Origin of the sequence: Nostoc sp. CmiVER01 (genome assembly GCF_034531135.2) — a bacterium.
Lineage (GTDB): Bacteria > Cyanobacteriota > Cyanobacteriia > Cyanobacteriales > Nostocaceae > Nostoc.
The window spans coordinates 57,672-115,342 of the sequence record NZ_JAVRBU020000009.1; the positions used below are offsets into that span (position 1 = coordinate 57,672).

Genomic DNA, 57,671 nt, shown 5'->3' on the forward strand with positions numbered 1-57,671 from the left:
CTACCTCCCAGGTTCTTCGTACTCCCCGTTCACACACGCCCACTGCATTTGGCAGTGTTACCTTTCCTCTCGTACTAGTATGTAGGCTCCAAGAGTTAGGGCACGCAGGATATTAATATAATACAATATACTACATAGAATTGGAAGAGATGAAAAGAGGGATTTTGAAGTAGAGCGATCGCTGCTACTTGAGGTGGCTTATTCATGTCGCTATTTGCCTTATATTTATCTGTAGAATTATGTTGATAATACATTTTTACATTATGAAATATAATATAAATTTTATTTTTTTACTCAATTACAAAAGATTATCTTAAAATATACTAGATTAACTTATTGTAGCAAAAATGAAATTGGTGGAAATTTCTTACTTAGAAGTCAGACAAATGAATAAAGAGCTAATTTTGACTAAACTACCAGCAGGTTTATTAGTGAATATTAGCTATGCCTCTGTTCGTGGACAAGATAATGAACCAGGTGCAGTGCAGCGTTTACTTAATCCTAAAAGAATAGAAAGTATTAAGGATTTCACTTTAGAAGGCGGAGACTATCCAGGTGCTATAATTCTTAACTGGGTTAGTACTACAAATCCACTTCGTAAAATTAACCAAACCATTAGTTTATCAAATACTCCACGGTCTGCTCAAATTATAGATGGCCAACACAGAATTGCAGGTATTAAGGCAGCAATTAGTGTGAGTGAAGATGTAGCTAGTCTAGAAATTCCTGTAGCTATATATGAAAATCTTACAACGAAAGAATGTGCAGATATTTTTTTAGCAATTAATACAGAACAAAAAACTGTGCCACGGAGTTTAGTTTTTGATTTATATGGGATTGCTAGTGAATCAGTCATAGACCCTGCTGCTGTAAGAGCAAGAGATATTGCAACATATTTAAATGAAGCTGAAGATTCTCCATTTGCTGATCAAATTAAGTTTCCTGGAATATCAAAACGTAAAGGAGGTATCGCACTATCAACTGCTGTATCTTCAATCAAACCTCTAGTAGAAGATAAAGGAAGTTTTGAACAAATAGATATATTTGAGCTTGAACGTCAAAAGCGTATAATTTTCAACTTTTTCACAGCAATTAAAGAAAAATACCAAGAAGATTGGGATAGTAAAAATAATATATTTTTTTATGCTGCTGGATTTGCTGGCGCTATGGAGTTTCTGCAACTAAAACTTCTTCCATATTGTATTAGCAAAGGGTCTTTTACAGTTGAAACTATAGTAAAAACTCTGAATTTTACTCAGAGCAGTTTGATATTTCAGTCTGAGGTTAAAGGTATGGGTGGTACAGCTGCACAGAAACATGTTTACCAAAAACTAGTTGATATTTTTAACCCCGATAATAAAACTACAAAAGCGATAGAGATTTAATTAAGTGAGTCACCAAGCACAGATATATATCAATAACATAATTGCTCAAAAACCAGCGCAATATGCTATTGAAAATCATGCTTTAAATAACACAGAAGCATCTGCTTTGTTACAACGCCTTAGCAATGATGCAACAAGTTACATATACTCATCTATAGTTTCACTAGCTGATGCAACTTTAAGTATTAACAAAGGGATGTTTACATGGGCTACTGTTAAATTATACTATGCTAGTTTTTATGCAATTAGATCGCTTTTAGCAAGTCATGGAGTTTGTATATTTTATATTCAAACTTCATCACATAAAAGTACGCCATTTATTCTTGATAGCAAACCGGGAGAATTACCAAAAAAAGGTAAAGGTACTACACATAAACTTATTTTAGATACTTTCAAAGCTCATAATATAGAGCCTTACATACTGTCACAACTTATTGATTTAGAAGAGCCATTAGAATGGTTAATACAAAAACGAGAAGAAGCAAACTATAAGATTGCTAAGTTTTCTGAACCTCAAGTACCTAAACATTTTGAAAAGATAATACAATACAGCCTTCGACGAGCCATAAAAGATTATTTGTCTGATACTAGCGGTTTATATTTATTTGATCCAGATCATGCTATTCTTTCTTACCCCCTTAGATTAATTCAAATTGCTTATGATAAATTATTAATTTCAAACACTCTTGCTCTTACAAACGAGGAAATTATTTACTTACGCCAATTGTTTCGTGATAAAAATGGATGCCCATTACCTGAAATATACCAAATGTTCAAAAATCTTTAACTAAGCTTTAGAACTTACACATTGTACAAATTTGCCATCATTGTGAATAACAATCTTTCGTCATTTTTTGATGGTGTTACTGTATCAGGATGCGTTAGAAGTAACTATGACGCACCCTGATCTACTCTACTTATCCTCTCTTATAGGCAACGGCATATCCAGAATCTCCATCAGCAAATCCAAACGAGAGGGGCGCGTTAGCAGTGGGACGATGTTCGGCAAGCTGTAGTAATCACCTGCAAAAGTAAACGTATCTACAGGTGCTTGCTGCTGCTTCAATTGAGTCTCCACCCAGTTGTAATGACCACCCACACGGACAATCACCACATTGGGCATTATCGCCAACTCCCGGCAGTAATTCTTGTAGACTTCACCGAAGTAAGGAGCCGCATTTTCGCCCTCATCCGTCACTATGATAATCTGGTCAACTACCTGCTTCTTCTTCCGCATTGCTTCCAATGCACAGCCGATACTAGTACCACCGCCTGCATTGATGTGCTGAAAGGCACGCTCCCAGTCGCTCAACTCCTTGCCCTTTGCTGTAACAGCATAAGGAATAGTGTCAAAGGCGTAGACAAACAGTTCTGCCTGAGTGATACCAGAGATTAAAGCAGCGAGTTGCAAACCCGTCGCGATCGCATTTTCCATTGAACCAGACTTATCGACCAATAAAGCAGTTGGACGAGCGATCGCACCGCGCCGTTTCACCTGCTCATTTGTCACCTTTTCCAGTCGAGCAACGGTGTCTGCGTCAAAATCTGCGGCATCTGTTGCAATCTGTGCTTTGAATGCTGAGACACGCCCACTTTTAGACGCTGATTCCAGCTTAGAATCAATCAGCTTTTTAACTTCTGGGTGATCCATTGCGCCTCTAGTCTGGAGAGACTTAAGGTTGTTGATCGCTTCTTGTGGAGACATGCTATTGATCAACGCCACCAATACAACTGGTGTAAGTTGCTTGATTGCACCAATTGCGATCGTGTATGGAATTTTGAACTCCACAATCAGCCGTGCCTGTTCTGCGGCATTTTCAGCCTTCGCAAGCTGCTTCAGCAAATTTGCTAAGGAACCCTCTGGAGGAGTATCGCCAAACAGAATCGCATTTGCCCGCTCATTTGGCTTGATGTGCAGTGAAGCATATAAGTGTTTCATTGCCTTACGACCTCGCAAAGCGGCGCGATCAAACAGAGCCGGATTGCTCTCCCGTGTCTTCAAGTAACGCCGTACCGCAGTCCGAGCCGAACGGGGTAGCTTGTTTTGCTGCTGCTTCATTAAGTCCACTACACGAGCCACTTGATAGGGTGGAAACTCTTGTAGCATCATAAATCCAGCATCGCGGTGTTCGATTAAATTGCTAGTTAACAAGTAAGCAAGAAACACTTCTTTGTGGTCGCGGACATCACCATGATGCTGATACCAGATTGCCAGATGTCCGTAGAAGATGGGATCGAGTTCAACAATTAACTGATGAATTTCTGTGACTTGCTCAAGTTTGCGGTGAGGAGTTGTCAGCAAACTGTTGAGCATTTCTAAACGCAAGTCACGTTCTGCGGTATTCATTATGAACCTCCTTTAAAAATTTTGGATTTTGGATTTTGGATTTTAGATTGCAATCCAAAATCCGAAATTGAAGGAGGCAGATGTTGCACGCGAGGCGATATCACCGCGCAAGTTGTAGAAGCATTGTGTATAACTTGTGCAGAGTTATGTAAGCTTCTGCGATCGGGGCGCGGCAACAACTGCCAAGTAAAAAGGACTGGGGATTAGGAACTGGGTAATGAGCTGATTAGTAAGTGAAATTCTCTGTCTTTTCTCTTCACCTTCGCGTCCTTCTCTGACGAGACGCTGCGCGAACGCGTTCTTTGCGGTTCGTTTAAAAAACTAGTTTTCGCAACTCAAAAGTACTAGAACTTACGCAAAAAGGCACTGAAAGCAAAGAGAAATTATCATCAAATTAAAATCACCTCGTGCAAGTCGAAAAAGCTGTTGATTCACACACGGGATTTGAACCCGTAGTTGCTTGATCTCAAATCAAGTGCCTATTCCAATTTGGCTAGTATGTAAGCTTCTCCAGTTAGGGCACGAAGTGAAAATTTTAGTTTTGAGAAAGTTGATTTAAAATAAATCGAATTTCTTTCTTGTTACACTGCTGCTTTCTGACAGCGTAAATTATTCGACCTCTATACATTGCAGCAGAACGATGAATTATACCTTTGACAACATCCGTCACATAATGTGTTGGTGGCGGTGGAAAATCTTCAAAGGTAATTAAATACCAAATCTCGTTTACCTTCTGGTATTGATGATAATTATCAATGATGACAATCTCAGTTTGTTCCTGCTTTAGCTTCTGCTTTCGAGGTACTTTCTCGGCTGCACAAAGAATTCCAGTTTCAGGATGGATATAGAAGCGATCGCGATGGTTTGCATCTAGCCGAATTCGATACCCTCGATAAGGCTTGCTGTAAAAACCACCATCAATTATTTCTACATACCGTTCAACGTAGTCCCACACATGATCGATAACATGCTGTCCGGCCATTGTGCTGGGATCTAATCGTTGACACAGTTGGCTGTAAACTTCATTCCAAGGCTGTCCGACTTTTGAGCGCAAAAACCGACGTAAGGGGCCGAGATGGTCTGAAAGATACTTAGATTTATTTATTGGTTTAATCAGGTAGGGATTCAACAATCCATCCTGAATTGCATCCTGGGTGATTTTGTATAATTGCTTCTTAAAGCCAGTCACCTTTTTAAGGCTAATTCTCCTCCCACCACGAGGACGCTCAATCACAATCTCGCTCAAACGATGTTCGCTCATGTCTCACGTTGTTTAAATGCAGTTGTTCTAATTGAGTTGTTATTAAACATGAGTTAGCTAACATCATTGAACTCACCTCTGGATTGAGTAAAGGTTATAGATAAATACGATTTAAATGATTGAAATTCCGCACAAGTTAGCAAAGCAGTTTTCACAATTGCCTATACCAATTTGGCTACGCTTCCATGAATGGAAGCGGCAGGAATCGAACCTGCGATCCGTTGCCGGATAGTGTGTGTAGGCTTTACAAGTTAGGGCGCGGAATTAAGTCTTAAATTACCGGATGACTCAGAAATTTAACCATAGACAGCTTCAGGGCGGACGATCAAATCGCCACTAGGACGGCGATCGATTATGTAAGCAGAAAGGCGATCGCTATTCACATCTAAATGCCGAGCAACGCGCTCTTTCACTGCTACATCATTCATTCCTGCTGCAATTCCCAATTGTATTTTTGGGACATCAATAGAACGTCCTTCAAATCGAATATGAACCATTACAATCACCTCTTCTTTTAATTACGAATTGATATTAGTGGATCTGATCGGGATTGAACCGATACCCTCCCTGTGAGAGTTACACTCACACCTCGTGCGAGTCGAAAAAGCTGTGGTGTCACACGCAGGAATCGCACCTGCAACTTATCGTTCTAGAGACGATTGCTCTACTATTGAGCTAGTATGTAAGCTTTTTCTGTTAGGGCACAAGTGACATCCGGGATCTCTACCGTTAGAGTTACAGACCCAAGGAAAGCATAATTGCGATGCTCTAATTGAGGTTATTGCAACCTTCAATAGATTGCTAAACTAATCCCTAAAAACTAGCATCTATGCAATTGTCAAGGTTCCAAGAGGTTTTAGTTTTGCCTTTTGAGGAAGCTTTTTTCTTGATATTACAAATGTAATACATAAATTACATGGTGTCAAGGGGATACTACAAATTTTGTATTCCGATGCGTGTCATTTAGATTTTCTTGTTGCGAAAGCTTTTATTAATAAGGGTTTTACGATTTCGCTGTAATAATACAAATACGTTGGTAAGGGCATGGCTACAAATTATTCTTTGCTGAAAGTGACACAAATTTTTGTGAAACTGAGCGATCGCGCAGCGTGTTGTAATACTTGCGAAAGTTTTGCAGTCGGGATGTCAATATTGCATGTAATTAACTGCGGTGAGCTATCTGAGCGCGTTGTAAACTCCAGAAAAAATATCGATATAAAAATTAAGGCACGAACGCCAACACCCCGACAGGAGAACCAGAACCACCACGCAACCTGAGAATGCCGATCGCTAGAGTAGTACCTTTCGGTGGCAATTGATCCAAATTAGTGAGATTCTCTAATACAATGCGCGGTTTCTCCAACACCAAGTGGTTAATAGCAAAACTGTTATCCTGTCCAGGATCGACACCATGAGTATCAATTCCTACCCCTGCTATTTGCCGCTCATCCAATAATAATTGAGTCGCATCGCTGCCAAAGCCTGGAAAATGGGCAATTCCTTGAGAATCATGATTTAGGAATGCACTTTTATCAAACCACTTTTTTTGCCAACCAGTATTCAGTATAACTACGCAACCAGGATAAATTTCACCGTATTCTTCTTCCCAAGCCAGAACATCAGCAATAGTCAAGGCATAATCAGGATTAACTGCTGTGGCTTGGCGAATATCTATGACCACCGCAGGTACAACCAAAGACTGGGCGGGATATTGGTCAATTCCCACAGCATAACTATGAAAACTGTTAGGGGCGTTGATATGAGTAGCGCTATGTTCCCCCAAGGAAAAACGTCGCAGGTAATAGCTATCATTATTCAGTTCAGCCACAGTTTCAAATTCTACTGGAGGGTCGCCAGACCATTGGGGAATATCTATATCAATTACATGACTTAGGTGGATAACGCGTGTGTAGGTGATACTATTTTGACTTTGGGGTTGTATCATAATTTTTCTTCCCCCTGCTTGTCTTCCCGAACTGCCTCAAGAGCCTGCCTGAACCAAGAAATTCCTTAACCGAATGGTATTGGACTACACCTACGCAAAGATAATACTATCATTACAACGTTTTTTAAATGATTAAACTGCAACATTTCTACTCTTATTTCCCCGTATTAGAAGAAATAATCCCCCAATTACTCTAAATTTTAGGTTGTTGGGGGGTTCAAAATATTGCAGCAAAAAGCGAATTAATCTTAGTTAACAACTAGTAGGTTAACATTTAATTAAGTTTTGATTAAAATTGCGTAATAATTACAAATCGGGTTGTTGCTTGAATGGAATCATGATCGCAAACTCGGTACCTTCTCCTGGTGCTGAAATACACTGGATTTGCCCACCATGTTTTTTGACAATAATTTGGTAACTAATTGATAATCCCATGCCCGTGCCTTTACCGACGGGTTTCGTAGTAAAGAAGGGGTCAAATACGCGTTTGCGTACTTCCTCAGTCATGCCTAGACCATTGTCGGCAATACCAATGATTACATCGCCTTCTTGGATGAGTGTGCGAATGCGAATTTGGGGAGTAGGGAGTAGGGAGTAGGGAGTAGAGAGTGTTTCTTCCCCCACTCCCCATTCCCCATTCCCCACTCCCTCTTCTAAAGCATCGATCGCATTTGTCAACAGATTCATAAACACTTGATTCATGTGTCCAGCGTGACACATTATTGGTGGCAGATTGCCGTAGTCTCGGATTACTTGGATTTCGGAATGTCCTGATTTGGCTTTCAGGCGATTTTGCAACAGCAGCAAAGTGTTATCAATACCTTCGTGAATATCTACTGGCTTTGTGCCGTCTTCATCAAGGCGAGAGAAATTGCGTAAAGATAGGACAATCTGCCGAATGCGTTCGGCTCCCATGTCCATAGAATCTAGGATTTTGGGTAAATCTTGCTTGAGAAAGTCTAAATCAATGGCGTAGACTTGTTCGTGAATCTCTGGTGTTGGTGGGCAGTTCTGTTGATAAAGGTCTACCAAGTGCAGCAAATCCTTGGTATATTCACGGGCATGGCTAATATTGCCGTAAATAAAATTGACAGGATTATTGATTTCGTGGGCAATACCTGCAACCAATTGTCCCAAACTGGACATTTTTTCAGTTTGAATCAGTTGTGCTTGGGTTTGTTGAAGTTCTAGTAGTGCCGCTTCTAGTTGCTGGGCTTTGTCTTGGGCTGTTTGGGCTGCAATGCGACTTTGGGTGTAAAGTTTTGCTTGGTCAATGGCGATCGCTAATTGAACTGTAACTGCTTGTAGTAATTCTACTTCGCTGTCCAACCAAGGCCGGAAACCACTACAAGAACCACAGCTAAATGTGCCAATTTCACCTGATTGGGTGTGTACGGGGAGCGACATAAAAGCAGTGAAACCAAAATCCTGCAAAAACTGCTGTGTAATACCATCGCTGACAGTCTCAACATCATTAATGCGGATAATTTCTCTATTTAAGGTTTTAGCTGCGATTAGTTCGATTTCTGCATTAGTTGCTTCTTGCTGATTAAGCGTACAGGGGAAAGAGGAACTTTTCGCCTCATATACTCTCTCCCAGCAGGGTACATCAACGTTTTGGCGATACCAAAAGAAAGCGCAGCGATCGATCTGGAATAAGTTACGAATTTCTTGTACTGCGGTTTGCACAATGTAATTGAGATCCAAGGAAGCTCGAATCTGGTTAGAAAGACGATTGAGTAGGGCTTCTCGTTGGGCGCTTTCTCTAAGTGCAAGTTCTGCTTGTTTGCGGTCAGTGGTGTCATGGCAAATACCAACGAAGTTTAAAACATTGCCATTGGCGTCTTTAATAACAGATGAGTTGCTTGTATGCCATCGCCAAGTACCATTTTTGTGTTTTACGCGATATTCAATTGCGTCTTGTTTCTCACTTGTTGTCAAAATTCTTTGAAAATAATCGGCACAAATATGCACATCGTCAGGATGTACAAAGGGAACAAAGGATTTACCTTCAACTTCTGCAACCTTATGTCCAAAAATTTCTGTCCAGTTAGGAGAAACGTAAGAAAATATCCCTTCAAGTGTCAGGGCAAAAATAATGTTATTGGCGTTTTCGACAATGCTGCGAAACTTGTTATCACTTTCTATGAATGCTGCTTGGATAGTGTCGCTAGTGTGACGGACAAGAATTATGATTTGCTGGTCTGCTAATGGTAATAACCTAGCTTCAAAATTATTCTTCCCGGATGGTAGTGCTAAGGTATATTCAAAACTGACTTCATATTGAGTTTCAAGTACTTGAGTTATTGCCTGCTGGAAGCGATCGCCTATAGCGATCGGTAAGCATTCTCGCAAACTCTTGCCCTGACAATCTCCTGTTGGGATATACGGGTAATCCATCTTCCCTAGTTTGTAATCTATAATACTTCCATCAGCATCAAGACGAAAGTATAAATCAGGAAGCGCTTGCAAAATCGCTGCAAATTCTGATGTTTTTTGGTGTAATTGTGCTTCAACTGCTTGGCGTTTTGCAGTTTCAGCTTGTAGTTGTTCTAGTGCTTTTGCTAATTCTGCTTCCTGGCTTCGTTGATAATTTGTAGATACCTGGCTGCTTTCTCTCAAGCTAGGTGGCACTTCTGTTATGTCCATGCAATAACCGATGTAACCAACAAAGCTACCATTTGCTGCAAACCGTGGCGCGGCTGTATCTAAAATCCAGCGATATTCGCCATCAGCCCGACGCAGACGATATTGCCTCTGGAACGAATCATGCGCCGTAAATGCTCGTAGATATATATCTTCACATTGCTGTCTATCTTCTGGATGGACGCTGCAAGCCAAGATATTGCCTATCTCCTCTTCTCGCGTAGCTACAGACGCGTCTGTTGTTAGATGTTTTCCAGTAAATTCTAACCAACTTGCATTTAAATAACAGTAAAGTGCATTGCATCCAGTCATCCAAATCATCAGAGGAGTAGTATCCGCCTGCTGGCAAAATACTTTTTCATCCTGTTCTATTTCTTCCTCTTCGACCATGATTTGGTTAATGTTGCTCTGCACCTTTTTAGAAAACACTTTTGCCTGCCTGCTCTGCCTAAATTATTAAAATAATAGTGTGAAAATATAATTTTTTAATAAATATAATTTCATTTCAATCTGTTATTTATTTTAATACTTTATTTAGTTTTTTGTTTGCAAAGATTTCTCTTTTACTGTAAATAAATTAAGAAAATACTAAAGTTATCATTAAGATGAATTTCAGCGTGCTTGGTGAAATTTAAGCTATCCATGTGTCAAGAAACTTGTTTACTTTGTGTCTTATTAAAATTCGCTACAAATTTATCTTAGCTATGTAATCGCATTGCTCAAGAGCGTGATTTAGCTTCACAGAAACTACATGATTCACTATGAAGTGTTTATATCTTTATCAGAAATTTACAATAATCAGAAAATTCATATCAAATCAATATTGATTTTTTATCAAGAAGAATTCAGCATGAATTAGAGTCCTGGCGACTCAATACCGTGCGGTTAATAAATTTTTTATGTTTTCCGCGTAGGTAGACAATGCTAATGTAGTAGCGAATTATATTCATCTAATACTTTTGCGACATCCTCTGAAAATAAAGGCTATAAAAGGGTTTAATACCCACGTCTCTATCAAGGAGTCTTTAGTTAAATTGTGGTATAAAACTCTACTTACTTCATTGTGGCTCCTGTTAGCGGTAGCGAGGAGTTTAGCCCATTCTGACTTCTAAATTCTTTTTCGATTTTCCAATTCAAACCCGATTTTTCAAAGTTATCTTGACCGTTCAAAACGCCTCATCCCAAAATCGCAAATTAAATGAGAGAAATGCTAAATGTGATATCAACACGTTGCAACAATGGCTAGCAATCGCATTTTATATGTTATAAAGCTCACAGAAATTAATGTTAGGCGGAAACTACTTTATGGAACCCGATAAACTGGGCCGTTTTAAGGAGTACGGCGAATTCATCCTCCGAAAGATAGATTCTGTGCCCCAGCACCCTTCAAAACAAGAAGATTGGGTTCCAGCTAGTCTTGACGACTGTCTTCTGCGTCTGCGGTCAGCTGCCCAGAAAACTGTAGACCTGGCAACTTCACCTGTCAAAATTGGGGTGATGGGGGAATTCAGTAGTGGGAAAACTCTACTTTTAGGCAGTCTAATTGGATATGCCGATGCTCTGCCTGTTAGCGAAAACCCGACTACAGGTAATGTTACCGCCATACACATCATACCGCAAGATGAATTTGCTACTACTCAATTAAGTAATTTTACGGTAAATTATCTTTCTCATGAAGGAGTGCATGAGTGTCTACGCTTCATGTTAGGGGAAGCCAATAAACGGACGACAGCAGCAGGGCTTCCTCCTATACCAGTATCGAAACTCAACTCTGGCACAGATATTATTGGCTGGTGTGAAGAAGCATGGAATAGCAGTAACAATTTAGAGCTACGTTATTTGCTCCGGGAGTTGGTATTATTCCTGCGGGCTTATCAGGCTTATGGAGAAGTTATGTGTGGTGGGCGTTACCAGATTGATGCTACCACCGCCCGCGAGGGGCTACAGCTAGTCGAACAGCCAATGGCAATCCAAACTCTGAAATTTGAAGATTTACCGCCAGCGCATATCCGATTACCAAGTCCACCCCAAAGGCTACCAACAAAGTTATTGCAAAACAGTTTCCCACTGATCCGCCGCGTCGATATTGATGTGAAAATCTCACGGGAAATTTGGGATTTTGCAGGTGCAGCTAAATTTATTCTTATCGACTTTCCAGGATTGGGGGCTGCTAATTCGGGGGCTAGGGATACCTTTTTGTCGCTGCGAGAATTGGCAGAAGTACAAACAATTTTGGTATTGCTAAATGGTAAATCTCCAGGGAGCGATCGCGCCAATAAAATCTTCACGATGATGCAGCAGCAGCGACCGGGACAAGACCTGAAAGATTTAATTCTCGTAGGTGTAGGTCGCTTTGATCAACTCCCTCTAGACAGCGAAGGTGGTGAAAGAGAACTTGACCAACTGATTGAAGATAGCCATTTACAAGAGGAAACCGTTTTCCAAAAACTCAAAGTTCTGCAAACAACCATTGACGGTGCAGAAGCGTTTACAACTCAAAAAGACCGCATCGTTTTACTATCGCCACTGTTGGGACTAGCTGAATTGGCAAAACGTTCTAGTAGCGTGAAAGCAGGCTCAACAGAGTTTTTGGCTAACTTAGATTATCCTGATTATCTAGATCGGTCTAAACGGCTACAAGAAAAATGGCAACGATTAAGTGAACAACTATTAGGATCTAACACTCGCAGTTATTTGGGTAGACAGCTAGGTTACTTTAGTCAAGATGGGGGACTCAGTAAGCTGCGGGAATTGATTCAAACCCACGTAGCGACTCATGGTCTAAAGCAACTGTATGAAGATACTCGCAGAGCGGCTGATGTGGTGAGTCAGCAACAAGATCACTTGAAGGACATCATAGATGAAATTCACGAGCAAGGTATCCCTACAGGTGATAGTCCCGCCTTTATCGAATTGCGCTTTGTGGTCGAAAGCTTGGATAAAATCTATCGGAATTTTCAAAAAGATTTAGGGAAAGAACCACTCAAAGACCGACGTGGTGTAGTCGTCAGCGATGTAGTTAAAGACGAACTCACTTTTAGAATCCTGAATTGGAACCAGTGGACTTTACTCTTCAACAAAGCCAACAATGGAGCGATCGCTCTGGCAGAATCTAAAGGTGCAGCCGGGAAATTATTTGATCGGGGAAATCGCGTCAATAGTTCGCTTCCAACTAAGAGCGATGATTTTTATCCAGTATTTGAGAAAACCGTTAAAGAAGTAGAAGATTTTGCCCGCGATCGCATCCATCAAGCAGTGGTAGATTTGTTGAATCAATTGTCAAATTATGTAGCCCCAGAACGCGAACAATTGCAGGCATTTTTCCATCCAGATATGGAACAAGAAATCGAAGAAAAATTTGGTTTTGAAGATGCCGATCTCTTTTACAAATTATTACTAGGATGCGATCCTAATGAATGGAAAGATGCAATCATTTCCGAAATCACTAGTAAAGACAAAACCGTTGCACCCGAAATTATCTTTCCTTTAGCACGTAAAGACGAAAAACACAACGTTGGACAAATCTTTGATTGGGCACCAGAAAAAAGCCAAGGTTTACTTAGATCGAGCAATCATCAACTTTTAGTACTGCGGCTGCGAGATGAAATCACTGCTAGCGCCAGTCTTCACCTTGTGCAGTATGTTAGCGAAGTTAATCAGCAAATAAATTCTGAACTAGAAGGCATTTTGGATCAAATTATTCCTAGTTTGCAAAACCTTTCAAAAAAAGAAACTTTGCTGAGGTATTTGGCGGCTGGAGAATTGCCATCTGAGATAGCAATTCCTACTTGGTTGCAGATTATTTCAGAACTTGCTGCTGTTTCTTACTTAGATGATTTGAGATAAGCTAACTCAGAAAGTGACTGATTGCGATCGGGTAGGTTTATGAGGATGTATTTGTGAGACGTGATGCGATTTTTTATACAATTTTCAAGCGTGTCCCAGGATTGTTTTTTGAGTTAGTAGAACAGCCACCAGCCGAAGCTGCTAGCTATCGTTTTGAATCTGTTGAAGTTAAAGAACCAACATTTCGGATTGATGGGGTATTTTTACCTCCACCTGATGCAACACCTCAGATGATCTTTTTTGCTGAGGTGCAATTCCAAAAGGATGAGTTACTGTACCATCGGTTTTTCTCAGAATCAATGCTGTATATGTATCGTAACCCGTCGCTTTACGATGACTGGTACGGAGTAATTATTTTACAATCTCGCAGCTTGGAACCGGAAAAGACTACTATTCACAGATCGCTACTGAACAGTTCTCAAGTACAACGGATTTATTTAGATGAGTTAGGTAGTCTTGATGAGCAAAAAGTAGGTATTAGTTTGATGCAGTTAACTATTGCCTCAGATACTCAAATGGTGCAAGATGCGAAACGTTTAATTGAGCGGGTGCAACAAGAACAGATAACTGTTCTAGCTAAGGAAGAGATAATAGATGTAATCACAACGATCGCTGTTTATAAATTTGCAAACTTAAATCGTGAAGAGGTAGAGGCAATGTTAGGAGTTAAGTTAGAAGAAACTAGAGTTTATCAAGAAGCTAAACAAGAGGGACGAAAAGAAGGACGAGAAGAACTAAAGCTTGAACTTGTACCTCAGTTTTTAGCTCGTGGTATGTCGATGGAAGAGGTTGCCCAATTACTTAATTTAACTATCGAAGAAGTAAGATTTGCAACTGAGCAACAATCTTCAACATAAACTCAGTAACTGCCGTAATTTTCGTAACGATGCCTAGTTTGGGCTACGCCTATGCCCTTTCATATAAAAGCGTAGCCCGACGTAGATATCGGGACAAATAAAAAAGCCAGTGCTAAAGAGAATCAATGGTACAAGACCAAAAATTCTCTAAATTTGTAATTTTATGATAGAACATTACAGTTTTTAGCCAGGTATAAAACAAACAACAGAAAGTGATAATATAATGAACTCTTTTCAACTCAACAAATATAGCGAGCAAGAACCAAGCGAGAAACAACAAAAAAGATTTCCAGGATGGTTTGCTTTAGATTTTGGTACATCAAATTCTACAGTTACACTTTTCGATCCTATTGAAGTACCGATCGCAGAAATTCTACCCAAAGAACAAGAAATGCGACTGCGCGATCGCTTATCACAATGGTTGAGTTCTCCCGCCTCAGTGGCTTTACCAGATGTCAGTGCTGATGATTGGGAAAAGTTTATTGTAGAAATTAGCAGAAACCTGGAGATAGAACCCAGCCGATTGAGTGAAGTCTTTGAAAGTGACAATAAAGAGCGATTTTTGGAAGCAATTCGCCAAATTGAACTTTCTTTAGGAAACAGTGAGAGATTCCGCCGTGCTGTCAGCAAAAAACTTTACCAAATCTATCATGAAGTGTTCCGCGTTCCTACTCTAGAGTCGCAAAATCTGATTCCAGTTGTGCTGGATATTGATCGCCGCGATACGGAGATTCCCAGCGAGTCGGAAATTTCGCAGTTAAGCGACTTAAAACTGCGGATGGGAAGGGAAGCGAGAGATAATAGAAAAAAGGCGATCGCTCAAGGTACAAGCGGTTCTTTAAAGGAAATTATCAGCAGGTTTCACCATTCACCCAAACGCTATTTTGGTCAGGATCGTTTGTTTCCAGTTATTTTGGATGGTAAAGAAGAATTAATTACCGCTAACGAACTGATTCAATCTGCTTGGGCGCATTTAATCGAGTTAACTGAAGATTACCGCCAACGCGCCCAACGCAGATTTTCAGAAGGAGATTTTTTAACAGCAGTTGTCACCTACCCTACTGTCGCCCCACCAGTTGTTCGCAAGGAAGTTAAGGAATTAGTTGAGCAGTTGGGGATCGATGATGTCCAAACTGCTTATGATGAAGCTGTTTCTGTGGCGATATTCTTTTTATGGCGAGAATTTGGTGGTAATCTCAACATTGGCATCGAGTCATTCAAAACTCGTTGTCGCCAAGCCGGAAATAAATGGTCACAAAATGTTCTCGTTTTAGATATTGGCGGCGGAACCACAGACTTAGCTTTAATTGAACTGACTTTAGAAGATAAAACTCCTAGTTTTGCCGATTATGAAGACCGGGGTTTAGGAGGACGTTACTATAAACTCACTCCCAAACTATTAGGTTCATCTGGTCATTTACAGTTAGGTGGTGAATTAATTACGCTGCGAATTTTTAGATTATTAAAAGTTGCGATCGCAGATTTTTTGTTGACATCAGTTACATCAGGTTATATAGAAAGTGAAAAGCTAGAAGATTTAATTAACTCTGAGTTAAACGAGCGCTTTTTAGAACAAGGCAAATTCAAAACTGATAGTCTTTTAAAATGTCTAGATAAAGAAAATCCAGAAGGTGATATTGCTTACAAAGATGCCCTAGATACTGCCGAGAAAGTATTACCCACCCGTTGGCAACAAACGCCCCAACGCCTGCAATCATTTTATATCCTCTGGGATCATGCGGAAGCCGCTAAACTTAAACTTGGGCAAAAGCCACCAGCAGATAATTCTCTATTAACTTTCACGCTTTCTGAACAGCAAATTTCTGAACTGCTCACCCAAAGCGCCGTTAAATTGCAAGTTCAAGATCCAAATAACATCTGCGTTACCCTAGATAACCAGCAATTTGAACGAGCCGCCGTTTCAGGAATTAAAGAAGCGATCGGTATTGCCAAAGGATTAATGGAAAGTCGCTTGCGTCCCGATGATATCACCAAAGATTCTTGGAATTCCCAAAAAGTTGATTGGTTAATTTTGTCTGGAAAAACTTGTAATTTAGACATAGTGCAGCGCCAAATCTACCAAGAATTTAGTAAATCTCCATATTTTGTCTGGAATCCAGAACGAATTACCTTTGTGCTGGAATTTACCAAATTAGCCACCTCCGCCGGTGCTTGCTATGCCGAGAAGCTACGAAGATTAAGGTTCGATCCAGAAGAGTCTAAAAGCTTGCTACGTAAAGGTGCTAACCAGCTAGAAATTGATGTCAAAAATCTGTTTTATTATTTACCTTGCAACTTCAAACGCAAAACCCAAAGTAACGATTTACTCACTATATTCAAGGCTGGACAAGAACTCTATCAACTCGCACCTTGGGAAACTGTCGCCAAGGTTCGGACTGCATGGCAAGGAATCCAATTAACTAATATTATTTACCGTCAAGATTACGAAGATGGAGATTTACGACTATGGGGTAGCTTCGACGGTAAAAATCTCATGAATAAACTGGGAATGCAAGAAGCAGAGTTTTTGAGAAAAATTAAAGTTCAGTTTGAGATTGACCAAACCCTTGAATTTAGTGTATTGCTTTGTCAGGGAAATCCGCATTATTTAATTGACATTCCTGGCATTGATTTGGAATCGGTAGTTTCAGGAACTTCGGCGCTATTTGCTGATGGCAAATTGAACTGGAATATTGCTGTGGAACGTTTCAATAAAGATTTAAATGATGGTGATATTGCCGTCAATGTTCTTGAGTCCGCAACTGTTGATCAACCAGATGCCTATCATCTTGTGTTTGAAGTAGGAAATGATGGTAGTAAATTGTTCCAAAAATTTCACTATCTGCGCGATGGCGTGACGGAACCAGGAATTGGGTTAATTAGTAATCCCTTACCTCCCTTCCCGCAAACTGGCCAACACACTTTCTATATTTATCAAACAGACGCCGAAACCAACAGCAAAAAATGGATAAGAATTGGCGCACTCAGCAAACCAGATGTAACAACAGATTACCCTTGCCAATATCGTGTAACTCTCGACGATCAAGGTATTTTGCGGATGCACGCCGGTGAAGTCCCTTACTGGACATCAAACAGTCAGGAATGCCTCAAAGAAGAGGGATGCGTTTATCTTGCTGAATTAGAATTGCAGCCCAACGAAGTTGATAAAGAACGCGATCCCTTTTGCGGTATACATTAACTCTTGCATTAAACCTTTGTGTTCCTCTGCGCTAACCTTTGCGTTCCTCTGCGTTGAAAAAATTAAGATTTTAAACGCTAAGGGGCGCAGAGGTTTGCCAAGTTTATTAGCTACAAAAATATTTGGAGGTGAGATTCATGCAGCACTTGCGTCAATTATTAGAGATAGAAAATTCAGAGTTAGCCCAGTTACTGCGGTTTAGTTTGTATGGGCTAGAGGCTACTTTAAATCAGGCTCGCACAGAATTACCACTAGATCCAGGATCTAAAATATGCGATGAGGTGCTGCAAGAACTTCATAACCTGTTGGAACCTTCACTTCCACAGCAAAATACTGGTTGGGAAGATGCGCCAGATGATTTAAAACTAAATCATTTGCGGGAAGTTTTTGATTCTGACTCAGAACTTAATTATTATCTGGGTAATTCCCAACTGCAAAGCACAACGGACTCAGATTTGTGGAATGAGATTCAACGCAAGCTGTTGCGAGTACCAGAGGATTTAGCTGCAACTTGGCGATCGCGCACCTTGGATTTAGCTCAAGAAGTTGGTGCGATCGCAGATAATTCTAACCTCTATCAACTTCCCTTTATCCGCGACGAAATTATCTACCCCGGACTTAGTGGTACTGTTCAAACTCAGGGATTATGCTTATACCAACAAACACTTTCAAATCCTAAAAATACGCAAGTTAATGTATCCGATTTACCAGCAGCATTCCTATTTTTATATATGAATTTTATCGAAATAGACCCAGATTTACATCATGCTTTAAAGAGCGTTTTTAGCTTCGATGTCATTTCCTTACACTCCAAAGTAGAACAGCGCGATCAATATATTGATGCTTTAAGCGATCGCTTCCAACGCACCCAAAAAGCTGAAAAAAATACTGATCCCCTGTCAATTCTCCGTGCTTGGATTGACATGGACGAAGCTATACATTCCCTAGTATTTGTACCACCGGCTGAACGCTATTCTTGGTGGGGAAAGCTACAACATGAATCACGGCGCATCTTGAAGAAAGTCGCTGACGAAGCTATTAATGCAGGTAATGAAGTGCGAATTCGCCAATTATCAGGACTTTATGCAGATATCTGTGCTTCATCCAAAGATGACTTACAACTAGACTGTGGTGGTATTCCTGGCGAAGTCTTAACTTGTCTTCGAGTATATGCACGAATTAATCAGGAAGAATCTCCCGGTCGTGTAATATTTCGCTCATCACGCTAACTGCTAGCAACTTTTTTAATTCTTGAGATTACGAGGCAAGGCAGACAATTTTACTAATCCCAGCCTTGCCTCATAATCTAATGAAACTAAAAACCTTTAAATCTAGAGGATGCCCCAGAAGTGTAAAATCCCTTGACCAGAAAACACTTCAAGCGCAACGGCAGATAAAAAACCAATCATTGCAAAACGACCGTTCCAATTTTCGCTTTGAGGAGTGAAGCCCCAGCGTAAAGCATTAGGATCTTCTGGAACCGAAGCCGTAGTCTTCTTAACGTCTGCCATAAATAATACTCCGAGCTTTTATGTTGTAACAGTTATAACTGCCTGTTAAGTAATGTAACAGACTTTTACGAAAATGCAACATAAACTATAGATAAAATTTATAGGCAAATATTACGAGTGCGTAATTTTATCTTAGATAGTTTGCGATCGCTTATGTACAGTAACAAATAAAATGTTACAAAAACCGTTAGAGTGAACAAGGCTTCAGTCTTGCTCACTCTACTCGGCTATGCTTGCTCTATCCTTAGTCTGATACTCGACTCCATGTGGGAGCGATTAACTGCCCGGCCAATCCTCCTTTTTGACCAATCGCAAAAACCTGGGTTGCTAAGAGTATGCTTCCTTTTTTCTCAGTCTCGGAGATTATAAAATTATATGTAACCGTGCCGGTAGAAAAAGGGATCGTAGCAATACCTGTACCATTTGTTGCTACCGAATAAGTTCCATTCGTCACCCGGGGAATATCGTTAATGTTTCTAGAACAATTAGGAATGGGATTGCTACACGGTAAGTTCGCTATGAGATCGATAGTTAGTCCACCTTTTCCATTGAAGGTTATCGGTCCTAAGCTGGCAACATTAGCACTGTTGTTGATATAGGCATAATTTCCCTGAAGACTGGCCTTTGTGAAAGTCTGATCGCTGGCCATAGCAGACTGAGCAGTATAGATACCCAGTATGACCAAAATTACTGCCATTACCTTGAAAATATTCCTCAGAACAGATTTATTTTGCATTTTTTGTCTCGCTTTAATAACTAAAAATTGAGATTCCCTACTTGAGATATGACACAAAAGCTTAAAGACAAGCTCAAGCGCAACCGCTACATGAAACGGTTAACTCTCTTGGCTGCTGTCAGATATCAGTTGCAACAAAATGTTGTTCTGGCTGGGATAAATATAAAATTTCCCACCAGTCAGATTTTGTAGCAGCCAAACTATTTATTAGACTGGTTTTATCGGTCTAATACCTCTAATTCTGATGATTAGACAGAAAAACCGCACTCTAATATCCCCAAATAGGCAATTACATTGTGATTAGTGGAAATACTACCACCATTAGGTGGACTAAACTGCAAAATTCCATATTTCTTCCAATTGACATGACTGGTTATTATCCATCAAGTAATTGGTTGTCTTTTTTCTAAATATTTGAATAATTAAATATATTATTAAGCCATAAAAATTACTTTATGCTCAAAAGTCCTCTCCGATATCCTGGCGGTAAATCGAAAGCAATAAATCAAATATCTGAATATTTACCAGAAAGCTTTTCGGAATTCCGAGAACCTTTTGTAGGTGGTGGTTCTGTATTTATTTACTTAAGACAAAAGTTCCCTAATATCAAGATTTGGATTAACGATTTAAACCGTGAACTCTTCTTATTCTGGAAGGTTGCCCAGTCTGATATAGTTCAGTTAGTTAAAGAAATTAGACATATTAAAGTAAAATATACAAATGGCAAATTATTATTTTCGGAATTGATCAGTGTAGATGTAAATAAATTATCTGATTTAGAAAGAGCAGTTCGCTTTTTCGTCCTCAATAGAATTACTTTTTCTGGAACCGTAGAATCAGGCGGTTTTTCTGAACAAGCTTTTCATAAAAGATTTACTGATTCTTCAATAAAAAGATTAGAAAAATTAGAAAATATTCTCTCAGAAAATATCCAAATTACTAATTTGGATTACAGTCACCTATTAAAATCAGAAGGCGAAGATGTATTTTTATTTTTAGATCCGCCATATTTTAGCGCTACGAAATCAAAACTCTACGGTAAAGATGGTGACTTGCACACTTCTTTTGAACATCAGAGATTTGCTAATCTATTGCAACAATGTCATCATCGCTGGCTAATTACCTACGATGACTCATTGCACATTCGAGAAAATTTTCAATGGGCTAATATTTCAGAGTGGGAATTACAGTATGGGATGAATAACTATAAGCAGAGTGGTGCGGCTAAAGGAAAAGAGTTATTCATTACCAATTACGAAGTTAAACTTGATTTGGAAAAAAAATCACAAGTTCACAATCTTGCTAATCCACCTTTGCAATTAAGGCTTGAGATTTAAGGCTAACTTTGATAGCTTCCAATTTTCCGGTAGGATAACCCCATAGCTCTTAATATAGCTACAACATACAAACCTTAGCTATGATAACTTCCCCAATCCCTGCTCAAGAATCCTCTGCTAGCTGGTATGTCCTGCTGCAACAATTAATAGATGGCCAATCCTTGTCCCGAACTCAAGCTGCTGAATTGATGCAAGGTTGGCTCAGTGAAGCGGTTCCCCCAGAGTTATCAGGGGCTATTTTAACAGCGTTAAACTTTAGAGGCATTTCTGCCGACGAGTTAACCGGCATGGCTGAAGTATTACAATCTCAATCAGAACTGGGGACTGGGGACTGGGGACTGGAGGCTGGGGAAGAATCTACCCAATCCCCAATCCCCTTAATAGATACCTGTGGAACTGGTGGAGATGGTTCATCAACCTTTAATATTTCTACAGCAGTTGCATTTGTCGCCGCAGCATCTGGTATACCTGTCGCCAAACACGGCAATCGTTCAGCCTCAAGTCTCACGGGAAGTGCAGATGTTTTAGAAGCCTTGGGTGTAAACTTAAATGCCTCTAGTGAAAAAGTACAAGCCGCATTACAAGAAGTCGGGATCACTTTCTTGTTTGCCCCTGGTTGGCATCCAGCACTCAAGGCGGTTGCTTCATTACGCCGGACTTTGAAAGTGCGAACAATTTTTAATTTGCTCGGGCCGTTAGTAAATCCCTTGCGTCCAACTGGGCAGGTAGTGGGCTTATTTACTCCTAAGCTTTTGGCAACAGTTGCCGAGGCTTTACAGAATTTGGGCAAGGAAAAGGCGATTGTGCTGCACGGACGAGAAAAACTTGATGAGGCTGGGTTAGGAGATTTAACTGACTTGGCGGTGTTATCAGACAAAGAAGTGCAGTTAACTAGCATTAATCCCCTAGATTTGGATCTAACACCTGCTTCTATAGGTATGCTTCGAGGTGGAGATGTCCAAGAAAATGCGGAGATTCTCAAGGCTGTACTCCAGGGTAAGGGAACTCAGGCACAACAAGATGCAGTAGCCTTAAATGCGTCGTTGGCGTTGCAAGTAGGGGGTACCATCGCACTCCTCGATCACGCCCAAGGGATTAAAATCGCTAAGGATATCCTACAAAGCGGGGCCGCTTGGACGAAGTTGGAGGAGTTAGTTGAGTTTCTGGCGGATTAATTTGCGATCGCAATTGCGGACGAAACTCTACCACATTACGTTTGATGGTGACATCGTAGTTGCCAAAAAAGTCATGTCCTAAAAGTCCAGTTTCTAGTTCCGTACCTGCGATCGCTACTGCTACTCTATTCACTGTTACCCCGCCAACTGCCATCGAATTAACGTAGCCCACAGAAAATTCTACAGCCCTAGAACTCGCGGTATTTGCCTTAGCTTTGCCCACTGGCACTATTCCCAAACTATCAGCCATCTCTTGGGTAATTACAGTGCCACTGGCTCCCGTATCTACAATCATGTCAAATTGTTGCTGGCCATTAAAGGTGACTTCGACAATTGGCGTTCCACCAATTCGCCTTTTAATCGGGGCTGTAAATACTTCCTGAGTTGGAATTACCACTGCTGATGAAGGCAAAGCTGGTTTTGGCGGTAACGGGCTTATTTCTTGTGGAGGCGATATAGGTGAGGTATACTTTGGTGTGGTTATTGTTTGGGGAACCACAACTACTATCTTCTTCGGTTCGGCAACGCGCACAGGGCGAGGATTAGCTTGCTGTTGGGCATATTTAATCTGGCGACGATATTCAGTAATTTTGGTTTGAGCGATCGCAAATTCTGGGCTTTGTCGCCGGATTCTTCGCATCAGCGCGATCGCATCTTGGTACTGACTTGCCACCAAATTCCAATCATCTGGAGATTGAGCAGATCGGCTAATACTCCAAGCGCCAACAGCTTTGTCTCGTCCCATTTCAAAAAGACTTGGTTCACTTTCAGACGTTAGCGGCTCTAGCGCCTGTGCTTCTGGAGTAGGGGTAATTGCTGGTGTTGTTGGTTCGACGGCAGGCTGTACTGATGCTTGATCCCCAATTGGCGCAGGTTGCTCATTGCCACCAGTCGCAGTGTTCCGTTGGTCTTCACTACAGGCAACACACAAAACCGCTAGAGCGCTTGATAGAAAAATTAGGGTTGCACGGGATAAAAAAGACTGAAGCATAATTAATTTTAACCGTCCAAGCTTTGCCAAAGCCACTCCCGCTAATTTAACTCCCTTTTAATTTTAATTAACTATTTTAAAAACTTCCAATTGCTTAACTCATGGGATAATTAACAATCGCAGTATTGGGGGATGGGGAAGAAGCACGGGAGCAGGGAGCAGGGAGCAGGGGGAAAATTCCTCTCCTCTGCACCCTTCCCACTGCCCCTCTGCCTCTTCCACTCCCCACTCCCCACTCCCCACTCCCCAATTTACTATGCCCCTGTCTGACGCAATACCAGCTTTACTTGTCCTAGCAGATGGAACCACTTATCGCGGTTGGTCTTTTGGTGCTACGGGAACCGCGATCGGAGAAGTGGTCTTTAACACTGGTATGACTGGCTACCAAGAAGTACTAACCGACCCAAGTTACTGCGGTCAGATTGTCATTTTTACTTATCCTGAATTAGGCAATACTGGTGTCAATCTTGAAGATGAAGAATCAGATGGGCCCCAAGTTCGGGGTGCGATCGCTCGGAATATTTGTCACCATCCGAGTAACTGGCGATCGACACAATCCTTACCAGAGTACCTTAAACAAAATCAAGTACCAGGGATCTACGGCATCGATACCCGCGCCCTCACCCGCAAAATTCGGATGTTTGGAGCCATGAACGGTGGCATTTCCACAACTATTCTCGATGAGGCGGAATTGCTAGAGCAGGTACAGGCGGCTCCCAATATGGCGGGATTGAATCTGGTTCGAGAAGTTACCACAACAAAGGCTTATGAATGGTCAGATCCCACAATTCCAGCTTGGGAATTCAACTCGGAGGCTGCGGAAAGTCTTGGAGAACCCTTTACCGTTGTTGCCCTTGACTTTGGCGTAAAACGGAATATTTTGCGTCGCTTAACAAGTTATGGTTGTCGGGTAATTGTTGTGCCTGCTGATACGCCGCCAGAGGAAATCCTCAACTACAATCCAGATGGTGTATTTCTTTCAAATGGGCCTGGCGACCCTGCTGCCGTCACTGAAGGAATTGCAACTGCCAAAGCGCTTTTGTTAAGTGAAAAGCCCATCTTTGGTATTTGTATGGGACACCAAATTTTAGGTCATGCACTAGGGGCAGAAACCTATAAACTTAAATTTGGTCACCGTGGTTTAAATCAGCCAGCCGGTTTACAACAACGGATAGAAATTACCAGCCAAAACCATAGTTTTGCTATAGATCCAGATTCTTTACCTACGGCGGTTGTGGAAATCAGCCACCTGAACTTAAACGATCGCACCGTTGCTGGGGTACGTCACAAATCTCTACCTGTATTCTCTGTACAATATCACCCAGAAGCCAGTCCTGGCCCTCACGATGCTGATTACTTGTTTGAGCAATTTGTTCAAGCCATGCGAACAGCACGTCAAGCCGAGACAGCCGAAGTGAGGTAAAAATGGGGAATAAGGAATGGGGAATGGGGAATGGGGAATGGGGAATAAGGGGAGCAGGGAGCAGGGGAGAGGAATTTTCCCCTCTGCCCCCCGCACCCTGCCCCTCTGCCTCTTTTCAATCCCCAATCCCCAATCCTCTAGTAGATTGTAGACAACTTGCTCAAAAACCATCTATACTTGAGCGTTCACTTTAACTTATGAGGAGGGAATTATTGCTGATCCATTGAATCTAACCGTTAGCCTGAGGGGCACTCGTGAAGTCCGGGATAACTGTCAGCTATTCCGCCTCACAGGTTTGTTAGATGCCTTTTCTGAGCCGACATTTCGCAAGGTACTTGGCAGTAAGATTGACGAGGGCCCTAAGCATATTATTTTGGATCTCTCACAAATCGACTTTATTGATAGCTCTGGCTTGGGTGCTTTGGTGCAGCTAGCCAAGCAGGCTCAAACTGCCGAAGGCACTTTGCAAATCGTCACTAATGCCCGGGTAACTCAAACGGTCAAGCTTGTTCGCCTAGAGAAGTTTCTCTCCCTGCAAAAATCAGTTGAAGAAGCTCTAGAAAACGTTAAGTAGTCTTGATTGCTTGAACCGAGAGATCAATTCGGCTATCTAGATTCAACATCGGATAGCTTAATTTTTAAAACTTCTGGCAGAAAACCTCTCTCCTCGTGGGAGAGGCACAAAGCCAGTTAAGCTATTATTTTTAAATGAGCGATAATTAAAGATATAGACACCCAGTTCTTGGGTATGTAATTTTTGGATTCTTATCGGATAAACATCAAGTCTGAGAAATTTGTAAGAAATACAAAGCCAGCAGATTTGTTTATAGGTAAACTTGACTTGATAGTGTATAGTTAAAAATTGTCGCTTACTAAGTAAGCATGACAATGCGATCAAGTAACAGGGTGAATTTGATGTCAAAATTTTACCCTATTTTAGACACAGACCACAAGTAGGGAAAATTGGCTTTATGGGCATTGACATCAGGGTGAGCTAAATGCCAACTCTTAATCAAAAAGATAGAATTAGCTAAGTATTTCTGATAGTATTGATTATGCTAAGTATAGAATTATGGCTTACTTCAGAAAAATCAGTCTTTGCAAAGAATGCCTGCCAAATGTAGCCCGTCAAGGAATGATTTATTTGTGAAGTCACAGGAGGAAGAGGTATTAGATGGACAAGATGAAACTTCCAAACAGACTTTATCTTGGACTCAAGCACTCTTGACAACCACAGCGCCATTCCAACAGATTTCCCTCTCACAAGTGCAACAAATTTCTCCTACTGCTTTAGCATATTTGGGGGATGCAATTTATGAGTTATATGTTAGAATGTTCTATCTGCTGCCATTGCAGCGAGCAGGAATTTACCATAGTCTGGTAGTGGAGCAGGTAAGAGCGGAAACACAAGCGCTACATTTGCGATCGCTGGTTCCTCAGCTCAGGGACACTGAATTAGAAATTGTCCGACGGGGTAGAAACGCCGCCACAGGACGCCCTAAGCGACTTAATCCCGAAATTTATCAACAGGCAACCAGTCTAGAAACCTTAATTGGCTATTTATATCTCACCGATTACCAGCGTCTAACCGAACTGTTGCAAATGCTTCATGTAAAAAAAGAGTGAGAACTTAATTTTAAGTAGCCACATCAGTAGATTTGGTTAAAGAAATTGACGTAATTGTAATGACCAACCATACGCTATATCTATAACTCAAATGCAGAATAAACCTAGAAAAATCAAGACTTCTAACGAATCAAATCGTGGGCAACCCGTAAAAATTCAGGGTAAGCGTGTTGTTAGTAATCCGACTCGCAAGCCCAGAAAAATAGATAGCAACCCTGTCTCTAGTGCAAATCCGACTCGCAATCCCAGGAAAATAGATAGCAACCCTGTTTCTGATGCAAATCCGACTCGCAATCCCAGAAAAATAGATAGCAACCCTGTTTCTGGTGCAAATCCGACTCGTAATCCCAGGAAAATAGATGTTGCAAATCCGACTCGTAATCCCAGGAAAATAGATAGCAACCCTATTGACAACTCCCGCCAACGGAATAGCAATTTCTCCCAGCCGCCTGTATCTACACCGACAGAAGAAGATAACGATCTCATCTACGGTCGTCATCCAGTATTGAGTGCGTTGCAAAATCAGCGCAATCTCAACCGTATCTGGATTACTACCCGTCTGCGCTACGACCCCAGCTTCCACCATTTTCTCTTGCAAGCGAAAGAAAATGGCACAGTTATTGACGAGGTTGAACCCAAGCGTTTAGACTATCTCACCAACGGAGCCAATCACCAAGGTGTGGCGGCACAAGTTGCTCCCTACGCTTACATCGAATTGCCCGATTTAATTGAACAGGCAAAAGCTGTAACCGATCCCGTAATTGTCGTGGCTGATGGAATTACTGATCCCCACAACTTGGGAGCAATTATTCGCACCGCCGAAGCAATAGGCGCTCAAGGTTTAGTGATTCCCCAAAGAAGAGCATCTGGGATCACTTCTACTGTGATGAAAGTGGCAGCAGGTGCTTTAGAAAATTTTGCTGTAGCTAGAGTTGTCAACCTCAGCCGCGCCTTGGAAGAATTAAAAGAAGCTGGCTATTGGATTTACGGTACTGCTGCAAGTGGAAGCGAACCTGTGCATACAGTCAATTTCACTGGCCCAATCGTTTTGGTAATCGGCTCAGAAGGCGAAGGTCTGAGTATGTTGACTCAACGCTCCTGTGATTTCTTAGTATCGATTCCTCTACAAGGTAAGACTCCCAGCCTCAATGCTTCTGTAGCAGCAGGTATGACGCTTTATGAAATTTATCGCCAGCGATCGCTAAATACCTTGCACTTAGATAAATTACAAAAAAACTCTTTGAAAAAATAACAGTAACAGAGTATAAAGAAATGTAAAAGATAATAAAGCAACATATCGTTTAACACCCTGTAGACGTTTATAAACTGGCTAAAACCATGAAAACCATTTGGCATAACCTCAAGGAAGTGTTAATTAACACATTCGACTTCATCGGCTTGGCTTGGTGGGTAGAGATTAAGACGCAAAATCCCCGTTGCACATACTACTTCGGGCCATTTCTAAGTTCTTCTGATGCAAAATTATCAAGCATTGGATATATAGAAGATTTGGAGAGCGAAGGAGCGCAAGGAATTTCTGTGAACATCAAGCGCTGTAAACCTAATAACTTAACAATTGCTGAAGACTTGGGGGAAAGATTTGACCGCAAAGTACAGCCTGCCTTTGGCGGTCAGATTTAAGTTAAGTTAGGCCAGAGAATGGAAAAGATGCGAGAATGCTGGGACGCAAAGATACGGAGAGATTGAGATTCTTTTACCGCGTTAATGCGTCTTTTTCACTCACCGCGTCACCACATCTTCACTCTCGATTTATTCTTCGTCAATAGTCAAAATTTTTTAAATATTTTTTAAATATTAGACTATTGACTACTAATTACCTGCGGATTAACTTCCAGCCATTGGTCAATGTCATTCAGCACCTGCTGGGGAACTTCCCAAGGAAAAAGATGGGCGGTGTTGGGATAACACTTCCATTGAGAATTGTTGAGGTGTTGAGCAGTTTCTAAGCTGGAACTAGGTGTAATGTGGCGGTCTTTATCACCAGCTAGTACTAAACTAGGACATTCTATTTGTGGCAAATCTAGAAGTCGGTTGTATCCCGATTGAATTTCACTATACAGGGCGCGAGTAGCAGCACGAGAGGTTTGCAAATAAGCTGGTACTGCTGCGGTAGCGATGTATTTGTAAGCGGTAGATGTATGTTGTTGGATTAAGTAGCGAAAAAGCGATCGCTTACCAAAAGTATCAATATTCCATTGCCAACTCGGTTTTATATAGTTTATCAGGGCAGCAACCCCAGTATATAAATTATCCTGCCAAGTGATAGGAGGATGACTACCACGGGGTTTTGCGGCTGTCGCCACCAAAATCAGCCCTGTAATCCGCTCTGGCAAACGTAATGCCAGTTCCATTGCCAGAATACCCCCAAGCGACCATCCCAATACTAGACACTTTTCAATCTCAAAGCGGTCTAGCAGCGCTTCTAAATCAGTTAAATGGTCATTCATATTAAAATTACCATTCCAGCGACTTTTGCCGTATCCACGTAAATCAGGGGCAAAAGTTTTATAACGTTTTGATAAATGATTAGTAAAGACAGATAGACTACGACCAGTACCAGGATGACCATGTAAGCCCAAAATGGGGAATCCTTGACCTTGGATGTAGACATTGAGACGTGCAGTGGTAGGATGGCGATCGCTCATTACTTGTAGTTCTCCTGTCTAGCGATCGCTTCTATTCCTGTCGCATTCGCTTCAGCCCTTTCTGCTGTCTGCTCTAAAATTGCCTCAATTGGATTTGGACTTTGTGTCATAGTAGTTCGTTATATTATTTTTCTAATCGTGTCACACGGCTAGCTGCCAAGCATTGCAGTATTCGATTACAGTTGAAGCTGCTACAGTATTCAGGTGTGAGAAACTTTGATATCCAAAAAAGGGGAATTAATATCTAAAAGCCAATTTTCATCTACAAATTCTAGATTTTCATCATAGACAAGAAGTAACTCACCAATTCTTTGAGCGTTATGAATTGACTGAGCTATAGCATCAATATTAGAGACTGTGAAAACAAACTTTAGTTTTAAAAAGCGTTTTTTATCAGTAAAACCAATAGAACTGCTAACTAATTCTGTTTCGAGGATAGGGGGCAAAGTAATTATTTCATAATATTTATCTTGCTCATCCCAATAGCCGCAAACCTTATAATCACATAGTTCAAGATGTTCTTGAACTAGTCTATGAGCATCTAATTTTTCTAAGATTTCAACTAAATCCCGCCATACTGGATGATTTTTTAATTCTAGTCTTGTCATATGTATTCTGCACTAATGTTCTGTTACCAAACCTGGAAAGTGCAACACACCATCAATAAACTTTGCATGAAATTGTCTATCGCCGCCTTTACCTAACACTTTTGATTTCAAATCGTACTCCTCTTCTTGAGAAGCAACAAGCCCAGCATTAGCGCGTGGCGGAACTTGACCTTTCTCAATAGCTTTTAAATGTTTGCCATTATGGTCATATTTTATTCCCAGTTTTATTTGCTCTTGGCTAAAGGAAACTAGTAAATCACTCATTGTTTGATATATGATATCAGATTCAATATCTGCCCAGTTATTGGGTAGAGCTACCATTTAATTTACTGTTGATGACAATTTTACACATTGTGGTCAAATGTATTCAAATTAAACCCTTTAACTTATTACAGTTTTAAGAAATCGGTTCAAAAACCATTTGGGGAATTAACACTTCATCTTGTAATTGCCCAATACCTAAAAAGCGAGTCTCTTCATCATAAACTCGTACTATTTTAGGAACATCAAAAGTTAGAGAAATTCGCTGACCTTGACACCATTTTTGAGCAGATGTTGCTGGTAAAGTCACAGATGACAAATGTTGTAAAGCTGCATCTGGGGAAATCGGTTGAAATATTCCCGCTTGTAGTTTAGTTTCTAAGTCGCTCAAAGTGAGACTATCTGTTAGATCGAAACCACTGCTTTGAGTGCGAATCAAAGCAGCAAGAGTGCCACCAGTTTCTAAAATTGCACCTAAGTCACGAGCGATCGCTCTAATATATGTACCAGAACCACAGGCGATCGCAACATCCAATTCGGGAAAATCCCCTTCTTTCCAGTCCAAAATATCTATCTGAAAAACTTCCACTGTTCGCACTGGAACTTCCACTGTTTTACCTTGGCGTGCTAAATCGTAGAGGCGTTTACCATCCACTTGAATTGCACTGTAACTAGGTGGTATTTGCTCAATCTTGCCTTCAAATTGTGGTAATACGCTTTTCACCTGTGCCAAACTCAATCTAGCACAAGGTTGAGAAGTAATAATTTCGCCTTGTAAATCATCCGTTGTAGTACGCACACCTAAGCGAATAGTGGCTTTGTACGCTTTGTTTTCTGGCAGATACTGCAATAATCTTGTAGCTTTACCAAGAGCGATTGGTAAAACCCCTGTAGCAGCTGGATCTAAGGTTCCCGCATGTCCGACACGTTTGAGGCGCAATAATTTTCGCACTCGCGCTACGCAGTCGTGAGAAGTCCAGTCAAATGGTTTGTTTAAGTTGAGAAAACCTTGAACTAACACAAAATCAATACTTTTACTCTTTTCTATCTCAAATACTTATCTAATGCTCAAATATCTTAATTTCAGCATTCATTTAAGCATAAATATAAAATCATACTCGTTAATCATGCTCATAAAATGCTTACTTTCTCAACCCCTTTATCAGGGAAAAGGCAATAAAAGCATATCTCTATCCTATATCCTTAGAGTTCTTAAGTATTACCCTAATAACTCCAGATATCTAACATCTATTTAGAAATTCACATCGATTTTTCCTTTAAAAACATCAAAAAAGTCACATACTGTTACCCTGCACCCCAAGGCACTGACAAAAAACTCCCCTCTAGCATGAAGGGAGCTAGCTGACAGAGATTAATAGATGATTACTGGCTTAGTAACCCGATCGCCATTTCAAGATACATTTTTGCTTTATGCAAAGCTAGCAGTTTCTCTTGAGTGTACCTATCTGGGTAATTCATGATTTTTCCTTCCATCGTGATTTTGATGAGCGCTGCTTGCTCATCAGTAGGAGCATTCATCTCATCTATAGCGTTACTCAGTGCTTGCATGAAAGCAAAGGTAGGAGGTTTTAATCCTTTATCTGCCTCGAATTGAGATAATGCCATTCGAGGAAATACCATCAAGGATGTAATCCATGAGGTCTTGTACCCTTTATTCCCGGTTGGTTTGATGCCGTAACGTAAGCATAGGTCACGCAGTTCTTTGATGGTTTTGATTTCGAGTTCCGAACGTGTAAACATAGAGTTACCATTTCTCAAAAGTGGTATCGGTGAGTTACAAGTTTTCCAGACAGTACGCTCACCGATTTAAAACTATTATCCGATGGTTTCGTCGGTTTAAAGCTATATTTACATCTCTAAACAATGTCTGACCGCAAGGGTAAACCTGAAAATTTTGGTAATCCACAAAGTAAAGAGCTAAATGAACAGCTTAGTTTCCGTGTCACTAAGGAAATGAAGGATGCGGTTAAAGCTAAGGATGACCCACCTGAATTTTGCCGTCAAGCTATTCAGAAGGCACTAGATGAGGGTGTGTAGTTAATTGTTCAATAACTTATTGAATATAAGACTTACGCAAAAAGTGCTAAAAAGCTTAATTTATCGAACCGCCAAGACGCCATCGCGTAGCGTCTCGTTAGAGAAGAACGCCAAGAATCGTAGAGTTTGCGTAAGTCTCAGAATAAGAGAAAACCTCCCTATTGTGTAAGGGAGGCTGTATATTGCAAATGATTGTTTCTAAATACCATCAACGAGAATGACCAATTACCCTGAAAGTTAGATTAATTCTTGGTTGAACCTTTTTAGATGTTTTTGGAATCTGATGCTGCCAAAAATGCTGGGTTACTCCTGCCATAACAAGGAGACTGCCATGTATTAACTCAATTTCTGCTTTCAAATTTTTATCGTGCTTATGCCTAAACATAAACCTTCTTACTCCACCAAAACTAACAGAAGCAATTACAGGATTTTTACCTAGTTCGGGTTCAGCATCAGTGTGCCAGGAAATTCCATCATTTCCATCTCGGTAAAGGTTGAGCAAAACGCTGTTAAACTTAATTTTTGCAATATTCTCAACTTTCTCTTTTACTTGTAGCAACGTAGGTGTCCAAGGTTCTGGTTCAAGATGAATGCCTGAAAATGTATATGATTTGTTTCTATCTCCATACCAAGCAGTTTTTCTTGGCAAATTTACTTCCTTGCCGTAAATCTTCATCTTGTCTTGCCGCCATTTGATTTCGTTAAATAAGCTTTGAAAAAGCTCGTCGCTCTTTTGTTGATTAAAAAAATTATGATAGAAAATCACATTTGCATCTGGCATAGATAATACTTCTTTCTCTGTACTATTCTTTGGCTCATTGATAGCAGAGTCAAACCCAGAAAATAAGTCACTTTGAATCGCATTCATAACTAATCTATTTTTCATAAAAGCTTTTCTTAAAGTTTTACAGTAACAAGCTTTTAAGTATAAAGATTAATTGATAACTGATAATCAAATTGCCACAAGTCAAGTTGATGATGGGAATAGTTGAGCCGTTGGGAATATCTTCGGTAAGCTGACTGTAACTTTAGTTCCTTGCCCTACTTGACTAGACAAGGTAATATCGCCACCATGTAACTCTACGCAAGCTTTAGCGATCGCAAGCCCTAATCCTGTACCGGGGATTGTATCAACGTTGCTTCCACGACTGAAGGATTGAAACAAATTTTTTTGATCAGCTATCGGGATACCAATTCCCTGATCTTTGATATAAAAGATTACTTGTGATTCTTTACCGATGAGGTGGAATTCTACAGTCCCTCCATCTGGAGAGTACTTAATTGCATTGGATATTAAATTAGTAAAAATTTGCTGCAAAAGTCCGCGATCGCCCCAAAAGTCCCGGTTATTACCAGTAATTTGAAAAATCAATTCGTGGCGATCGCCTACTGTTTCTCGCTCTTGTTCGATCAAGTCAGCAAAAAATTGCAGTAAATCAAGCTGGATTGGCTGAAATTTAGGTTTTTCCAGTTCAAATTGGTTAACCAGAAGCATATTATCCACAAGTTTGGACATATACCTGGCTTTCTGTTCAATGATTCCCAAGAACCTGTGTTGTTTAGACTCATCTAGTTGCTGGCTATGTTTTACCAAAGTTGATGCAGCAGCCAGAATTGAAGTTAGGGGCGTTCGATACTCATGGGAGACTGTGGCAATAATTTGCGATTTAAATGTATTGAGTTGCTTTTCTTTGGCAAGTGATGCTTGAGTTTGGGCTAGCAATTCAGCTTGTTGAATGGCGATCGCTAATTGCACCGAAACTTCATTGAGCATTTGGGCATCATCAGTTTGCCACTGCCGTTCCCCGGAATTATGGTGAGCAATCAACAAACCCCAAAGCTTGGGGGTTGGATTTCCATTGTTACTCAGATTAATGGGAACTACCAGATTTGCCTTAGTATTAAATTGCTCTTTCAGGTTGACACAATTACACAAGCCAAGCTCATAGATATAAGGGATGGGGGATTGGGTATTGGGCAGGAGAGGCAGAGAGGCAGGGTGCAGGGTGCAAGGGGGATGAGTGATTATACCTCTTTCCTTCCTCTGTCCTGCTTCTTCCAGTGTCTCAACGCGATCGCACAATGCTACGGTGTAGCATGGTTCAACTGAGGAAGCCACTATTTTACCGTCGGTATCTGGGGCGAACTGATACACCATCACGCGATCGCACTTTAGAAGTTGCTGTACCTCGGCTACAGCCGTATTCAAAATTTGCTCTAGGTTAAGAGACTGGCGAATTCTTAAAGCAGTCGTGGCAATTAAGCGCTGTCTCTCCTGAGTTTTGTAGAGTTGGGCTTGCAAGCACGATTGCTTAATGGCGTTGCGGACTGTTAGTTGAAGTACATCCTGTGTCAGATGTTGCTTGACCAAATAATCCAATGCACCCCGTTTCATTGCTTGCACAGCTATCTCCTCATCGCCGCGTCCTGTCAGCATAATCACAGGGACAGAAGCCTCTAATATCTCCTGCTGCATCTGATCGAAGAGTTCTAACCCACTCATATCAGGTAGGCAAAAATCCAGCAGAATGACATCAAAGCGCATTTTTTGGCACAAAGCAAGTGCTTCTTCTGCACAGTCTGCTTCCAAAATCTGGTATGACTGATGCGGATCTTTCAACAGATATCGACGATAGATTTTTCGATCTGCTGCACAATCATCAATGATGAGTAGCGTCCATGTGTCCAACATATTAAGTATGAGGATTGGGGAGCCATGTAGATCCCTTTTATCCAGATTATGTTTTTATTGCATAATTCTAAAAATAATATAAAATAACTGTAAATAAAATCTAAATTCTTTAGAAATTCTAAAGTAATTTAAGCAGTAAGATAAATAACAAAATGGGAAAGTGCATCAAATAGAGACAAGCAGACACAGTGACTCAAAGAGGAAAATGTCTCTGTGTCCTCTCGGTCGTCTCTTTTGTTATCCTTTCCTTACTATTGCTTTATCAACAGATAATAAACAAATTAATCCAAAGCTGGCGGCATATTGGCTTCAAGCCAATAGTCCACGAATGCTTGAATTGTCTTTTTTAATTCCTGAGCATCCATCGGCTTTACCAGATATCCATTTGCGCCCTTTTGGTAGCACAGTTCAATATCCTTGGGGTTAGATGATGTGGTAAAAACAACGATGGGGATTTCCTTGAAACTCTTGTCTTGCTTAAGCCTATCTAAAATGTCACGGCCATCAATACCTGGCAAATTTAGATCGAGCAAGATAACAGAAGGTCTTAGTGCTACTTTAGAGTTGCGTAAGGCTTCGCTTCCTTGTTGATAAAGAAAGTCTAAAACCTCATCCCCATTAGTACAACGATGTATGGGGTTCTGGACGGACATGCGCCGCATCAGACGTTGTAGCATCCGAAAATCTTCATTGCTGTCCTCAACAACGAGCAGAGGTTCATGAAGTTTTTTTGTCATTCGTGGTCTTAAAAGAGCTTAACAAAAATATATATTTGGTTATTATCTTAAACTATTCCAGCGTGAAATAGAAAATCGAGCCAACGCCTACGGTAGATTCAACCCAAATTTGGCCGTTATGAAGCTCAACAATCTTCTTAACAATAGCTAGTCCAGCACCTGCTCCTCCACCGTACTTTTCTTGAGAGTGGAGCCGCTTAAATAGTCGAAAGATAGTTTCTAGGTGATGCTGTGGAATTCCAATACCGTTATCTCGGATATAGAAGATTAGGGATTGGGGATTGGGCAAGAGGACTTGGGGACAAGGAGAATTGGGGACAAAGGGAAAGACTTGTTTCAAGTTCTCACCTCTTATCCCCTTGTCTCCTTGTCCCCTTGTCTCCCCTGCTCCCCATGCTTCTTGAGAAAAGTAGCCAATCTCAACCCATTGCTGTGGCTTATCGTTGTATTTGAAGGCGTTACCCAGGAGATTACTAAAGACTTCATTAACGAGAACTCGGTCACACTGAACTGTTGGTAAAGGTCGAGGAATGCGAATATCTACAAGCGCAGAGTCTTGGCGACTAGCACGAAAGACTTCAATCACTTGGGTAACTAATTCGTTAAGGTCAGTTGCTTGCTCTCGCAGTTGTGCTTGTCCTAACTGCGATAACCGCAGTAGAGCATTTATGAGGGTTTCCATGCGTACAGACAAGGAAACTACTGTTTGCAAGCACTCAATTCCGTCATCATCTAATACTTGGGCATAGTCTTCTAGCAACACCGTTGAGAAGTTATAAATTCCCCGCAAAGGCTCTTTTAGGTCATGGGAAGCAGCGTAAGCAAAGGAAGCTAATTCGCGGTTGCTGCGCTCTAACTCCAGGTTGATTTTAGCTAACTCATCCGCCTTAGATAGTACAATACCAACGATCGCATTACTCAGAGCGATCGCACTCTCAAGTTCACAAGTTTCCCAAGGTAAAGAAGTTAATCTAACCGTTTCTTGCCATTGTTCAAAGGATTTTCGTGGAGATAGGCTAAGGCTACCATCTGCCTGAGCTTGAATGGATTCGTTGGGATTACCTGCCCAGTTTACCGTTTGGATAACTTCAGGGCGAAACCAAAGAATATAATAACGCCGGACTTTAGAAATTCGCAGTAACAGCAATCCACTAGCAGTATCTTTAAATACAAGCGCCTCTGGGTAAAGCTTCGGCAGAGAATCTGTGGAAAACAGGTTATCACTAACTTGAACATCCGCCCATTCAATTAACGCCCGAACTTCATGAATATTCGGTGTTGCTCCCACAAGAGTAATTTCATTATCCAGACAAACTGCCGCTCCAGTGGCACTAACGAGATCGAGCAAGCGGATTTCTGGTTTAATTAGGGCATCGATAAAATTATCTGCTTGGGAAATAGATTCAAGGAAATCAGACTGTAGCGATTTGAGTTTTACCTTATAGTTCCATTCCGAATAACTAATTTTGTGCGCTAATTCAGAAGACACAATCTGTCCCAAAAATTCGCACATCTTTAGCACTTCGTAAGAAATATGCTTAGGTGTTAAGTGATGGCAAGATATTAATCCCCAAAGCTTCTGCTCTTGAATCAGCGAAATCACCAAAAGAGCCTTTACTCCCATATTTTGATGATATTCAGCACAACACGAATCAAAACTTCGTAGCAGAGAGTAACTTAAGTCAAGATGCTGATGTGTTGCCGGATTTTCCAGTGGAACTATCTTAACAGGTTCGGCCGTCAAATCGGGGAGAAATCGGAGAAAGCAGCGCGTGTATAACTCCCTAGACTGCGCTGGAATATCTGTAGCGGGATAGTGCAGTCCTAAATAAGGTGATAAATCCTCTCGTTTGACTTCTGAAATAACAGAACCCGCTCCCGACTGGTCAAATTTATAGACCATTACCCGATCAAAACCGATAATTTTTTGGACTTCTTGTGCCACTATATCCAAAAATTCTATCAGGTTTGATGTTCTTTGCATTTTGGCGATCGCTTCACCCGCCAAAGCATGAAAGTCTAAGAAACTCACCTCAGATTTTGAGTCTGTCGGTTCTAACTCCAGAATCACAGCTTCTTCTGTGCGATGAGCAATAGCGTCAAAATCTCGTTGCCGATGCAAAGTATTTATTGATACTCTGAAAACATTAGGACTGCCAATTTTTTTTCCCAAGCACTGCTTTACAGTTTCTATTTGTTGAGCTTCTAGTAAATAGCTCAACGGTTTACCAAGCAAATCTTCTGGCTCTTTGCCCAAGTGTTCTTGGGTATTGTTGCTAACTTGCAGTATCTCTAGCTGAGTACTGAGTGCCAGTAGAACACCATGAGGTTGAATAGAGCCAGGTATGTGAATAGGTTTGCGATCGTGGTTAGTCAGAGCAGTAGCTTGGGTAGTAGTATTTTCAGGCTGCCTCATAAATCAACTTATGTAAAGCTGATTTTTACAATAGCGCAATTAAATGTCACATTTCTTTAAAGTATATGCCGATAAGAATGAATGCAAGGAAATTTTTTGTAAATGCTCCCATCAGAATAAAAGTATGTAATGCAACCGAGTAATCACTGTATTCAGCATTAATTGCAAAGCATTTATGATGCTGATATAATGCTGACATTCAGTATTTATTCTAATGCTCTTAAAATAAATAATGTTATTAAAACCCGTAGTAGTACCCAACTGAAGCTATACAAATATTTATTTGGGAACATAACTTTATGACCTCAACTACAACTTATACTTACGATGCCGATGGCAATTTGATATCCCAGAGCATAGACAACAACAGTGATAGGACAATAGACTCAGTTATTAACTACAGCTATAACCTGACATCCTCTAGCCGTGACGACAACGGCGACGGCATCGCTAATTATGTCACAACCTATACTTATAATACTCAAGGCAAGCTAACATCCTTAAGTCGTGACGACAACGGCGACGGCATCGTTAATTATGTCGAAACTTCTACTTATGATGCCAACGGCAACAAGACATCCTTAAGTCGTGACGACAATGGTGACGGCATCGCTAATTATGTGGAAACCTCTACTTATGATGCCAACGGCAAGGTGACATCTTTTAGTCGTGACGACAATGGCGACGGCATCACTAATTATGTGGAAACCTCTACTTATGATGCTAACGGCAACGTGACATCTTTTTCTTTTAGTCGTGACAACAATGGCGACGGCATCACTGATTACGTGGTAACCTCTACTTATGATGCCAAGGGCAACGTGACATCGGAAAGCATTGACGACAATGGCGATGGCATCGCTAGTTATTTGGAAACCTCTACTTATGATGCCAACAGTAACCGGACATTCTCATTCTATAGTCGTGACGACAACGGCGACGGCATTGCAGATGTAGTCGCAACCTCTACTTATGATGCTAAGGGCAACGTGACATCGGAAAGCTTTGACACCACCGGCGACGGCATTGCAGATGAAGTCGCAACATATAGTTATACTTATGATGCCAACGGGAATTTGACATCCGCAAGCGGCGACTACAACAGCGACGGCACCCCTGAAGAGGTCACAACCTCTACTTATGATGCTAACGGCAACGAGACATTCTATAGTCAAAAGTTATTCGGCTCCATTCAAGCTCGCAGAGCCGCTAAATATGACGCCAAGGGCAGGTTGACATCCAAAATTATAAGTTTTTTTAACAGCAATGAAGCCTACGGTGACTCTATCACAAACTACACTTATGATGACAACGGGAAATTGACATCCAAATTTGAGGGTAATGACTATAACCGCGATGGCATCGCTGAAGAGTCCACAACCTCTACTTATGATGCCAACGGCAACGAGACATCCTTTAGTCGTGACAACAACGGCGACGGCATTGCTAATTCTTCCATAACCTACACTTATGGACGCACAACCGCCAGCTATGACTTCAATAATGATGGTGTAATTGATGCGGTTGGTATCTATAGCTACGATGCTAAGGGAAAACTAACTACACAGAAGATTGATAATAATCAGGATGGCATCATTGATGAAGTAACAGCTTACAGCTACGACGCTAAGGGCAAACTCACTGCACAGGTAGTTGACAAAAATAATGATGGACTCGGTGATGAGATTACTATTTACAACTACGATGCCAATGGCAAACTCACTTCAGCAGATATTGACAATAACAGCGATGGTATTATTGATGCAGTTACCAGTTATTTATATAATGCCAACGGTCAACTGCTCAGTACAACCACCAACGATGCAAATGTACCCAACAAAACCTTATACGGTAGCAACTGTAAAGATACACTGACTGGTAGAGCTGGCAACGATCGCATTTTCGGGAAAAACGGCAACGATAAACTATTTGGATTAGCAGGAAATGACAAACTAGTTGGTGGTAAAGGTAATGACATCCTCAACGGTGGCGCTGGTAGTGATACCCTCACAGGCGGTTGTGGGAATGATGAATTTGTAATCAATAACCTAAGTGATTCACTGCTGTCTGGTTTTGATAAAATTACTGACTTGAAAATTGGTGAAGATAAAATTGATGGGCTGAATGCAGTTTCTGCCACCAATTTGCTTCAACTTGGCCCTGTTGCAAGTTTGAATCTGTCAGATATACAACAAATATTGACTACAACTGCTTTTGTAGCTAAAGGTGCGGCAACTTTTACCTTAGGTACAAGCAGTAATAGGCGAACTTTTGTGGCACTCAATGATAGTACTAATGGATTTTCTGCCCTCACAGATGCTGTTATTGAAATTAGTGGCTACAAAGGCAGCTTAACTAATTTAGCGATTGTCTAATTACTCCTTCTTCCTTAGCGTACTTGGCGTACTTGGTGAACCAGCGCTGTAGGCGGGTTTCCCACCGTAGGCGACTGGTGAACCCGAAGGGCGGTTCGTTTAATAATTAAGTTATGTAGGTTAGGTTGAGCAATAAAACCCAACGTTTCCTGGGCTTTGTTGGGTTTCACTTTGCTTAACCCTAACGTATTGGTTTATACATTTGGGATGCTTCAATTAATTACATTTGTACAAAGTCAAATAAAAATCATCACATGCAGCAATGCAACGCCAATATCCAACATCCAAAATCCGAAGCTGACTATGGTGTTGGGAACTTTTTCTTTTGCAGGTTTGGCTTTTTTAATATCCAGCAATTGTGCTAATTCGGTTGTATTCAATGACTTGACGAGACTCAAACCAAGCGACTTACTAGAAATGCTTTGAGTGTAGGCGGCGTTAAGGTAGGGGGTGTATTGCGGTCTTCCTACAACATAAGTTTGGAAAAAAGGTAAACTTAAAACATTCATGTAACGACGCGCTTGAGAAGCATCGCCAATCATATCAGCAGGTAATGCTACTTGTTGATTTGCGGGGTTGCCATTGCCAATAGTGGAAAAGTGAGTGCCACCTACAAGCATGACAAGATATTTTTGTGAATTTGCCAACCAGGAGAAAGGTAAAATTTGCTCGGATAAAGCTGGTGCAACTGTATCATCACTACTGCTGACAATCATCACTGGAGTTTTGATTTGACTTAAGCCAGCTTTGCCGAAAATAGAACTAGTGATGGGATTAACTGCGATCGCAGCTTTCACTCTTTCATCCCGCAGGTTATAATCCTTGCCAGACTTGCTAATGCCCAATTCTAAAGCGCGACACTGGAGCATTAAAGACATATTCCAGGTGTTTTGTAGTGTTGCTGGTTGACAGTCCTGTTTTAGCTGCTCAAAGTTAATTTTAGCGCCTGCCAGGGCTAAGGCTGTGTAGCCTCCCAAAGATTGACCAAATACTCCGACTTGTTGCAGATTTAACCTACCTTTAAACTGTGAATCAGATTGATTAGCTTTTTCCAATTGATTCAGGATATATGTTACATCCATTGGTCGGTCTTGAAATTCACTTGGTTCTGCTATTTCATTGACGTGTCCATTCAACAGAGAATGTAATTGTTTAGCATCACTACCAGGATGATTGGGAACGACAACGGCAAATCCGTAAGAAGCTAGATGCGTGGCTAAATATTGAAAGTTGCTGCTATCTAAACCCAAGCCGTGAGAAATCACAATTACGGGTGCAGCATTCTGGACATTGGGAATATAAACATCAGTTAATAAAAGCCGATTGCGTGTTGAGTCGAAAAACTTTTGGGTGTATTTTTGCGACTTAAACTTTCCCGGAACTTGTAAATCAGGTAATTGTGAGAAATTCGGGTGTTTGATGCTAGCAGCTTCTATTTTAGACTCAATCGATACTGCTGCGATCGCTCGATGAGTTTGGTTAACAAGTTTCTCTAATTCCGTAGCTATTTCTAAAGTCTGTGCTACGTCAAGGCGAATGCTGCTGGTGGGATATTTACGCAACACATTCAATAGTGTCAAGCCTTCTGATTCACCAGAGGCTAAAATTAGCGCCGAACGCAAAGCACCAAATCCTGGTTCTGGGTGACTGGTTTTGATAATTTGCGCCAACCGATGCAGCAACAACTCTCCTTGGGGTGTATAGAGAAGTTGTGAAACTACTACCGGACTAACTTTCACACGATTAAGTAAAATCTGCCGCAATTCTTGAAGCTGTTGAAAAGGCAGATATTGCTGATAGGCTGCCAAGTCTTCGTTAATTACACCTGTTTTGGCATAGTTTTCTAAAGTAGTAACTGAAATAGAAAGCTCTAAAGCTGAATAAGATGCATAAATCCGCTCTGCTGCCAAGATAGAATTGCTAATTCCAAACGTTGGCAGCACCATTGAAAGAACCAGCAATAGAGAATTTTTTCTCAGGGTGCTGGCCCAATTACCAAACAAACTATTCATCGCTCAACTGTTTCGGTACTCTGGTTTTATCAGGTGTTGGCTTTGGTAGTTATTCTGGCGCCCTGCTTGGTTTACTTAAAGTTATTAGCCGGAATTTTATCAAAACAGAATTTAGGAGTCAGTAGTTAGAATCCTCTAGTAATTAATTCTGACTCCTGAATTCTGAATTCTTCTTCAAGAATTTTCTCTTGGCTATCAATTCAAAAATCAGATCCTACAGAGTCACACAAATGGGTAAAGTATCCATCTTATAAGAAGCTGACCCCGTAGTTTGCCTTCACTAGTAAATCATAACAAATAAAAAATGCTCTGCCTCAGTATTTATGTTGTAGCTTTGAAGATGGCACGATTTTACTAGATGAAAAACCTAGTAATAATCCTGAAAACTATTGTTGTTAACTAGCTTTTCCCAAGGCGATCGCTACTGAACCTGTGACTACTAAACCTGCGCCTAATATAGCTATGAAAGTAAAGTTTTCTGATGGTACCCAATTAGGTGCAATAATTGATAGAACTGCAACTGTTATTAATGTCACAATGGGAGCTAAAGCTATTACTGCACTTACTCGTGATGCTTCCCAATGTTCTAATGATTCAGCAAAAGCACCGTAAGCGATTAAAGTATTCAAAGCACAAAAAACCAGTATTAATAAATGGAAGCTATCAAGTATAAAAAGTGATTGGATTTTGGCTAGGGGAGTGAATAATAAAGCACAGCCTCCATAAATAATCAGCATGATACTAGGGGAAGATAAAGATTGTAATAGCTGTTTTTGTGCCAAAGCATAAATAGCCCATGACGTTGCTCCTAGCGCAATCAAGATACTACCTAGTATGTATGTGCCATGCGCTGTAATTAAATTTGCTAGTTGTTCTCGAAAAAATAAAAGATAACCGCAAATCATTACACTGACACCAATCCACTGATGCAGTCGATAACGTTCTTGAAAAATTATTAACCCTCCGAAACCTAATAAAAGGGTAGATAATTGAATGAGAACTTCAGCGTTAGCAGGCGATGTTAGTGCTAAACCTTGCATGAAAAGAAAGTAATTAATCCCTAAAAAAAGGGTAGCGATCGCTAATAATTTCCAAGAAACAGAACGCAGTTGTTCTAACTTTGGTAATTTACCCCGTATTCCTAAATATATAGTAAGCAGTAAAAATGATACAAAAAACCGAAACCAAATGACGGTATATACATCAAGTACTTGCAGAGCGATCGTCAAAGTAATAGGTAAAATTCCCCACAATAAGACCGTTAATAGCGATAACCCTAGCCCTAAAGGCCAGCGACCAGAAGTTTTATGTAGTAACATTCAAATACTTTAGCCAAAGTAGGGCAGATGATAAATTAAAACATATCTAATTTGTATACCTAAATTTTATCAAGCTCTTGTAGATAAAGCTTGTCAATAAGCTGACTAATAGAAATTAAATGTAAAATAGTTTACCTACTCTAATGAATTTTTTATAGTCTAATAGCGTTTTTTGCTCACATAAAATTTGTAAATAGTGTAATTACTTTACATGAATATTACATTTGAAATTTGATTAGAGATGTATAATTTTTTCGGTGTCAATTTACTACAAAAAAACTATGGGGATCATACCCATAATAAGCTTAGTAGTCTTTATTACTGGCTTATCAATTTACTTGCTACTGACCTCAAGAGGTCGGTTTTTACTCAAATCTTTGGTGACAAAAATAAAACGCCAAGGGTGGAAATTCAGGAATAACAAGATTAACTACCTGAGATCAAGATTTTCAAAGACTATAACAATTGCTGCCATTATTCTGGCAGCAGTAATAGCTGGAAATACTGTATCAGCCCAGGTTACGCCGCCTCTAACTTCACTCAAGAGCGTATCGGTTCCAGAGCCTAACAATCTAGGAGACTTTGTAAAAGACAAAGTAGCTGCAATCAAGTTAGGAAAAGCTCTTTTCTGGGATATGCAGGTTGGGAGCGACGGACAAACTTCCTGTGCTAGTTGTCACTTCCATGCTGGAGCCGACAATAGATCCAAAAATCAGATTTCTCCTGGGCTTTTACGGATTAACGCTGATGGTACAGCGAATCCAGATACAGTTTTTAATATAGGTGGTGGGCCAAACTACCAGCTTAAACCGGGAGATTTCCCCTTCCACAAGCTGTCAAATCCGAACGATCCTAAAACCGTTGTATCTGACCGAAATGATGTCAGTTCCTCTCAGGGTGTCTCCAATGCTAAGTTTGTTAATGTTAAACCTGGTAGCGCGGAAGACGAAGTAAAAACCGAGCTAGATCCGGTATTTAACGTGGGAGGTACAAATGTGCGCCGCGTCCAGCCGCGTAACACCCCAACTGTGATTAATTCAGTATTCAACTTCCGCAACTTTTGGGATGGAAGGGCACAGAACATCTTTAATGGGGTAAATCCCTTTGGTTTAAGAGATCCTAACGCTTCTGTGGTAAAAGCAGAAAAACCAAATCAGCTTAAATTTGTCAAAATCAGACTGAATAATTCGTCTTTGGCTTCTCAGGCGCTTGGCCCGCCACTAAGTTCCTTCGAGTTGTCGGCTGATGGTCGTACTTTTCAGGAAATTGGTGATAAGTTCGGGCGAATTGACAACAAAAAATCTCTCAGCAAGCTGCCGCTAGATAATATAGATAATCTTGCTGACACTCTAGTTGGGCCGCTACTCAATTCCGTTGATGAACTTACTGGTAATTTGGCGCAAATTGGCAACACTAAATCTATCAACACACTGCTACAAAATGTTTTGTCACTTAGGGGTACAAAGCTCCCCAGAGTCTTGGGGCAAAAGTTATCTACCCTCAGACCGCTAGGCAAACAGGTTGTGCATCCACAAGACAGCGTTTTAGGTGCAGATAGTAGATATCCTCAGCCCGGACTGAAGGATAAAACCTACGACCAGCTGATTAAAGATGCCTTTAAGCCGGAGTGGTGGAAGTCTAATCAACTCATCCAAGTTGATGCTCAAGGTAGACGGACTTTTGTCAACAACGCTGATAACTCTTCTCAAACCAATGAGTACACGCTGTTGGAGTATAACTTCTCGCTGTTTTTTGGGCTGGCAATTCAGTTGTACGAGTCTACACTCATTGCCAATGATACGCCTTTTGATCGCTTCTTGGCAGGAAACACCACAGCTTTAACCTCTCAGCAGCAACTAGGTAAAAACCTGTTTCAGGGCAAGGCTTTGTGTATTGGTTGCCACGTTGGTTCAGAATTAACAGCTGCTTCAGTGAGCAGCGTGGCTAAAGATGGACGAATCAAACGTGCGCCGTTCGGTGCAAAACCCCCTGAAGACAATGGCTTCTTCAATATCGGCGTTAGACCTGTTACGGATGACCCCGGTTTAGGTGGTAGTGACCCTGTGCAGAATAATCCGCTTTCAGAGGCAAGATTGGCTCAGTTAGGGAAATTCCAGCTTCTCCTGGGCGAAAATCCTCCCACCCTGACTCCACCGTTGAATTCTAGTGAAACTGTGACTGCAAACGGAGCTTTCAAAGCACCTGGACTTCGCAATGTCGAACTCACTGCCCCCTACTTCCACAATGGAGGTCAAGCGACTTTAGAACAAGTGGTTGATTTTTACAATCGAGGTGGTGACTTTGGAGTTCTCCCCCCATTGAATCTGTCACCAGAAGAAAAACAGCAATTGGTCGCCTTTTTAAAAGGACTAACTGATGACCGAGTTAGGTACGAGAAAGCGCCTTTTGATCATCCGCAACTTTTCGTTCCCAATGGACATCCGGGTAACCAGACATCCATTAAGGACGATGGTACGGGCAAAGCTACAGATAGCTTCCTAGAAATTCCTGCTGTTGGTAGGAATGGCGGTGGTGCTATACAAAATTTCTTGAACTAACAACATTTCACGAAATAGCTGATACCGATAGATATGTAGGGGCACACATCTGTATGCCCCTACATTTATTAAGGAGTGCGTAGGTCTAACCCGCCGGAGGCATCGCCAACTATCGGTTGTATATTGCTAACTTTGGTATTGTCTAGGTAATTATAGACTCTTCTCGAAAGTTCACGGACAAAATCTCCAGCTTTGGGATCGTAGTTTGGTCTTTGCACCAAAACACCTGCTAAATAGCTTTTGCCGTTGGGCATTTGAATTATACCGGCATCACCAATGATAAATCTCAATGTACCAGTTTTGTGTGCGATCGTCGCTCCTTGACCAATACCAGCTGGTAGTAAACTATTGGTTTTGACATGACGCATAATACCTAAAACTTGATTGCGGCTGTTTGGGGATAGCAAACGATTGTTATAAACTAACGCCGCCAATCTGACCAAATCTTTAGAACTAGTTGTATTTGTGCCAGCGATGTCTGGAAGTAGATTCCGAAATGCTGTATTTTGCAATCCCCAGCTACGAAAACGTTGGCTAACTCTTGCTGCACCACCCAAGCGATCAAGAATCAGATTTGTAGCGGTATTATCGCTGATTGTCATCATCAAGGTAGCAGTTTCTAAAACGCTGAATTTAGTTCCTATGGGTTTGTATTGCATAGTTCCAGATTCACCAACCTTTAAATCGCGCCGCATCACTAATTTATCGGTGAGTTTAATTCTACCAGCGTCTATTTCTTGGAAAAGAGCCACTAATAAGGGAAATTTGATTGTACTAGCAGCCGCAAATCTTTTTTCACCATTGATATCTATATAGTTTCCTGTAGCTAAATCTAAGAAAAATATTCCGGGATTTAATGTTTTATAATTCCCTAACAAGCTACGAATTTGAGAAGTGATACCAACCATCTCTTGACCAAGATTCACAACTCCAGCAAATGTGGAAGCATCTGTAGATTTGATGGCTATATCTTCTCTATTCTCCCCAACAATAGGATGGTTTTGGTGGTCAAATGAATTGAATTTAAAAATCCAATGAGAACGAGAATCTCCTTTAATTGATATATTTTGGGAATGAACATCATAACCAGGAGCTAACTCTACGACAAAACGAGTTGTTTGAGAGTCTGGTTTGCCAAGGCGAATTTCTTTCACCGCCTTACCAAAACTTTGTTTGACAGTATCAGAATTAAAATTAGTTCCAGGTAAGTCAATTACCAATCGGCTAGGGTTATCTAATAAAAAGGCTTTTGGTTCTATTCCCGAAGTGGTAGTTAAATCTAATTGGTTTTGGCTAGAATCATAGTACCAAGACTGTAATTGTGAGGCTTTAGCTTGTCCTGCAACTATAACCAAACTGCTTAAAGCGATCGCTAGTAGATGTGATTTCATGTTGTGATTGTGGGTGTGCAAGTTAGGAGCGACTAATCAGCTTTACTTAGATTTTTTTCTGATGATTGTGCTGAACTTCCGGAGAAAAAGTCATAAATCCCGTTAAGTTATTTTTTGAGATTATATTTGGGATTAGATAAGCACGATAAATCATCATTACTTCTTAAAAGTAAATCGCTGACAGTTTTATTTGTGGTGTGAGTTGACAACAACAGAAATTGTTAATCTAGCCGAAGGACGAGCAAAGGATTAATTATGTTTCCAACTTAGGAATTACTAAGAAATAAATTACTACTACTTGTGGGGTGGGCGACACGAGCGCCCATCAACAAGGGCGGACAAGATGTCCACCCCACAAGAAAAGTTAAATGTTTTTTATTTGGAAGTTTCTTATGTTTTGTACAGAGAGAAAGTAAGTGCCAGGTATCGTCACGCCCCAAACTACTAGAAGTCGTACAGAATTCGTCTAAGCAAATCGAGGTATTAAGTTTGATGTGCGGGTGTGAGGTATTATGCAACTGACAACAACCAACTCACAAAGTCCCAGTCTCACCTCCACGACTCACCCCCCAAATCACCCCACCTCCCTTACCAGGCAATCTACCCGGTACTTTAGTCCCGCAATAGTCGTCGGATTCCCAAACCGCCTTAAATTCTGTTTTTGTTAAGTCAAAGTCGGATTCCGCCTTTATTGGTTTTGCTTTTACATCCGCCAAAAGTTCTTTTAATGAGGGTTGGGACAATCCCCCCACAACTTTTGCTGATTCGGAGTCGGAAAGTTCCTCGCAAACTAGAGCTTGCAGATTTTTGTCGTCGGCTGCTTTTGCCTTGATTTTGTTTTTAGTCATAAATTTAATCTTATTAATGTGTTTTGTGTTAATCTCGGAACCTGAGCAACTCGTGAAAACAAGGGTAGTTGCATACAATTATTAATAAGTGAAATATCGAATCCGCAACCTGAGCTACTCTGAAAAATAGAATCCCTTGATGAGAGTGGGAACTTGTGTAATACCAATTCCATTAATGACAGGACTTACGCAAAAATTGCCAAAAAGCTTAATTTATCGAACCGCCAAGACGCCAAGAACGCCAAGAATTGGTAGAGTGTGCGTAAGTCCTAAATGATTGCAACACATCTTTGGGTAAAGACGTGATTCATCACGTCTCTACAAATGGTCGATGAATCGCGTCTCTACAAATGGTCTATTGGTCGGATTCTTTTTTCAAATTGGTATAAATCGCTATTGACTTTATACTGAATATATATCAACCCTAAATAAAATAATCAAGGGTTTATACAAAACAATACAAAATAACTTTTGCAACTTTTGCTTCCCACCTTTTGTTGTTACAAGATAGCGTATAAACCCCCACTATCTACTCACATTAAAAAAAATCAGCCACCCAAGGAGAGCTACCTGCAAATATTTGCGTAGCTGTTGAAATAGCTGTTTCTGTCCCATGCAGTTTTCCGGCTATTTGCAAATGGTAAGGTGTGAACAAACTTGTATATATTGGTGCTAGTTCTCGGATATCTAACTGCAACTCACCTTTTCCACCTCTGGTAACTTCGCCGCGTCCATTGGCGACAGAAAGAATGAATTTACCATTGTTTGCATCTAACAAATTATCTTGAATTTCTAAGTTTAGTTCAGCTTGAATTGCCGATGGATAACCCCGCATCTCCAGCGCCTTGACTACATCTACTACCCGCAGCATCCAACGCATTGTATTCTTAAGTTTGGCAGTTTGCTCTGGTAGCAGCAATGTCAAAGAATCAATTGCAGAACCCCTCCATCGCACTTGCTCAATTTGGGAGCGATGACTGGCAAGAAAAGACCAGAATGTTTGTGCAGCCGCAACTGTAAGAACTACCCAATCTTTTATTCGCAAGATTGTGCCATCCTCTTTTGAATGTTGGCTAAAAAGAATGTAGCCTTCGGGTTTCTCTTTTGTACCAATAAAATATGCGTAAAATGTTTCTTTCTCATCTGGCTGGATTAAGCGTTCCCAGATGGCAGGATGTCGGTCTAAATATCCATGCGTTAATCTGGCCTGCTGCTGATATAGTTCATGAAAGACTTGATGATTGATTGGCACTATTGGTTGCAAAGGTAGGGGTTGCTCTCGTATTTGGATACTTTTAGTCGGAACTTCCCAATTACACCAGCTACCCCCCTGCTCATACCCAACTTTTCGATATAAGCTTTGAACTGCTGGATAAAGAGCAGAGAGCGGTATACCTCTAGCATAAAGTTCTTTGAGGGTGTGCTGCATAAGAGCGATCGCAGCTCCCGAACCGCGATACTCTGGAGCAATGCCCACTACGGCAATTCCTGTCATTGGTACACGCACACCACCCCACCATTGGCCCATATCCAGAGTTGCCAATCCACCAATTAATTGTTCTGACTCACGGATAATGCGGAAGTTTTCTACGCCAAGCAGATTAATGTAAGCTTCCTCGCCACCAAGTCCACTGATGAAACACTGCTCAAAGATACTCGCAAGCTGCTGGATATCCTGGGGATGGGCAAGAGTGCTGTATTCAAATTTAGGCGTCATTTCTTATACCATTAATAATACAAAAGCAAAACTATACTACAACTAAGGTTGCTTGAAATTTGACCTTCTAAGGTTCAACTTTGACCTTCTGAGGCTCAACTTTGACCTTCTGAGGCTCGACGTTGACCTTCTGAGGCTCGACGTTGACCTTTTGAGGTTCAACTTTGACCTTCTGAGGCTCAACTTTGACCTTTTGAGGCTCAACTTTGACCTTCTGAGGCTCAACTTTGACCTTTTGAGGTTCAACTTTGACCTTCTGAGGCTCAAACTTGGACTTCAAAACCTGGGTAATATCAAAATCTAGATTATAATTCCTGAGAAATATTTTTGCCTCAACAAAATACCAATGAATGTTGTCATCAATTTATTGCTTTTTTTACTGCCAATTCTGAGTAGCCTTTGGATTGCTCAAAGTTTCAACCCTCTATCTTCTTATCAGACTCTTCAAACCATAGACGGGGCAGCTATATATAAAAAAGAATTAACAAATGGTAACGAAGCATATTTACAAGTTATTGATCTTCGCAAACTGCAAATAGACCAAATTACCGGAGAGGTAGATAATATGGGTCTAAATGAAGGTAAATATTATAAAGGCGAAGGTGGACATTACAGCCCTTTTTTCAAAACCAAGTTGTTCTCGGAAGTAACAGACGAATATAAAAATCTTTATGCAAACAATGTTTTTTCGATGATTAATTGTTCTTTTTTTGAACAATATGAATCTAGTTCTCAATTATCCTTTCCAATTAAACTCAATGGTGTAGTTATCAGTGGCGGCACTAGCCCTTATGGCCCAATCAAGCAACCAAAAGATAAATACTATAGTAATATTCACCTGAAAGCTCTAGTCTGGAACAGTAAGCAGGCATACATTACCGATTATGACCAGGTTAGCGGTTCGCCTCTCAACCAAAACGCAGTGAAGAATGCAATCGTCACTTACCGATACAGCGATCATCCAGCGAAAGTATTAGCCCAAAACCAAGCGAATAAGTATCAAGTCATGGGTACTTTGAACAAAGATGGTGTTAAGGGTGACGAGCTTTTGTTAATTATGACGGTAAACCAAGCAACTCTGGATGAGGCAGCCGATTTATTACGGAAATTAGGAGTTAAAGGGGATATCATTACCGTTGATGGGGGCAGATCAACTTATTTATTTAATTCCCAGAGCGGAAATATTATTGTTCCACAACTGTCTAATTCACAAGAAAATTCTGCCTTCCGAGACTTACCTCATTATTTGGGACTCCGTAAGAAAACTAAAAATCAGGTTGCACCAAAAATATTGATCAGTCAGCCAGTGAATAAAGTACTTGCAAAAAAAGATCAGCCTTATTTAATATTGTGGCGGGATAATCTTAACGGCGATGTCTCGATTAAGTTGTACGATGGAAACAAACTTATCCAAAACATTTCTTCCCGTACCGCTAGCGATGGAGTTTATGAATGGACACCACGTATTTCTGTAAAAGAAGGCTATTTTATTCGGATTTCTAGCTGGAAAGACCGGAATATTTTCGGGCAGTTGCAACTGTAATCAAAATAAACACTGTTTTTAGCGGTGCGGAATGGGAAAATGAAATGGATAACTAGCTAAACGCAAACCTCTCAACAAGTTTGGCGGTGTGGCAGTGATCGGAATTGTTATCGTTTCTCACAGTAAACAACTAGCTCTAGGTGTGCGGGAACTCGCCGCGCAAATGGTTCAGGGCCAAGTCTCTATAGCTGTTGCAGCAGGTATTGAAGATCCAGAAAATCCACTGGGTACAGATTCCATCCAGGTTTATGAAGCGATCGCTTCTGTTTTCTCTGATGATGGTGTCTTAGTATTAATGGATTTGGGTAGTGCTTTGCTGAGTGCAGAAATGGCAATCGAGTTTTTGCCAGAAGCACAGCAGCAAAAAGTGTATTTGTGTGAAGCACCTCTAGTAGAAGGTGCGATCGCTGCTGTGGTAGCTGCGGCGGCTGGTAGGGATATTCACCAAGTCATGGCGGAAGCACGCGGCGCACTCTTAGCAAAAGCAACTCAATTGGGCGTAGTTAGTAGGCCGTTGTCACTTGTTACTCCAACAACTAATGTAGAATCATCAACGCGAGAAATCCGGCTGATTGTGAGCAATCGCTTAGGATTACATGCTCGTCCCGCAGCGCAGTTTGTGACAACCGCAGCCCGATTTCAATCCCAAATTTTGGTGCGAAATTTAACGAGAAATACTGAGCTAGTTAGGGGTGACAGTATTAACCAAGTTACAACTTTAGGGGTGCGTCAAGGACACGAATTGCTGATTACTGCTACTGGTGCTGATGCAGATGAAGCACTGGAAGCATTACAGGGATTATTCGCAAATAATTTTGGTGAGGCAGCCCGGTCTTGTTGTTCCAACAAAGAGGGACTGCCGAACCCGGAGGGTGAAGATAATGTTGCTTTGAATTCTCCACCAGCATTGCACCATGAAGTGACACCAGCAACTCACGGCGAACTTTCGGGAATTGCTGCTTCTGCTGGAGTTGCGATCGCACCTGTTGTTCATTATCAATCCACACACATTTCGATTACGGAATACCACGTAGACGATCCTGAGCCAGAGTGGCAACGAGTACAAGCAGCAATTCACACCGCCAAACAAGAAATTCAAGCAGTTTTCTCCCAAGCTTCTCTGCAAATTGGTGACGCTGAAGCCGCTATCTTCGACGCTCAACTACTATTTTTAGAAGATCCAGTACTGTTGGAAGCGGCTAAAGAGCGCATTTTTGAACACCATATCAATGCTGAAGCCGCTTGGCAAGCCGTAGTCGATAAAGTAGCGACTTCCTACCGCACACTTGAGGATTCTTATCTGCAAGAGCGAGTTGACGATGTTGTGGATGTCGGGCAAAGGGTGCTGCGATTATTAGCTGGGAATGCCCCTGCTAACCTGCATCTTGAGGAACCTGCAATTTTAGTTGCAACTGATTTAACTCCCTCGGATACCGCAAGACTAGATCCGAGAAAGGTATTAGGTATTTGTACGACTTCAGGTAGTGCCACATCTCACAGCGCAATTATCGCCCGAACATTGGGTATTCCGGCAGTTCTGGGAGTAGATGCCCAGGTGTTGCACTTGGCAGATGGTACACTTATGGCACTTGATGGTGAAAGTGGTAAAGCTTGGGTAGAACCAGAATCACATATCCTAGATTTACTGGCAGCAAAGCAAGAAGCTTGGCAAACTGCCCAACAGGAAGCACGAGCTACAGCACATCAGCCAGCAATTACTCGTGATGGTCGGCAAGTTAGCGTATTCGCCAATATTGGTAGTATAAATGATGTGCAAGTTGCGGTGGCTAGCGGTGCAGAAGGTGTGGGACTACTCCGCACAGAGTTTCTCTATCTGGATAGGACAAGCGCCCCCACAGAACAAGAACAACTAGAAGTGTATCAGGCGATCGCTCAAGTTTTAGATAATCGTCCGTTAATTATTCGTACTTTAGATGTCGGTGGTGATAAGCCGCTTCCTTATCTGAGAGTAGGGTTTCCCGAAGCTAACCCTTTCTTAGGTTGGCGGGGAATTCGTTTCTGTTTGGATCATTTGGATTTGTTCAAAACTCAGCTACGGGCAATTTTGAGAGCTAGTGTAGGACACCAAATTAAGATCATGTTGCCGATGATTGCTAGTGTAACTGAGGTACGCGCAGCTAAAGTAATTTTGGGTGAAGTGCAGGCTGAACTAAATCAAGCTGGTATTTCCTTTGATGCAGCGATGAAAGTAGGAATTATGGTAGAGGTTCCGGCAGCAGTTGCGATCGCAGATAAGTTGGCTGCTGAAGTAGACTTCTTTAGTATAGGGACTAACGATCTGAGTCAGTACGTCATGGCTAGCGATCGTACCAATCCTAGCGTGGCAAATTTAGTTGATGCGCTACATCCAGCCGTGTTAAGAATGGTGCAGCAAACTATCCAAGCTGCTCATGCGGCAGGAATTTCGGTAGGCTTATGTGGAGAATTGGCAGCAGATATTTTAGCAACACCAATTTTATTAGGTTTAGGGTTGGATGAGTTGAGCGTTAATCCTCAAAGTATACCTGGAGTGAAACAGGCGATCGCTCGGTTTAGTATAGTTGAAAGTGAAGCGATCGTGGCATCAGCATTACAACAAGATTCCGCAGAGCATGTTAGAGAACTAATGTCAACTTCAGTTATTCCCCCGGCGTAAATTCGGTGTCTTGAGCAAATATCTTCTCAATATCCCGCGCCCCATGCAAGACACGCATAATTTCAATGCCTCCCTCAACCGTGCGGTAAAAGATGACATAATTTCCAGAAGGAAAGCTCCTGATACCTTCCCCTAACTCAGGGCGGTTACGGCCAATTCCAGGCATAGCAGCAAGTTTCCGAAACAATTCGGTAAAGCGGTTAAGTAATCGTCCCACTATTGCCAGGTCATCCGCAGCTATGTATTCATAGATGTTATCAAGGTCGCTGACTGCTAACGGCGTAAAAGTGTAATATGCTCATTATCAAGTATCAGTCAAAGCAGCTTGATAGCGAGCCTGGAGTTTTGCCATCACTTCTTCCCCGTTTAATAGTTCGCCTCTGTCAGCTTGGTCAATACCCTTTTGAATTTCCTGTTGCAAGCTTTTTAACTTCAATTGGTTTAGTTCCTCTTCAAGCTGCTGCAATCTATTAAGCGTCTCCTGGAAAGTACGAGCATCTTGAACCACCACTGCTGCTTCACCATTCACCGTTAAAACCAGTGGAGCTTTCGTTTCCTTGATTTGCTCAACATAGTTGCTGGCATTGCGCCGGAAGTCCGTTAACGAGTGGATATTTTCAAGGTTAACCATACTAGCACCTAATTAAGTACCTGATTCGATACTATTTTCTTTTGTCCTACGCGTCAACAAAAAAACCACTTGATGGTTTATCAGCACTGTTTAAAATCTGATTCCCAGTTGTCCGTTAAACCCACGAATTGAATTGTAACCAGCACCAACAAAAACGTTATTAGTAGCACTTACCTGAACGCCACCTGAAACTGCAACACCTTTATCTTCTGAATACAGTCCAACTCCTACATAAGGTGAAATTACAGGCAAGCTAATAAATTTTAAAACATCTACTCCCGTAGCACCATCAGGGCCAGTTCCTAGTTCAACTCCAAAATTTAAAGCCCTAGCTCCTACAGCATAAGTTACATCACCATCTTTTCCACCGACTGAAACCCAAGGTTGCGGTATAAGTTGAGCCGATGCTTGACTTGGGGTAAATAAAGCTAATAAACATATAGGTGTAAGTAATGTTTTAGCAATAATCGTTATTTTCACGTTATTTTCTTCCACTAACTAGTGTATTTTAATTGTCTTCTCACAACTGCCCTTACTTCAACCAAATGTTTGGGCATGATGGCTCGTGACGGATTAAACTTCATTTGAGTGCCCGATGAGTGCAATCATTATTTTAGTCATGTAATATTAGTTACAGCAGGAGACGTGATTGCTCAACAAGCAAATGCTGTCGCTCAACAAGCAAATGCGATCGCTCAACAAGCAAATGCTGTCGTTCAACAAGCAAATGCGATCGCCGAACAAGCAAATGAGGTCGCCAAACAAGCAAATGCTGTCGCTCAACAAGCAAATGCGATCGCCAAACAAGCAAATGCGATCGCTCAACAAGCAAATGCGATCGCCGAACAAGCAAATGCTGTCGCTCAACAAGCAAATGCGATCGCTTTATGAAGTATTAAACTTCCATCTGAAACACTTATCTGCATCGCGCATATTTTACATATTTTTTGATACTCACGGTAGCAACCCTACTCAAAAGTGGATACATCTCGCAGTAAACTAGGAATTTCCCCTTGAGATAAAGGAAACTCCAGTAAGGTTTCTCTAAGACCCAAATACCCAGATTCAGCAAACGACAAAAGCATTCGTGAAAGCGCTAGCCAAACCTCCGGTTCGTATTCCCAATCACGATAACGCGAAGCTTTACCAGCAATTGAACGTAGCGCCCAGAAATAAGAGTTCCGCACCACCGAACCACCCTTCTTAAACTCTGGTAAATCTTCGTGGTGAATAAAAAGTATTTGATTTTCAATTTTGGCTCTCATGTAAATTTTATATTTTAGAATCGTAGGTTGGGTTGAACGAAGTGAAACCCAACAAAGCGCCGAAAATATTGGGTTTTGTTCCTCAACCCAACTACGCAGTTTATGGTTTTTGACGCTAACTGAATTGTATTGCATAATAATGTAGAGATTTTGTCATTGCAAAATCTCTACATTTAATACCTAAAAATTAGCGCTTAAACCCAGACGAAAAGTGAATCCAGGGCTGTATATGCGATTAACTCGCTCATATTGCTCACCGAGGAGATTTTCTAAATAGACTGTTAATCCTAAATTGGTAGTTAAAGGAATACGACCAGTCAGATCTAAATTTACGAAAGATGGTGCAAAATCTGTAGGCTTGTCAGTAGAGTTAGCGAAGATGGATCTACGAGCGCCACTATTGTAGGTAACATACAAGTTAGCCTGCCATCCCGCATTTTCATAACCTACACCAGTTTGAAGTACAGAGTAGGGAATTAAACCTAACTGTAAACCTCTCTCTGTACCTGTTTTTATTTGAGCATCTGTATAAGTATAGTTGAGGAAAGTTGACCAGCCTGAAGCAATTCTTAATTGCAAAGCTGCTTCTAAACCATTGGTATCTACTAATCCAATGTTTTCCCATCTTCCAGCGATGACTCCCAAGCGATCGCCTATACTACTACCAAAGTAAGTAAACTGTCCAATTAGATTTTGAGAAAAATTTACATCTACTCCCGCACTCCAAGTAGAGCCAGTTTCCGGTCTTAAATCAGGATTAGGTCTCCAACCATGAACTGTATCATAAACATACAACTGATCTAACCCAGGATTGCGTTGTGCCCCTGCCCAACTTCCACGCACTGCTACTATTGGTGTAACAGCATAACGTAACCCAAAACTAGGGTTGAGATAATTTCCAAACTGGCTGTCAAAGGTTTGCCTTAGCCCTAAATCTATCAGAAAATTATCGCTAATATTCCAAGTATTGACAGCAAATAAAGCTGTATTGAACAAACTCCGATCTTCCTTTTCATTTTCAGCAATACTATTAGGATTTGTACTAAAAACATCACCGATTAAATCAGTGTTTTTCAAATCTAATCCCCAGCGCAATTTGTTATTATAAGTTATTCTCCACTCATGATCGACTCTTGCTGTGAGTTGTTGTGTATCTAAAGACCCTCTACGATAAAATGATACTCCTGTAGGGCCATAGGTGCTAAAATAATCTTGATTATAACCAATTGAGGTTGTAAGATTAGAGCTTTCGCCATTACCTAGTCGAGTTTTCCAAGATAAGCCAACATTTAAATCATCGTGGTCTAATCTATCTCTTTGGAGAGGGAAACCAAAATAAATTAAGCCGCGACGACTGCTGAGTGCAGTAACATCTAAATTCAAAGAATTTTTCTTATCTAAATCTACTCCAATGCTACCAAAATAGGTACTTGTAGCTGTGTCTGCATTGAATAAAAATCCTTGTTCATCACGATTAGCAGCACCTAGAGGGACGCGGTAACGATTATCTGTAAAGAATCTTTCAAAGCTAAAGTTGTATTTGACATTATCAGATGAACCACCATAGGTTACTTGTTGATTATTTAAACTTAATGAGCCAAATTCTGCACTAGCACTCAATTTAGGTTTGCCA

Annotated in this window: 48 protein-coding genes, 1 tRNA gene and 1 pseudogene (1 of these 50 only partly in view); 21 read left to right on the forward strand and 29 right to left on the reverse strand. The window is 41.0% G+C overall.

The features are described 5' to 3' along the window. The first annotated feature begins 386 nt into the window (after positions 1-386). Positions 387-1,385 (forward strand): DGQHR domain-containing protein, encoded by a 999-nt coding sequence (locus tag RMZ43_RS16560; RefSeq protein ID WP_416212413.1) that lies wholly within the window; start codon positions 387-389, stop codon positions 1,383-1,385. A gap of 4 nt (positions 1,386-1,389) precedes the next feature. Further along, positions 1,390-2,172 carry a hypothetical protein gene (locus tag RMZ43_RS16565; RefSeq protein ID WP_322652469.1) on the forward strand — a complete coding sequence of 261 codons (783 nt, stop codon included), beginning with the start codon at positions 1,390-1,392 and terminating at the stop codon, positions 2,170-2,172. A gap of 126 nt (positions 2,173-2,298) precedes the next feature. Here RMZ43_RS16565 and RMZ43_RS16570 read toward each other — a convergent pair whose 3' ends face one another. From RMZ43_RS16570 to RMZ43_RS16595, 6 genes are all read right to left on the reverse strand, one after another. Then, positions 2,299-3,732 (reverse strand): vWA domain-containing protein, encoded by a 1,434-nt coding sequence (locus RMZ43_RS16570; protein WP_322652470.1) that lies wholly within the window; start codon positions 3,730-3,732, stop codon positions 2,299-2,301. A gap of 432 nt (positions 3,733-4,164) precedes the next feature. After that, positions 4,165-4,235 (reverse strand) — tRNA-Ser (locus tag RMZ43_RS16575). A 32-nt stretch (positions 4,236-4,267) separates the two neighbouring features. Then, on the reverse strand, positions 4,268-4,993 hold the full coding sequence (locus tag RMZ43_RS16580) for a hypothetical protein (protein WP_322652471.1): 726 nt from the start codon (positions 4,991-4,993) through the stop codon (positions 4,268-4,270). A gap of 296 nt (positions 4,994-5,289) precedes the next feature. Then, the gene (locus RMZ43_RS16585; protein ID WP_322652472.1) at positions 5,290-5,490 is read right to left on the reverse strand and encodes a hypothetical protein; all 201 of its coding nucleotides are present in this window, start codon (positions 5,488-5,490) and stop codon (positions 5,290-5,292) included. Between the two features lie 725 nt (positions 5,491-6,215). Further along, entirely contained in the window at positions 6,216-6,938 is a 723-nt protein-coding gene (locus tag RMZ43_RS16590) for a cyclase family protein (protein WP_322647153.1), read from the reverse strand. 306 nt (positions 6,939-7,244) lie between these two features. Then, on the reverse strand, positions 7,245-9,974 hold the full coding sequence (locus RMZ43_RS16595) for a PAS domain S-box protein (protein WP_416212415.1): 2,730 nt from the start codon (positions 9,972-9,974) through the stop codon (positions 7,245-7,247). Between the two features lie 915 nt (positions 9,975-10,889). Here RMZ43_RS16595 and RMZ43_RS16600 point away from each other — a divergent pair. From RMZ43_RS16600 to RMZ43_RS16615, 4 genes are all read left to right on the forward strand, one after another. Further along, positions 10,890-13,430 (forward strand): proteasome protein, encoded by a 2,541-nt coding sequence (locus tag RMZ43_RS16600; protein WP_322652474.1) that lies wholly within the window; start codon positions 10,890-10,892, stop codon positions 13,428-13,430. Positions 13,431-13,483: 53 nt separating this feature from the next. After that, on the forward strand, positions 13,484-14,287 hold the full coding sequence (locus RMZ43_RS16605) for an Rpn family recombination-promoting nuclease/putative transposase (protein WP_322652475.1): 804 nt from the start codon (positions 13,484-13,486) through the stop codon (positions 14,285-14,287). Between the two features lie 223 nt (positions 14,288-14,510). After that, positions 14,511-17,486 carry a molecular chaperone gene (locus tag RMZ43_RS16610; RefSeq protein ID WP_322652476.1) on the forward strand — a complete coding sequence of 992 codons (2,976 nt, stop codon included), beginning with the start codon at positions 14,511-14,513 and terminating at the stop codon, positions 17,484-17,486. A gap of 137 nt (positions 17,487-17,623) precedes the next feature. Then, positions 17,624-18,715, forward strand: coding sequence for a hypothetical protein (locus RMZ43_RS16615; protein ID WP_322652477.1), 1,092 nt, complete (start codon positions 17,624-17,626; stop codon positions 18,713-18,715). Between the two features lie 102 nt (positions 18,716-18,817). On the opposite strand, the gene RMZ43_RS16620 is transcribed toward RMZ43_RS16615, so the two are convergent. Both RMZ43_RS16620 and RMZ43_RS16625 read right to left on the reverse strand, forming a co-directional pair. Continuing rightward, complete coding sequence (locus RMZ43_RS16620) at positions 18,818-18,997, reverse strand: high light inducible protein (protein ID WP_109008463.1); 180 nt, start codon at positions 18,995-18,997, stop codon at positions 18,818-18,820. 244 nt (positions 18,998-19,241) lie between these two features. Continuing rightward, complete coding sequence (locus RMZ43_RS16625; protein ID WP_322652478.1) at positions 19,242-19,733, reverse strand: hypothetical protein; 492 nt, start codon at positions 19,731-19,733, stop codon at positions 19,242-19,244. 48 nt (positions 19,734-19,781) lie between these two features. Here RMZ43_RS16625 and RMZ43_RS16630 point away from each other — a divergent pair, with 48 nt between their 5' ends. From RMZ43_RS16630 to trpD, 3 genes are all read left to right on the forward strand, one after another. Continuing rightward, positions 19,782-19,925 (forward strand): hypothetical protein, encoded by a 144-nt coding sequence (locus RMZ43_RS16630; RefSeq protein WP_322652479.1) that lies wholly within the window; start codon positions 19,782-19,784, stop codon positions 19,923-19,925. A 263-nt stretch (positions 19,926-20,188) separates the two neighbouring features. After that, on the forward strand, positions 20,189-21,070 hold the full coding sequence (locus RMZ43_RS16635) for a DNA adenine methylase (RefSeq protein WP_322652480.1): 882 nt from the start codon (positions 20,189-20,191) through the stop codon (positions 21,068-21,070). An 80-nt stretch (positions 21,071-21,150) separates the two neighbouring features. Then, positions 21,151-22,245: an anthranilate phosphoribosyltransferase gene (gene trpD, locus RMZ43_RS16640; protein WP_322652481.1), complete on the forward strand. Its 1,095-nt coding sequence runs from the start codon at positions 21,151-21,153 to the stop codon at positions 22,243-22,245. Here trpD and RMZ43_RS16645 read toward each other — a convergent pair. Continuing rightward, complete coding sequence (locus tag RMZ43_RS16645; protein WP_322652482.1) at positions 22,175-23,236, reverse strand: retropepsin-like aspartic protease family protein; 1,062 nt, start codon at positions 23,234-23,236, stop codon at positions 22,175-22,177. The two genes, trpD and RMZ43_RS16645, sit on opposite strands and share 71 nt — an antisense overlap. A 256-nt stretch (positions 23,237-23,492) precedes the next feature. Here RMZ43_RS16645 and carA point away from each other — a divergent pair, with 256 nt between their 5' ends. From carA to RMZ43_RS16670, 5 genes are all read left to right on the forward strand, one after another. Then, entirely contained in the window at positions 23,493-24,659 is a 1,167-nt protein-coding gene (gene carA, locus RMZ43_RS16650) for a glutamine-hydrolyzing carbamoyl-phosphate synthase small subunit (RefSeq protein WP_322647162.1), read from the forward strand. Between the two features lie 223 nt (positions 24,660-24,882). Beyond that, positions 24,883-25,233, forward strand: a complete 351-nt coding sequence (locus RMZ43_RS16655; RefSeq protein ID WP_199326607.1) for an STAS domain-containing protein — start codon at positions 24,883-24,885, stop codon at positions 25,231-25,233. Between the two features lie 572 nt (positions 25,234-25,805). Next, positions 25,806-26,285, forward strand: coding sequence for a Mini-ribonuclease 3 (locus RMZ43_RS16660; RefSeq protein ID WP_322647163.1), 480 nt, complete (start codon positions 25,806-25,808; stop codon positions 26,283-26,285). A gap of 91 nt (positions 26,286-26,376) precedes the next feature. Further along, a complete protein-coding gene (gene rlmB, locus RMZ43_RS16665) occupies positions 26,377-27,537 on the forward strand; it encodes a 23S rRNA (guanosine(2251)-2'-O)-methyltransferase RlmB (protein WP_322652483.1) in 1,161 nt (386 codons plus the stop codon). An 86-nt stretch (positions 27,538-27,623) separates the two neighbouring features. Then, positions 27,624-27,926 (forward strand): DUF1816 domain-containing protein, encoded by a 303-nt coding sequence (locus tag RMZ43_RS16670; protein ID WP_322647165.1) that lies wholly within the window; start codon positions 27,624-27,626, stop codon positions 27,924-27,926. A 179-nt stretch (positions 27,927-28,105) separates the two neighbouring features. On the opposite strand, the gene RMZ43_RS16675 is transcribed toward RMZ43_RS16670, so the two are convergent. The 5 genes from RMZ43_RS16675 to RMZ43_RS16695 form a co-directional block, all read right to left on the reverse strand. After that, the gene (locus RMZ43_RS16675; RefSeq protein ID WP_322652484.1) at positions 28,106-28,951 is read right to left on the reverse strand and encodes an alpha/beta fold hydrolase; all 846 of its coding nucleotides are present in this window, start codon (positions 28,949-28,951) and stop codon (positions 28,106-28,108) included. A gap of 200 nt (positions 28,952-29,151) precedes the next feature. Next, positions 29,152-29,559: a hypothetical protein gene (locus RMZ43_RS16680; RefSeq protein WP_322652485.1), complete on the reverse strand. Its 408-nt coding sequence runs from the start codon at positions 29,557-29,559 to the stop codon at positions 29,152-29,154. A gap of 12 nt (positions 29,560-29,571) precedes the next feature. Then, on the reverse strand, positions 29,572-29,880 hold the full coding sequence (locus RMZ43_RS16685) for a hypothetical protein (RefSeq protein ID WP_322652486.1): 309 nt from the start codon (positions 29,878-29,880) through the stop codon (positions 29,572-29,574). Positions 29,881-29,956: 76 nt separating this feature from the next. Further along, positions 29,957-30,841: a tRNA pseudouridine(55) synthase TruB gene (gene truB / locus RMZ43_RS16690; RefSeq protein WP_322652487.1), complete on the reverse strand. Its 885-nt coding sequence runs from the start codon at positions 30,839-30,841 to the stop codon at positions 29,957-29,959. A 362-nt stretch (positions 30,842-31,203) separates the two neighbouring features. Beyond that, on the reverse strand, positions 31,204-31,581 hold the full coding sequence (locus tag RMZ43_RS16695) for a hypothetical protein (protein ID WP_322652488.1): 378 nt from the start codon (positions 31,579-31,581) through the stop codon (positions 31,204-31,206). Between the two features lie 123 nt (positions 31,582-31,704). Between RMZ43_RS16695 and RMZ43_RS16700 the strand changes: the two genes are divergently transcribed. Continuing rightward, entirely contained in the window at positions 31,705-31,878 is a 174-nt protein-coding gene (locus RMZ43_RS16700; RefSeq protein ID WP_229463161.1) for a hypothetical protein, read from the forward strand. 208 nt (positions 31,879-32,086) lie between these two features. Here the strand turns inward: RMZ43_RS16700 and RMZ43_RS16705 are convergent, their stop codons facing one another. From RMZ43_RS16705 to RMZ43_RS16720, 4 genes are all read right to left on the reverse strand, one after another. Continuing rightward, positions 32,087-32,764 (reverse strand): alpha-ketoglutarate-dependent dioxygenase AlkB family protein, encoded by a 678-nt coding sequence (locus RMZ43_RS16705; RefSeq protein WP_322652489.1) that lies wholly within the window; start codon positions 32,762-32,764, stop codon positions 32,087-32,089. Positions 32,765-32,845: 81 nt separating this feature from the next. Continuing rightward, complete coding sequence (locus tag RMZ43_RS16710) at positions 32,846-34,570, reverse strand: hybrid sensor histidine kinase/response regulator (protein WP_322652490.1); 1,725 nt, start codon at positions 34,568-34,570, stop codon at positions 32,846-32,848. Between the two features lie 281 nt (positions 34,571-34,851). After that, positions 34,852-35,307, reverse strand: coding sequence for a response regulator (locus RMZ43_RS16715; RefSeq protein WP_229486558.1), 456 nt, complete (start codon positions 35,305-35,307; stop codon positions 34,852-34,854). Positions 35,308-35,359: 52 nt separating this feature from the next. After that, on the reverse strand, positions 35,360-37,723 hold the full coding sequence (locus RMZ43_RS16720; RefSeq protein ID WP_322652491.1) for an ATP-binding protein: 2,364 nt from the start codon (positions 37,721-37,723) through the stop codon (positions 35,360-35,362). Between the two features lie 299 nt (positions 37,724-38,022). Between RMZ43_RS16720 and RMZ43_RS16725 the strand changes: the two genes are divergently transcribed. Then, on the forward strand, positions 38,023-40,098 hold the full coding sequence (locus RMZ43_RS16725; RefSeq protein ID WP_322652492.1) for a bluetail domain-containing putative surface protein: 2,076 nt from the start codon (positions 38,023-38,025) through the stop codon (positions 40,096-40,098). Positions 40,099-40,112: 14 nt separating this feature from the next. Here the strand turns inward: RMZ43_RS16725 and RMZ43_RS16730 are convergent, their stop codons facing one another. The 3 genes from RMZ43_RS16730 to RMZ43_RS16740 form a co-directional block, all read right to left on the reverse strand. Beyond that, a complete protein-coding gene (locus RMZ43_RS16730; protein ID WP_322652493.1) occupies positions 40,113-40,268 on the reverse strand; it encodes a hypothetical protein in 156 nt (51 codons plus the stop codon). Between the two features lie 66 nt (positions 40,269-40,334). Further along, positions 40,335-42,110: an alpha/beta hydrolase gene (locus RMZ43_RS16735; protein WP_322652494.1), complete on the reverse strand. Its 1,776-nt coding sequence runs from the start codon at positions 42,108-42,110 to the stop codon at positions 40,335-40,337. 395 nt (positions 42,111-42,505) lie between these two features. Then, positions 42,506-43,429, reverse strand: a complete 924-nt coding sequence (locus RMZ43_RS16740) for a DMT family transporter (protein ID WP_322647175.1) — start codon at positions 43,427-43,429, stop codon at positions 42,506-42,508. Positions 43,430-43,710: 281 nt separating this feature from the next. On the opposite strand from RMZ43_RS16740, the gene RMZ43_RS16745 reads away from it, so the two are divergent. Next, the gene (locus tag RMZ43_RS16745) at positions 43,711-45,987 is read left to right on the forward strand and encodes a cytochrome-c peroxidase (RefSeq protein WP_416212414.1); all 2,277 of its coding nucleotides are present in this window, start codon (positions 43,711-43,713) and stop codon (positions 45,985-45,987) included. Between the two features lie 68 nt (positions 45,988-46,055). Here RMZ43_RS16745 and RMZ43_RS16750 read toward each other — a convergent pair whose 3' ends face one another. From RMZ43_RS16750 to RMZ43_RS16760, 3 genes are all read right to left on the reverse strand, one after another. Continuing rightward, positions 46,056-47,378: a serine hydrolase gene (locus RMZ43_RS16750; protein ID WP_322652496.1), complete on the reverse strand. Its 1,323-nt coding sequence runs from the start codon at positions 47,376-47,378 to the stop codon at positions 46,056-46,058. Between the two features lie 533 nt (positions 47,379-47,911). Next, positions 47,912-48,226 (reverse strand): hypothetical protein, encoded by a 315-nt coding sequence (locus tag RMZ43_RS16755; protein ID WP_322652497.1) that lies wholly within the window; start codon positions 48,224-48,226, stop codon positions 47,912-47,914. 538 nt (positions 48,227-48,764) lie between these two features. Next, the gene (locus tag RMZ43_RS16760; RefSeq protein ID WP_322652498.1) at positions 48,765-49,943 is read right to left on the reverse strand and encodes a GNAT family N-acetyltransferase; all 1,179 of its coding nucleotides are present in this window, start codon (positions 49,941-49,943) and stop codon (positions 48,765-48,767) included. Between the two features lie 52 nt (positions 49,944-49,995). On the opposite strand from RMZ43_RS16760, the gene RMZ43_RS16765 reads away from it, so the two are divergent. The 3 genes from RMZ43_RS16765 to ptsP all read left to right on the forward strand — a co-directional run bounded on the left by RMZ43_RS16765 (position 49,996) and on the right by ptsP (position 54,142). After that, complete coding sequence (locus RMZ43_RS16765; protein ID WP_428850744.1) at positions 49,996-50,247, forward strand: hypothetical protein; 252 nt, start codon at positions 49,996-49,998, stop codon at positions 50,245-50,247. 42 nt (positions 50,248-50,289) lie between these two features. Next, positions 50,290-51,486 (forward strand): hypothetical protein, encoded by a 1,197-nt coding sequence (locus RMZ43_RS16770; RefSeq protein WP_322652500.1) that lies wholly within the window; start codon positions 50,290-50,292, stop codon positions 51,484-51,486. 94 nt (positions 51,487-51,580) lie between these two features. Beyond that, positions 51,581-54,142: a phosphoenolpyruvate--protein phosphotransferase gene (ptsP, locus tag RMZ43_RS16775; protein WP_322652501.1), complete on the forward strand. Its 2,562-nt coding sequence runs from the start codon at positions 51,581-51,583 to the stop codon at positions 54,140-54,142. Here ptsP and RMZ43_RS16780 read toward each other — a convergent pair. The 3 genes and pseudogenes from RMZ43_RS16780 to RMZ43_RS16790 form a co-directional block, all read right to left on the reverse strand. Beyond that, positions 54,126-54,422: pseudogene (locus RMZ43_RS16780) on the reverse strand (type II toxin-antitoxin system RelE/ParE family toxin); the annotation flags it as partial. The gene ptsP and the pseudogene RMZ43_RS16780 sit on opposite strands and share 17 nt — an antisense overlap. Before the next feature lie 24 nt (positions 54,423-54,446). Beyond that, complete coding sequence (locus RMZ43_RS16785) at positions 54,447-54,773, reverse strand: type II toxin-antitoxin system Phd/YefM family antitoxin (RefSeq protein WP_322652502.1); 327 nt, start codon at positions 54,771-54,773, stop codon at positions 54,447-54,449. A gap of 90 nt (positions 54,774-54,863) precedes the next feature. Then, on the reverse strand, positions 54,864-55,253 hold the full coding sequence (locus RMZ43_RS16790; RefSeq protein WP_322647184.1) for a hypothetical protein: 390 nt from the start codon (positions 55,251-55,253) through the stop codon (positions 54,864-54,866). 165 nt (positions 55,254-55,418) lie between these two features. Between RMZ43_RS16790 and RMZ43_RS16795 the strand changes: the two genes are divergently transcribed. Continuing rightward, a complete protein-coding gene (locus RMZ43_RS16795; RefSeq protein ID WP_428850745.1) occupies positions 55,419-55,664 on the forward strand; it encodes a hypothetical protein in 246 nt (81 codons plus the stop codon). Between the two features lie 77 nt (positions 55,665-55,741). Here RMZ43_RS16795 and RMZ43_RS16800 read toward each other — a convergent pair whose 3' ends face one another. Together RMZ43_RS16800 and RMZ43_RS16805 are read right to left on the reverse strand one after the other, a co-directional pair. After that, positions 55,742-56,038, reverse strand: a complete 297-nt coding sequence (locus RMZ43_RS16800; protein ID WP_229553069.1) for a hypothetical protein — start codon at positions 56,036-56,038, stop codon at positions 55,742-55,744. 180 nt (positions 56,039-56,218) lie between these two features. Beyond that, positions 56,219-57,671, reverse strand: partial view of a TonB-dependent receptor plug domain-containing protein gene (locus tag RMZ43_RS16805; protein ID WP_322652504.1) — the 3' portion only. Its footprint extends 641 nt past the window's final position; the window shows 1,453 of its 2,094 coding nt (coding positions 642-2,094); its start codon lies off the right edge, out of view — the gene reads right to left on this strand; it ends in the stop codon at positions 56,219-56,221.

Bases quoted from the DNA above. Each gene is read 5' to 3' on its own strand.
- RMZ43_RS16560 (WP_416212413.1), top strand. From the start codon at position 387: ATGAATAAAGAGCTAATTTTGACTAAACTACCAGCAGGTTTATTAGTG.
- RMZ43_RS16570 (WP_322652470.1), bottom strand. From the start codon at position 3,732: ATGAATACCGCAGAACGTGACTTGCGTTTAGAAATGCTCAACAGTTTG.
- RMZ43_RS16580 (WP_322652471.1), bottom strand. From the start codon at position 4,993: ATGAGCGAACATCGTTTGAGCGAGATTGTGATTGAGCGTCCTCGTGGT.
- RMZ43_RS16585 (WP_322652472.1), bottom strand. From the start codon at position 5,490: ATGGTTCATATTCGATTTGAAGGACGTTCTATTGATGTCCCAAAAATA.
- RMZ43_RS16590 (WP_322647153.1), bottom strand. From the start codon at position 6,938: ATGATACAACCCCAAAGTCAAAATAGTATCACCTACACACGCGTTATC.
- RMZ43_RS16595 (WP_416212415.1), bottom strand. From the start codon at position 9,974: ATGGTCGAAGAGGAAGAAATAGAACAGGATGAAAAAGTATTTTGCCAG.
- RMZ43_RS16600 (WP_322652474.1), top strand. From the start codon at position 10,890: ATGGAACCCGATAAACTGGGCCGTTTTAAGGAGTACGGCGAATTCATC.
- RMZ43_RS16610 (WP_322652476.1), top strand. From the start codon at position 14,511: ATGAACTCTTTTCAACTCAACAAATATAGCGAGCAAGAACCAAGCGAG.
- RMZ43_RS16615 (WP_322652477.1), top strand. From the start codon at position 17,624: ATGCAGCACTTGCGTCAATTATTAGAGATAGAAAATTCAGAGTTAGCC.
- RMZ43_RS16620 (WP_109008463.1), bottom strand. From the start codon at position 18,997: ATGGCAGACGTTAAGAAGACTACGGCTTCGGTTCCAGAAGATCCTAAT.
- RMZ43_RS16625 (WP_322652478.1), bottom strand. From the start codon at position 19,733: ATGCAAAATAAATCTGTTCTGAGGAATATTTTCAAGGTAATGGCAGTA.
- RMZ43_RS16630 (WP_322652479.1), top strand. From the start codon at position 19,782: ATGACACAAAAGCTTAAAGACAAGCTCAAGCGCAACCGCTACATGAAA.
- RMZ43_RS16635 (WP_322652480.1), top strand. From the start codon at position 20,189: ATGCTCAAAAGTCCTCTCCGATATCCTGGCGGTAAATCGAAAGCAATA.
- trpD (WP_322652481.1), top strand. From the start codon at position 21,151: ATGATAACTTCCCCAATCCCTGCTCAAGAATCCTCTGCTAGCTGGTAT.
- RMZ43_RS16645 (WP_322652482.1), bottom strand. From the start codon at position 23,236: ATGCTTCAGTCTTTTTTATCCCGTGCAACCCTAATTTTTCTATCAAGC.
- carA (WP_322647162.1), top strand. From the start codon at position 23,493: ATGCCCCTGTCTGACGCAATACCAGCTTTACTTGTCCTAGCAGATGGA.
- rlmB (WP_322652483.1), top strand. From the start codon at position 26,377: ATGCAGAATAAACCTAGAAAAATCAAGACTTCTAACGAATCAAATCGT.
- RMZ43_RS16670 (WP_322647165.1), top strand. From the start codon at position 27,624: ATGAAAACCATTTGGCATAACCTCAAGGAAGTGTTAATTAACACATTC.
- RMZ43_RS16675 (WP_322652484.1), bottom strand. From the start codon at position 28,951: ATGAGCGATCGCCATCCTACCACTGCACGTCTCAATGTCTACATCCAA.
- RMZ43_RS16680 (WP_322652485.1), bottom strand. From the start codon at position 29,559: ATGACAAGACTAGAATTAAAAAATCATCCAGTATGGCGGGATTTAGTT.
- RMZ43_RS16685 (WP_322652486.1), bottom strand. From the start codon at position 29,880: ATGGTAGCTCTACCCAATAACTGGGCAGATATTGAATCTGATATCATA.
- RMZ43_RS16695 (WP_322652488.1), bottom strand. From the start codon at position 31,581: ATGTTTACACGTTCGGAACTCGAAATCAAAACCATCAAAGAACTGCGT.
- RMZ43_RS16700 (WP_229463161.1), top strand. From the start codon at position 31,705: ATGTCTGACCGCAAGGGTAAACCTGAAAATTTTGGTAATCCACAAAGT.
- RMZ43_RS16705 (WP_322652489.1), bottom strand. From the start codon at position 32,764: ATGAAAAATAGATTAGTTATGAATGCGATTCAAAGTGACTTATTTTCT.
- RMZ43_RS16710 (WP_322652490.1), bottom strand. From the start codon at position 34,570: ATGTTGGACACATGGACGCTACTCATCATTGATGATTGTGCAGCAGAT.
- RMZ43_RS16715 (WP_229486558.1), bottom strand. From the start codon at position 35,307: ATGACAAAAAAACTTCATGAACCTCTGCTCGTTGTTGAGGACAGCAAT.
- RMZ43_RS16720 (WP_322652491.1), bottom strand. From the start codon at position 37,723: ATGAGGCAGCCTGAAAATACTACTACCCAAGCTACTGCTCTGACTAAC.
- RMZ43_RS16725 (WP_322652492.1), top strand. From the start codon at position 38,023: ATGACCTCAACTACAACTTATACTTACGATGCCGATGGCAATTTGATA.
- RMZ43_RS16735 (WP_322652494.1), bottom strand. From the start codon at position 42,110: ATGAATAGTTTGTTTGGTAATTGGGCCAGCACCCTGAGAAAAAATTCT.
- RMZ43_RS16740 (WP_322647175.1), bottom strand. From the start codon at position 43,429: ATGTTACTACATAAAACTTCTGGTCGCTGGCCTTTAGGGCTAGGGTTA.
- RMZ43_RS16745 (WP_416212414.1), top strand. From the start codon at position 43,711: ATGGGGATCATACCCATAATAAGCTTAGTAGTCTTTATTACTGGCTTA.
- RMZ43_RS16750 (WP_322652496.1), bottom strand. From the start codon at position 47,378: ATGAAATCACATCTACTAGCGATCGCTTTAAGCAGTTTGGTTATAGTT.
- RMZ43_RS16755 (WP_322652497.1), bottom strand. From the start codon at position 48,226: ATGACTAAAAACAAAATCAAGGCAAAAGCAGCCGACGACAAAAATCTG.
- RMZ43_RS16760 (WP_322652498.1), bottom strand. From the start codon at position 49,943: ATGACGCCTAAATTTGAATACAGCACTCTTGCCCATCCCCAGGATATC.
- RMZ43_RS16770 (WP_322652500.1), top strand. From the start codon at position 50,290: ATGAATGTTGTCATCAATTTATTGCTTTTTTTACTGCCAATTCTGAGT.
- RMZ43_RS16785 (WP_322652502.1), bottom strand. From the start codon at position 54,773: ATGGTTAACCTTGAAAATATCCACTCGTTAACGGACTTCCGGCGCAAT.
- RMZ43_RS16800 (WP_229553069.1), bottom strand. From the start codon at position 56,038: ATGAGAGCCAAAATTGAAAATCAAATACTTTTTATTCACCACGAAGAT.